The sequence below is a fragment of the Mycolicibacterium pyrenivorans genome (assembly GCF_025821625.1).
GTDB lineage: Bacteria > Actinomycetota > Actinomycetes > Mycobacteriales > Mycobacteriaceae > Mycobacterium > Mycobacterium pyrenivorans.
On the sequence record NZ_JACKSH010000284.1, the window covers coordinates 24,770 to 76,111 of the forward strand.

The 51,342-nt window shown below is 64.8% G+C and carries 52 protein-coding genes and 1 pseudogene; 29 read left to right on the forward strand and 24 right to left on the reverse strand.

Annotated elements, in window-relative coordinates:
* The first annotated feature begins 536 nt into the window (after positions 1 to 536).
* Positions 537 to 1,760, forward strand: coding sequence for a tyrosine-type recombinase/integrase (locus tag H7I57_RS31080; protein ID WP_013470144.1), 1,224 nt, complete (start codon positions 537 to 539; stop codon positions 1,758 to 1,760).
* Positions 1,760 to 4,138: a tyrosine-type recombinase/integrase gene (locus tag H7I57_RS31085; protein ID WP_013470143.1), complete on the forward strand. Its 2,379-nt coding sequence runs from the start codon at positions 1,760 to 1,762 to the stop codon at positions 4,136 to 4,138. The genes H7I57_RS31080 and H7I57_RS31085 overlap by 1 nt, the downstream gene beginning before the upstream one ends.
* A 31-nt stretch (positions 4,139 to 4,169) precedes the next feature.
* Here H7I57_RS31085 and H7I57_RS31090 read toward each other — a convergent pair whose 3' ends face one another.
* A complete protein-coding gene (locus H7I57_RS31090; RefSeq protein WP_003887760.1) occupies positions 4,170 to 4,529 on the reverse strand; it encodes an Rv2640c family ArsR-like transcriptional regulator in 360 nt (119 codons plus the stop codon).
* 101 nt (positions 4,530 to 4,630) lie between these two features.
* Between H7I57_RS31090 and H7I57_RS31095 the strand changes: the two genes are divergently transcribed.
* The 6 genes and pseudogenes from H7I57_RS31095 to H7I57_RS31120 all read left to right on the forward strand — a co-directional run bounded on the left by H7I57_RS31095 (position 4,631) and on the right by H7I57_RS31120 (position 8,373).
* Complete coding sequence (locus H7I57_RS31095; protein WP_013470142.1) at positions 4,631 to 5,107, forward strand: ArsI/CadI family heavy metal resistance metalloenzyme; 477 nt, start codon at positions 4,631 to 4,633, stop codon at positions 5,105 to 5,107.
* Positions 5,108 to 5,164: 57 nt separating this feature from the next.
* Positions 5,165 to 5,677 (forward strand): DinB family protein, encoded by a 513-nt coding sequence (locus H7I57_RS31100; protein ID WP_013470141.1) that lies wholly within the window; start codon positions 5,165 to 5,167, stop codon positions 5,675 to 5,677.
* Between the two features lie 43 nt (positions 5,678 to 5,720).
* On the forward strand, positions 5,721 to 6,095 hold the full coding sequence (locus tag H7I57_RS31105; RefSeq protein WP_003887763.1) for an ArsR/SmtB family transcription factor: 375 nt from the start codon (positions 5,721 to 5,723) through the stop codon (positions 6,093 to 6,095).
* Positions 6,092 to 7,165: pseudogene (gene arsB, locus H7I57_RS31110) on the forward strand (ACR3 family arsenite efflux transporter); the annotation flags it as partial. The gene H7I57_RS31105 and the pseudogene arsB, both read left to right, overlap by 4 nt.
* A gap of 41 nt (positions 7,166 to 7,206) precedes the next feature.
* Positions 7,207 to 7,875 (forward strand): arsenate reductase ArsC, encoded by a 669-nt coding sequence (locus tag H7I57_RS31115; RefSeq protein ID WP_013470140.1) that lies wholly within the window; start codon positions 7,207 to 7,209, stop codon positions 7,873 to 7,875.
* 30 nt (positions 7,876 to 7,905) lie between these two features.
* Positions 7,906 to 8,373, forward strand: coding sequence for an arsenate-mycothiol transferase ArsC (locus H7I57_RS31120; RefSeq protein WP_006246586.1), 468 nt, complete (start codon positions 7,906 to 7,908; stop codon positions 8,371 to 8,373).
* Between the two features lie 306 nt (positions 8,374 to 8,679).
* Here the strand turns inward: H7I57_RS31120 and H7I57_RS31130 are convergent, their stop codons facing one another.
* Both H7I57_RS31130 and H7I57_RS31135 read right to left on the reverse strand, forming a co-directional pair.
* Complete coding sequence (locus H7I57_RS31130) at positions 8,680 to 10,659, reverse strand: heavy metal translocating P-type ATPase (protein ID WP_006246587.1); 1,980 nt, start codon at positions 10,657 to 10,659, stop codon at positions 8,680 to 8,682.
* A complete protein-coding gene (locus H7I57_RS31135; protein WP_013470139.1) occupies positions 10,656 to 11,027 on the reverse strand; it encodes an ArsR/SmtB family transcription factor in 372 nt (123 codons plus the stop codon). The genes H7I57_RS31130 and H7I57_RS31135 overlap by 4 nt, the downstream gene beginning before the upstream one ends.
* 116 nt (positions 11,028 to 11,143) lie before the next feature.
* On the opposite strand from H7I57_RS31135, the gene H7I57_RS31140 reads away from it, so the two are divergent.
* The 6 genes from H7I57_RS31140 to H7I57_RS31165 all read left to right on the forward strand — a co-directional run bounded on the left by H7I57_RS31140 (position 11,144) and on the right by H7I57_RS31165 (position 15,112).
* Positions 11,144 to 11,782, forward strand: a complete 639-nt coding sequence (locus H7I57_RS31140) for a methyltransferase family protein (RefSeq protein ID WP_006246589.1) — start codon at positions 11,144 to 11,146, stop codon at positions 11,780 to 11,782.
* Positions 11,757 to 12,461: an adenylate/guanylate cyclase domain-containing protein gene (locus H7I57_RS31145; RefSeq protein ID WP_006246590.1), complete on the forward strand. Its 705-nt coding sequence runs from the start codon at positions 11,757 to 11,759 to the stop codon at positions 12,459 to 12,461. Before H7I57_RS31140 ends, H7I57_RS31145 begins: the two co-directional genes overlap by 26 nt.
* Positions 12,458 to 13,102 (forward strand): class I SAM-dependent methyltransferase, encoded by a 645-nt coding sequence (locus H7I57_RS31150; RefSeq protein WP_006246591.1) that lies wholly within the window; start codon positions 12,458 to 12,460, stop codon positions 13,100 to 13,102. The genes H7I57_RS31145 and H7I57_RS31150 overlap by 4 nt, the downstream gene beginning before the upstream one ends.
* On the forward strand, positions 13,103 to 13,765 hold the full coding sequence (locus tag H7I57_RS31155) for a DsbA family protein (protein ID WP_006246592.1): 663 nt from the start codon (positions 13,103 to 13,105) through the stop codon (positions 13,763 to 13,765).
* Positions 13,766 to 13,844: 79 nt separating this feature from the next.
* Positions 13,845 to 14,456 (forward strand): methyltransferase family protein, encoded by a 612-nt coding sequence (locus H7I57_RS31160; protein WP_006246593.1) that lies wholly within the window; start codon positions 13,845 to 13,847, stop codon positions 14,454 to 14,456.
* Between the two features lie 26 nt (positions 14,457 to 14,482).
* Positions 14,483 to 15,112, forward strand: coding sequence for a class I SAM-dependent methyltransferase (locus tag H7I57_RS31165; RefSeq protein ID WP_006246594.1), 630 nt, complete (start codon positions 14,483 to 14,485; stop codon positions 15,110 to 15,112).
* A gap of 115 nt (positions 15,113 to 15,227) precedes the next feature.
* Here the strand turns inward: H7I57_RS31165 and H7I57_RS31170 are convergent, their stop codons facing one another.
* Positions 15,228 to 15,545, reverse strand: a complete 318-nt coding sequence (locus H7I57_RS31170) for a thermonuclease family protein (RefSeq protein ID WP_006246595.1) — start codon at positions 15,543 to 15,545, stop codon at positions 15,228 to 15,230.
* A gap of 59 nt (positions 15,546 to 15,604) precedes the next feature.
* Complete coding sequence (locus H7I57_RS31175) at positions 15,605 to 16,336, reverse strand: helix-turn-helix domain-containing protein (protein ID WP_006246596.1); 732 nt, start codon at positions 16,334 to 16,336, stop codon at positions 15,605 to 15,607.
* Between the two features lie 212 nt (positions 16,337 to 16,548).
* On the opposite strand from H7I57_RS31175, the gene H7I57_RS31180 reads away from it, so the two are divergent.
* Together H7I57_RS31180 and H7I57_RS31185 are read left to right on the forward strand one after the other, a co-directional pair.
* The gene (locus tag H7I57_RS31180; protein WP_006246597.1) at positions 16,549 to 16,845 is read left to right on the forward strand and encodes a WhiB family transcriptional regulator; all 297 of its coding nucleotides are present in this window, start codon (positions 16,549 to 16,551) and stop codon (positions 16,843 to 16,845) included.
* A gap of 51 nt (positions 16,846 to 16,896) precedes the next feature.
* Positions 16,897 to 17,532 carry a hypothetical protein gene (locus H7I57_RS31185; RefSeq protein ID WP_234713907.1) on the forward strand — a complete coding sequence of 212 codons (636 nt, stop codon included), beginning with the start codon at positions 16,897 to 16,899 and terminating at the stop codon, positions 17,530 to 17,532.
* Between the two features lie 1,568 nt (positions 17,533 to 19,100).
* Here H7I57_RS31185 and H7I57_RS31190 read toward each other — a convergent pair.
* Together H7I57_RS31190 and H7I57_RS31195 are read right to left on the reverse strand one after the other, a co-directional pair.
* Entirely contained in the window at positions 19,101 to 19,283 is a 183-nt protein-coding gene (locus H7I57_RS31190; protein ID WP_048469548.1) for a hypothetical protein, read from the reverse strand.
* A gap of 29 nt (positions 19,284 to 19,312) precedes the next feature.
* Positions 19,313 to 20,356 carry a hypothetical protein gene (locus tag H7I57_RS31195; RefSeq protein ID WP_013470136.1) on the reverse strand — a complete coding sequence of 348 codons (1,044 nt, stop codon included), beginning with the start codon at positions 20,354 to 20,356 and terminating at the stop codon, positions 19,313 to 19,315.
* A gap of 990 nt (positions 20,357 to 21,346) precedes the next feature.
* Between H7I57_RS31195 and H7I57_RS31200 the strand changes: the two genes are divergently transcribed.
* The 4 genes from H7I57_RS31200 to H7I57_RS31215 all read left to right on the forward strand — a co-directional run bounded on the left by H7I57_RS31200 (position 21,347) and on the right by H7I57_RS31215 (position 26,959).
* Entirely contained in the window at positions 21,347 to 22,819 is a 1,473-nt protein-coding gene (locus H7I57_RS31200) for a hypothetical protein (protein WP_234713914.1), read from the forward strand.
* A gap of 516 nt (positions 22,820 to 23,335) precedes the next feature.
* Positions 23,336 to 23,932, forward strand: coding sequence for a hypothetical protein (locus tag H7I57_RS31205; RefSeq protein WP_006246603.1), 597 nt, complete (start codon positions 23,336 to 23,338; stop codon positions 23,930 to 23,932).
* Between the two features lie 1,462 nt (positions 23,933 to 25,394).
* The gene (locus H7I57_RS31210) at positions 25,395 to 26,366 is read left to right on the forward strand and encodes a ParA family protein (protein ID WP_006246605.1); all 972 of its coding nucleotides are present in this window, start codon (positions 25,395 to 25,397) and stop codon (positions 26,364 to 26,366) included.
* Positions 26,363 to 26,959 carry a hypothetical protein gene (locus tag H7I57_RS31215; protein WP_006246606.1) on the forward strand — a complete coding sequence of 199 codons (597 nt, stop codon included), beginning with the start codon at positions 26,363 to 26,365 and terminating at the stop codon, positions 26,957 to 26,959. Before H7I57_RS31210 ends, H7I57_RS31215 begins: the two co-directional genes overlap by 4 nt.
* A gap of 216 nt (positions 26,960 to 27,175) precedes the next feature.
* On the opposite strand, the gene H7I57_RS31220 is transcribed toward H7I57_RS31215, so the two are convergent.
* Together H7I57_RS31220 and H7I57_RS31225 are read right to left on the reverse strand one after the other, a co-directional pair.
* Positions 27,176 to 27,880 carry an RES domain-containing protein gene (locus tag H7I57_RS31220; protein WP_006246607.1) on the reverse strand — a complete coding sequence of 235 codons (705 nt, stop codon included), beginning with the start codon at positions 27,878 to 27,880 and terminating at the stop codon, positions 27,176 to 27,178.
* Complete coding sequence (locus H7I57_RS31225; protein WP_006246608.1) at positions 27,874 to 28,596, reverse strand: helix-turn-helix domain-containing protein; 723 nt, start codon at positions 28,594 to 28,596, stop codon at positions 27,874 to 27,876. The genes H7I57_RS31220 and H7I57_RS31225 overlap by 7 nt, the downstream gene beginning before the upstream one ends.
* Positions 28,597 to 29,195: 599 nt before the next feature.
* On the opposite strand from H7I57_RS31225, the gene H7I57_RS31230 reads away from it, so the two are divergent.
* The 3 genes from H7I57_RS31230 to H7I57_RS31240 all read left to right on the forward strand — a co-directional run bounded on the left by H7I57_RS31230 (position 29,196) and on the right by H7I57_RS31240 (position 32,865).
* Positions 29,196 to 30,308, forward strand: a complete 1,113-nt coding sequence (locus H7I57_RS31230) for a tyrosine-type recombinase/integrase (RefSeq protein WP_264028389.1) — start codon at positions 29,196 to 29,198, stop codon at positions 30,306 to 30,308.
* The gene (locus H7I57_RS31235) at positions 30,305 to 30,631 is read left to right on the forward strand and encodes a helix-turn-helix domain-containing protein (RefSeq protein WP_006247692.1); all 327 of its coding nucleotides are present in this window, start codon (positions 30,305 to 30,307) and stop codon (positions 30,629 to 30,631) included. Before H7I57_RS31230 ends, H7I57_RS31235 begins: the two co-directional genes overlap by 4 nt.
* A gap of 1,025 nt (positions 30,632 to 31,656) precedes the next feature.
* On the forward strand, positions 31,657 to 32,865 hold the full coding sequence (locus H7I57_RS31240; protein WP_006247693.1) for a hypothetical protein: 1,209 nt from the start codon (positions 31,657 to 31,659) through the stop codon (positions 32,863 to 32,865).
* Between the two features lie 448 nt (positions 32,866 to 33,313).
* Here H7I57_RS31240 and H7I57_RS31245 read toward each other — a convergent pair whose 3' ends face one another.
* Positions 33,314 to 34,081, reverse strand: coding sequence for a cytochrome c biogenesis CcdA family protein (locus tag H7I57_RS31245; RefSeq protein ID WP_006247278.1), 768 nt, complete (start codon positions 34,079 to 34,081; stop codon positions 33,314 to 33,316).
* 578 nt (positions 34,082 to 34,659) lie between these two features.
* Here H7I57_RS31245 and H7I57_RS31250 point away from each other — a divergent pair.
* Positions 34,660 to 35,328 carry a peroxiredoxin gene (locus H7I57_RS31250; RefSeq protein ID WP_006247280.1) on the forward strand — a complete coding sequence of 223 codons (669 nt, stop codon included), beginning with the start codon at positions 34,660 to 34,662 and terminating at the stop codon, positions 35,326 to 35,328.
* 110 nt (positions 35,329 to 35,438) lie between these two features.
* Here H7I57_RS31250 and H7I57_RS31255 read toward each other — a convergent pair whose 3' ends face one another.
* Entirely contained in the window at positions 35,439 to 36,425 is a 987-nt protein-coding gene (locus H7I57_RS31255; RefSeq protein WP_006247281.1) for an alpha/beta hydrolase, read from the reverse strand.
* A gap of 91 nt (positions 36,426 to 36,516) precedes the next feature.
* Between H7I57_RS31255 and H7I57_RS31260 the strand changes: the two genes are divergently transcribed.
* The gene (locus tag H7I57_RS31260) at positions 36,517 to 36,834 is read left to right on the forward strand and encodes a MerR family transcriptional regulator (RefSeq protein ID WP_006247282.1); all 318 of its coding nucleotides are present in this window, start codon (positions 36,517 to 36,519) and stop codon (positions 36,832 to 36,834) included.
* 70 nt (positions 36,835 to 36,904) lie between these two features.
* On the opposite strand, the gene H7I57_RS31265 is transcribed toward H7I57_RS31260, so the two are convergent.
* The 8 genes from H7I57_RS31265 to H7I57_RS31300 all read right to left on the reverse strand — a co-directional run bounded on the left by H7I57_RS31265 (position 36,905) and on the right by H7I57_RS31300 (position 43,850).
* Positions 36,905 to 37,498, reverse strand: coding sequence for a TlpA family protein disulfide reductase (locus H7I57_RS31265; RefSeq protein ID WP_006247283.1), 594 nt, complete (start codon positions 37,496 to 37,498; stop codon positions 36,905 to 36,907).
* Between the two features lie 60 nt (positions 37,499 to 37,558).
* Positions 37,559 to 38,161 (reverse strand): cadmium resistance transporter, encoded by a 603-nt coding sequence (locus tag H7I57_RS31270; RefSeq protein ID WP_006247284.1) that lies wholly within the window; start codon positions 38,159 to 38,161, stop codon positions 37,559 to 37,561.
* A complete protein-coding gene (gene lspA, locus H7I57_RS31275) occupies positions 38,158 to 38,664 on the reverse strand; it encodes a signal peptidase II (protein ID WP_006247285.1) in 507 nt (168 codons plus the stop codon). The genes H7I57_RS31270 and lspA overlap by 4 nt, the downstream gene beginning before the upstream one ends.
* The gene (locus tag H7I57_RS31280; protein WP_006247286.1) at positions 38,661 to 40,628 is read right to left on the reverse strand and encodes a heavy metal translocating P-type ATPase; all 1,968 of its coding nucleotides are present in this window, start codon (positions 40,626 to 40,628) and stop codon (positions 38,661 to 38,663) included. Before H7I57_RS31280 ends, lspA begins: the two co-directional genes overlap by 4 nt.
* Positions 40,625 to 41,038 carry an ArsR/SmtB family transcription factor gene (locus H7I57_RS31285; protein ID WP_027332154.1) on the reverse strand — a complete coding sequence of 138 codons (414 nt, stop codon included), beginning with the start codon at positions 41,036 to 41,038 and terminating at the stop codon, positions 40,625 to 40,627. Before H7I57_RS31285 ends, H7I57_RS31280 begins: the two co-directional genes overlap by 4 nt.
* 191 nt (positions 41,039 to 41,229) lie before the next feature.
* The gene (locus tag H7I57_RS31290; protein WP_006247288.1) at positions 41,230 to 42,603 is read right to left on the reverse strand and encodes an MBL fold metallo-hydrolase; all 1,374 of its coding nucleotides are present in this window, start codon (positions 42,601 to 42,603) and stop codon (positions 41,230 to 41,232) included.
* A 102-nt stretch (positions 42,604 to 42,705) separates the two neighbouring features.
* Positions 42,706 to 43,479 (reverse strand): sulfite exporter TauE/SafE family protein, encoded by a 774-nt coding sequence (locus tag H7I57_RS31295; RefSeq protein ID WP_027332155.1) that lies wholly within the window; start codon positions 43,477 to 43,479, stop codon positions 42,706 to 42,708.
* 101 nt (positions 43,480 to 43,580) lie between these two features.
* The gene (locus H7I57_RS31300) at positions 43,581 to 43,850 is read right to left on the reverse strand and encodes a metal-sensitive transcriptional regulator (RefSeq protein ID WP_006247290.1); all 270 of its coding nucleotides are present in this window, start codon (positions 43,848 to 43,850) and stop codon (positions 43,581 to 43,583) included.
* A gap of 608 nt (positions 43,851 to 44,458) precedes the next feature.
* Between H7I57_RS31300 and H7I57_RS31305 the strand changes: the two genes are divergently transcribed.
* The 3 genes from H7I57_RS31305 to H7I57_RS31315 all read left to right on the forward strand — a co-directional run bounded on the left by H7I57_RS31305 (position 44,459) and on the right by H7I57_RS31315 (position 47,158).
* Positions 44,459 to 45,604, forward strand: a complete 1,146-nt coding sequence (locus H7I57_RS31305) for an NAD(P)/FAD-dependent oxidoreductase (RefSeq protein WP_006247291.1) — start codon at positions 44,459 to 44,461, stop codon at positions 45,602 to 45,604.
* Between the two features lie 165 nt (positions 45,605 to 45,769).
* Positions 45,770 to 46,396, forward strand: coding sequence for a class I SAM-dependent methyltransferase (locus tag H7I57_RS31310; protein ID WP_013470258.1), 627 nt, complete (start codon positions 45,770 to 45,772; stop codon positions 46,394 to 46,396).
* 75 nt (positions 46,397 to 46,471) lie between these two features.
* Positions 46,472 to 47,158 (forward strand): adenylate/guanylate cyclase domain-containing protein, encoded by a 687-nt coding sequence (locus H7I57_RS31315; protein ID WP_006247293.1) that lies wholly within the window; start codon positions 46,472 to 46,474, stop codon positions 47,156 to 47,158.
* A gap of 133 nt (positions 47,159 to 47,291) precedes the next feature.
* Here H7I57_RS31315 and H7I57_RS31320 read toward each other — a convergent pair whose 3' ends face one another.
* The 3 genes from H7I57_RS31320 to H7I57_RS31330 all read right to left on the reverse strand — a co-directional run bounded on the left by H7I57_RS31320 (position 47,292) and on the right by H7I57_RS31330 (position 49,368).
* Entirely contained in the window at positions 47,292 to 48,248 is a 957-nt protein-coding gene (locus tag H7I57_RS31320; protein WP_006247294.1) for a M56 family metallopeptidase, read from the reverse strand.
* Entirely contained in the window at positions 48,245 to 48,634 is a 390-nt protein-coding gene (locus tag H7I57_RS31325) for a BlaI/MecI/CopY family transcriptional regulator (RefSeq protein WP_013470257.1), read from the reverse strand. Before H7I57_RS31325 ends, H7I57_RS31320 begins: the two co-directional genes overlap by 4 nt.
* Before the next feature lie 170 nt (positions 48,635 to 48,804).
* Positions 48,805 to 49,368, reverse strand: a complete 564-nt coding sequence (locus tag H7I57_RS31330) for an MPT63 family protein (RefSeq protein ID WP_048471209.1) — start codon at positions 49,366 to 49,368, stop codon at positions 48,805 to 48,807.
* A gap of 157 nt (positions 49,369 to 49,525) precedes the next feature.
* On the opposite strand from H7I57_RS31330, the gene H7I57_RS31335 reads away from it, so the two are divergent.
* Positions 49,526 to 49,990 (forward strand): hypothetical protein, encoded by a 465-nt coding sequence (locus H7I57_RS31335; RefSeq protein ID WP_234714048.1) that lies wholly within the window; start codon positions 49,526 to 49,528, stop codon positions 49,988 to 49,990.
* Between the two features lie 517 nt (positions 49,991 to 50,507).
* Here H7I57_RS31335 and H7I57_RS31340 read toward each other — a convergent pair.
* Together H7I57_RS31340 and H7I57_RS31345 are read right to left on the reverse strand one after the other, a co-directional pair.
* Positions 50,508 to 50,810 carry a hypothetical protein gene (locus H7I57_RS31340; RefSeq protein WP_234714052.1) on the reverse strand — a complete coding sequence of 101 codons (303 nt, stop codon included), beginning with the start codon at positions 50,808 to 50,810 and terminating at the stop codon, positions 50,508 to 50,510.
* A 113-nt stretch (positions 50,811 to 50,923) separates the two neighbouring features.
* Positions 50,924 to 51,202 carry an Imm63 family immunity protein gene (locus tag H7I57_RS31345; RefSeq protein WP_264028395.1) on the reverse strand — a complete coding sequence of 93 codons (279 nt, stop codon included), beginning with the start codon at positions 51,200 to 51,202 and terminating at the stop codon, positions 50,924 to 50,926.
* Positions 51,203 to 51,342: the final 140 nt, after the last annotated feature.

Sequence of the window (51,342 nt, forward strand, 5' to 3'; positions counted from 1 at the left end):
TGCGCTTGTCCCGAGCGCACCAGCTCCCCGGCGCCGGAGAGCTTCATCACCGAGCCCGCGGCCGGGCCTTGTCCGGAGGCCGGTGGATCGCCGAACAGNGANTGCGCGCGGCCCAGCACCTCACCGACCTGAGCCACCACCGCGCCAACCGACACGAAACCAGTATCAGCGACCCAGACCCACCACCCAGACACAAAATCTGCTGGCGGCCGGCACTCTCGCTAGCGCGGCTGGGCGCCGGTGTTGCCCGAAGCGGGGTGGACCCCCACAAGCCGCGACCGGCCCCGCGGGCTGAGTCCTCCGCGAACGGCGACCTCGCGTGCTCGCCGAGGCGGGTGGGATGAGTCGAAGATGTGGCTGCGCCCGGCACCCGCGGCCGCGCCCAACACCGAGAAACCTTCCTTCGCAGTCTGGATGTAGGCCAGCGTGCGGTTAACTGCAGTTGGATGATCCACGTGGTGCGGCTGTGCAGGCTCAACTTGTCGGCCGGTGCGTTTAGTCTCCACGCAGATTGAACTTCCGGACCAGGGGCTGTGATGGATGACGGGATCGAACCGAGACTTGTGGAGGTTCTCGATGTCCCGAGGCTTGGTGCGGTCGTTCGCGGCAATGCGGGCTCGTTGCCGTGGCGTTTGGTCGACGAGTCGGGTGCCGGCGTAAACCACGTCAATCTGTGGTTGGCCGACCTGTTCGCGTGCGACAACTCGCCTGCGACGCTGCGCGCCTATGCGTACGACCTACTGAGCTGGAGTCGTTTCCTCGGCGCACTGCAGGTTTCGTGGACTCAGGCAACGCGGGGCGAAGTCCGGGACTGGGTGAGGTGGTACCGGTGTCGCGCGAACCCGCAACGACGCCGCGGATCGAGTGCGGATACTCATCGGCCGACCCCAGGTTCTGTGAACGAGCGGACGGGCAAGGCCTACCTGGAGTCTTCCTACGCGCGGTCGTCGATGAATCGCAGACTGTCGTCGCTCAGTGGCTTCTACGAGTTCGCCCTGGAGTCGGATCTCGGGCCGCTCATCAACCCGGTACCGAAATCGCGCGACGATCTCACTCGACTCGACGTGCACCGCCAGCACTTCGATAACCCGCGCCCCCAAAAGCGCGCGCCTTATCGGCAGAAGCTAGTGGAACGTGCGCCGCGCGCGCTCAGCGACGACCTGTACGAGGAGGTATTTGCATCGCTGAGAACAAACCGCGACCGTGCCATTGTCGCTACGGCGATCTCCTCTGGTTTACGCGCCAGTGAACTGCTCAGCATGCGGCGGGGGATGCTCCATGCCGCCGACCAAACCGCCGATGTAATACCCAAGGGCGGGAATGGAAGTCGTGTCATGGTCCGTATCAGTCCCACTGCGTATCTCTGGATCGCCCGGTACCTTGCTGAGCGCCCCGTGGGTCCGCCTGAAGAGCCAGTCTGGCTGACATTGCGCGGCACACCGCGGCCGCTGAGCTATTGGGCAATGCGACAGATCCTTGAACGCAGCAACGCGCTGCTGGGCTCCAACGTCACGATGCATGACTTCCGGCACACCTTCTGCATGCGTCTCGCCCAGGACGAGAACATGACCATCGCGGAAATGCAGGAGCTGATGCGGCACGCGTCGATCGCCAGCACCACACGCTACCTGCGACCCACCGTAGCCGAACTCGTCGACAAACTTGATCAGCACTGGAATAGACCCCCGTCACCGCAGCCCACGCCGGCGAAAGGCTATGCGGCAGAAGATCTCCAAGTTCTTTTCGGTCGGGCATTCTGATGGCGCGGGTGCTCACGCGTGCCCAGTCGCTGGCGAGTTCGTCTGCGTTTGCCAACCATCCAGTCGAAGTACTGCCTTCGCTGTCCCCGACGCCCGAGGACCATCCGTGGTTCGGAAACACTGTCACCTGCGCCGAACGTGAACGCATCATCACTGCGGGACTTCCGCTCGTGATGGCACGGATGAGTGAGAAGTACCGCAGCGAGGCAGTAGCCCGCAGCGGTGCACGGCTCTGGCTGAGTCGCCTATTGGACTGGCTGGATGGCTTTGTCGGCGACAGTTATCAAGACCGTTGGATCGCCAGCGATTCCGATCGCCAGCCGAAGGCGTGGTGCCCAGCCTTATCAACCGGATCGCATACACGGCTTGGGGCAAGGCTGTCGATCAACGCACTCATAATGCTGGGGGTCATTCGTCCCGGCCATGACTGGTTGATCGAGAACAAGCAGGCGCGGTTCTACCGTGACTGGACGACCACGCACGAACCGAAGGCGTGGGATCGCTACTTCGCCGCCGCGGAGCACGAGGGCGCACCGGAAGTGAAGAAATGGCGAACCGCCACCCACCTGGTACGTATCAGCATCTGCAACGGGCTGCCAATCACCGAGCTGCACAGCCAGCATGTGTTGGCCTACCGAGACTTTCTCGTCTCGACCGGCAGGATGCCGGGGGATCTTCTCGCCATGTGGCACTACGGACGCCGCGGCGGACTGTTCGCCGGTGAAGCCGACGACCTGCGGCACTACCTCATCGCCAAACGTCTCAGTCCCACCGAACTGGTCGACCGCTTCAATGTGCGAGCTCCCAGCGTGCGAGGACTGTTGATCGCCTACCTCGCCGAGATCGCCGTCGGTCAGGACTACGCCAGCCTGGACGGAACCAGCCGAAACCTGGTGAAGCTGTTCTGGAAACCGATCGAAGACGCCAACCCCGGCATCGACACAATCAGTTTGACGAAGGCCCAGGCATCCGCCTGGAAAGAGTGGTTGCGCACCAAACCGGATGGGACTCCGCGCCGGCACGCCGAGAGCATTCTGGGAGCGGTCCGCAGCTTCTACCTCGACGTGGCTGCCTGGTCCCACGAGGATCCCTCGACGTGGGCCCATTGGGCTGTCTCATGCCCGGTCAGCATCCGCGACGTCCGAGGCCAGCAGAAGCGCCGGGCCCAGCGGGCACACCGCATGCATGCCCGCACCCGCACCCTCACCCCGCACGTCGATGCACTCGTCGCTGCAGCCCGGCGGGCGTACGTGCAAGCAGCAGAGCTGCAAGCGGTCGCGACGACAGCGCCGTTCGGTGAACCGTTCGCCGTGCACGGGAGCACCTACATCAAGCACACACCGGGCAAGCGGGCCGACCGAGTGCGCATCCATGTTCTGCAGGATGGATCGGAGAAGCGGGTTGACATCCACTACACCGTGACACGGGCCTTCATGACCTGGACGATCATCGAGGTGTTGCGCCACACCGGTATCCGGATCGAAGAGATGCTGGAGCTGACCCATCTGAGCATCAAGCAGTACCGCAAACCCGATGGCACCGTGATACCGCTCCTGCAGATCGCACCGAGCAAGACCGATCAGGAGCGGATATTTCCCTGCAGCCCGGAGTTGACCACCACCTTGGCGCGACTGGTCGAGTTCGTCAGCATCGATGGCCGCGTTCCGCTGTGCTGCCGAATCGACACACAGGAACGCCAGGTGTCGGCGCCGATGCCGCATCTGATCCAGATCCGAGAGGGTGGACGGTCGCGGGTAATCAACCAGTGCACGGTCCGAAAGTGGTTATCAGAGCTGGCCAACAGCATGGCCTTGAAGGACGCTGACGGTACTTCGCTGCATTTCACGCCACACGACTTTCGCCGGATCTTCATCACCGACATCGTCAACGCCGGGTTCCCGATCCATTTGGCCGCAAAGATGGTGGGCCACAACAATATCGAAGTCACGCGCGGCTACACCGCGGTGTATCAGAAAGATGTCTTCGAGGCATATGACCGGTTCATCGACAACCGTAGACAGGCACGGCCATCGGCCGAATACCGTGAGCCCACCCAAGCCGAATGGGACGAGTTCGTCGAACACTTCGGCCAGCGCCGGATCGCGCTCGGCAATTGCCACCGCCCCTATGGATCTGACTGTTCCCATGAACATGCCTGCATCCGGTGCGATTTCTGCGAGGTTGAACCGGCCCAGGCCGCAAGGCTCGATGAGATCCGTGACAACCTTCGCCTCCAGGTGGTCGAGGCCCAAAAGAACCGGTGGCTGGGCGACGTTAACCAATTACGCCTCACCATTGAACACGCCGACCGCAAGGCGGCGAGGCTGGCAGCCCTCACCGAGGCGGCCCCGGTACTCCTTGCCGCGCACACGTCCTGACGCGAGCAGTAAGGGACCGTCCTTCTGACAGCTAGGTGCAGCAGTTGGGGTCGAGGACGACGCAGAGTGCCTGCAGGGCTTCGGGTTTGACGCGGTGAAAGACGTTCATGCCGCGCCGGTCGGAGATCACCAGCCCGGCTTTGCGGAGCTGGCCCAGGTGGTGGCTGACGGTGGATTCACTCAGGTCGAGCACCGCGGCCAGATCGCCGCTGGTCTCTTCGCCGGGGCGTGAGCTGAACAGCAGCGACATCATCTTGACCCGCACCGGGTCGGCGAGCGCCTTGAGCCGCATCGCGACCTGCAGGGCATCGGCGTCGCTGATCGGGCCCGCGGCGACCGGGGCGCAGCACACCGGGGCGGACATGTCGATCACGGGCAGCGCTTTGGGCATGACCCCATCCTGCCACCTGTCTTGACATATATCAAAAAGGTGGCATCCTGAGGTCGACGCGCCAGTTCGATATATGTCTCATCCCTAGTGGGAGGTCCATCATGTCCCGTATGCAACTCGCCCTCAACGTCGATGACCTCGACGAGGCGATCACGTTCTACACCAAACTGTTCGGCGTCGACCCCGCCAAGGTCAAGCCCGGCTATGCCAACTTCGCCGTCGCCGAGCCGCCGCTGAAGCTGGTGCTGCTGGAAAATCCCGGTAAGGGCGGCACCATCAACCACCTCGGCGTCGAGGTCCAATCCAGCGACAAGGTGCACGCCGAGATCGCCCGCCTGACCGGCGAGGGGCTGTTCACCGATGAGGAGATCGGCACCACGTGTTGCTTCGCCACCCAGGACAAGGTCTGGGTGACCGGGCCGGCCGGAGAGAAATGGGAGGTCTACACGGTGCTGGCCGACTCCGACACCTTCGGCACCAGCCCACAGCACCTCGACGATTCCGCCGACGGCGAGGGTGGGGTGTGTTGCGGCGGAGCCTCCAAGGAGGCTGACCCCGCCGCAGCGTCCTGTTGCTAGCCGATCGCACCTGCCGCGGCCGTGGTCACATGGCCGCGGCAGGCGCATGATCGGGGCATGGACCGCGATGCCATCGCTGCCGATCTGGAGCGCGCGCGTGTCACGTTCCACCAGCTACTGGCGGCCGCCGGCCCCGACGACTGGGATGCGCCGACGCGCGGAACCCGGTGGACCAACGAACAATTGCTGTTCCACATGGTGTTCGGCTACATGGTCGTGCAGCGGCTGCTGCCCCTGGTGCGGGTGATGGGCCGACTACCTGACCGCGTCAGCGGGGCATACGCCCGGTTGCTCAACGCCGCGACCACGCCGTTTCATCAAATCAACTACTACGGATCATGCGCCGCCGCCATGGTCTACAACCGGCGCAGGATGGGCGCCAAACTCGACCGGGTCATCGACTCACTGCAACACCGGCTCGCCCGCGAGACCGACGACACCCTGCGGCGCGGCATGCATTTCCCGCCGGGATGGGATCCGTTCTTCTCCGACTACATGACGCTGGAAGACGTCTACCGCTACCCCGGGCGCCACTTCGACTTCCACGCCGCCCAACTCACCTTCACCTGACGTTTCATTTGCCAACAACTTCGATATCCGTCAATATTGATGTATGTCGAAGTCGCAGGAGTCGTTGACCGACGGGGACGCGTGCTGCCCACCCGGGGCGCTGCTGCGCGAACCCCTTACCGCCGCGGACGCGGCGGACATGGCGGTCAAACTCAAAGCGCTGGCCGATCCGGTACGCCTGCAGCTGTTCTCCGCGATCGCCAGCCACGCCGGTGGTGAGGCCTGCGTCTGCGACATCTCCGCCGACATCGAGGTGTCACAACCGACCATCAGCCACCACCTCAAAGTGCTGCGCGACGCCGGGCTACTGACCTCACAGCGCCGGGCCTCCTGGGTGTACTACGCCGTGGTGCCCGACGCGCTGGCCAGCCTCGCCGTCCTGTTCGGCATTGACGCAGCCGCCGGGGTGTCGGCATGACCGACACCACCACCCCGGCCCCAGCGGTCGTGGGCAAGCTCTCCACCCTGGATCGGTTCCTGCCGCTGTGGATCGGCGCGGCGATGGTCGCCGGGTTGCTGCTGGGCCGCTGGGTTCCCGGCTTGAACACCGCGCTGGAAAGCGTTCAGCTGGACGGGATTTCACTACCCATCGCTCTTGGCCTGCTCATCATGATGTACCCGGTGCTGGCCAAGGTCCGCTACGACCGCCTCGACACCGTCACCGGCGACCGCAAGCTGCTGCTGTCCTCACTGGTCCTGAACTGGGTGCTCGGCCCCGCGCTGATGTTCGCGCTCGCGTGGCTGCTGCTGCCCGACCTGCCCGAATACCGGACCGGCCTGATCATCGTCGGCCTGGCCCGCTGCATCGCCATGGTCATCATCTGGAACGACCTGGCCTGCGGCGACCGGGAAGCCGCCGCCGTCCTCGTGGCGCTCAACTCGATCTTCCAGGTCATCATGTTCGCCCTGCTGGGCTGGTTCTATCTGTCGGTGCTGCCCGGCTGGCTCGGCCTGGAACAGACCACCATCGACACCTCCCCGTGGCAGATCGCCAAGTCCGTGCTCATATTTCTGGGCATCCCGCTGCTGGCCGGCTACCTGTCGCGCCGGCTCGGCGAGAAAACCAAGGGCCGTGACTGGTACGAGGCCAAGTTCCTGCCCCGGATCGGGCCGTGGGCGCTCTACGGGCTGCTGTTCACTATCGTGATTCTCTTTGCGCTGCAAGGCGACCAGATCACCCACCAACCGTTCGACGTCGCCCGCATCGCCCTGCCGCTACTAGCGTACTTCGCGATCATGTGGGGCGGAGGCTACCTGCTCGGCACCATGCTCGATCTCGGTTATGAGCGCACCACCACCCTGGCGTTCACCGCCGCGGGCAACAACTTCGAACTCGCCATCGCCGTCGCGATCGCCACCTACGGCGCCACCTCCGGCCAAGCCCTGGCCGGCGTCGTCGGCCCGTTGATCGAAGTCCCGGTCCTGGTCGGGTTGGTCTACGTGTCCTTGGCGTTGCGCAACCGGTTCCACCACCACACCTCCCAACACCTTCCTGCCGACGGCTCGACGACGAGAACGGAACCCAATCCATGACTGACAGCCCCGTCACCCACGAGCTTCGCCACGATCTGTCCATCGACCAGCAACTCGCCCTGAAAACCGCGGCGACCCGGCTGGGCGGTGAGTTCGATGGCACCTTCGGTACCGAAACCATCGAACGGTTCTTGCATTCGTCCTACGACCAGTTCGCCGGCCGGGCCACCATTCCGAACTTCCTGCCGCTGTTGGCCGAACGGTTCGCCCGCCAACGCCTGCACGCCCTGGCGAGAGTGGAAGGAAAGATCAGCGACGGCAAACCGACCGTGTTGTTCCTGTGCACCCACAACGCCGGCCGCTCGCAGATGGCGCTGGGCTACTTCACCCACCTGGCCGGTGACCGGGCCGTCGCCTGGTCCGGTGGATCCGAACCCGGCAACGAGATCAACCCCGCCGCGATCGCTGCCATGCACGAAGTCGGTATCGACATCACTGGCGAATACCCCAAACCCTGGACCGACGAAATTGTGCAGGCGGCCGACGTCGTCATCACCATGGGCTGCGGGGACGCCTGCCCGATCTTCCCCGGGAAACGCTACGAGAACTGGGAACTGCCCGACCCCGCCGGCCAGGGCCTCGACGCCGTCCGCCCGATCCGCGACGACATCGAAGAACGCGTCCACCGTTTGTTGGCCGACCTGAACGTGCCCGTCACCCGGTAGCCGCGAAAACCTCAAGGGAACACACCGAATATGGCTGACACATCAGTGTTGTTCGTCTGCGTCAGTAACGCCGGAAAATCGGTCATGGCCGCCGGGCTCATGCGCCAGATCGCCGGACCGACCATCCACGTCAGCTCGGCGGGCACCCGCGCCAAGACCGCCGTCAACGACCTCTCGGTACAAGCCTTGGCAGAAGTCGGCGTCGACATCAGCGACCATCAGCCCGCCCAACTCACCGCGCAGATGCTCGACGACGCCGACCTGGTCGTCATCGTCGGCAGCCAAGCCCACCTCGACGAGTACTGTCCCGGCGTCACCATCCAGCGGTGGGATACCGACGAACCCTCCTTGCGCGGCATCGACGGAATCGACCGCATGCGAATCATCCGCGACGACATCACCACGCGCGTCCAGGCCTTGGCCGCCAACCTTTCCACCGCGATCACACCACCCACCGGCCAGCCATCCCGATCCAACGCGCGTATTGAGCGAAGCTAGATGTATGCGTGTGGAACTTCTCACGAGCCCGGGATGTCCGAATGCGGCGGCGGCTCGGCGCTTGCTCGCCGAGTGTCTGTCTGAGGTTGATATCGCTGAAGATGTGGTGGTGGAAAGGGTCGGTGGATATCCATCGCCAACAGTGCTCGTTGATGGTATGGATGTCATGAAGCCGGGCACTGAGCTGGCAGCTGATGCGTGCCGATTGGACCTTCCGACCAGGGATCGCGTGCTGGCGGCGCTTCGGAGTGCGACGCCGTTGACGTGATCGATCCGGGGTCTTACCCCGATGTTGCGGCCCCGAGTTCAGCTGGCTGCCGTGGTCTTCTGGTTGCGGGTGTGGGCCAGCCGGTGGGAGTCGGTTCCGGTTTCGATGATGGTGCCCCCGAGGGGCTTGGTGCGTCCGGCGCGCACGCCGTTGGCGATGACGACGATTTCGGCGAGTTCGTGCACCGCGACGACCGCGGCCAGCCCGAGGACACCGGTGAGGGCGAGCGGAATGAGCACCGTAATCAATGCCAGTGAGAGGCCGACGTTTTGCAGCATGATCCGCCTCGCGCGCCGCGCGTGGGCCAGTGCTTGGGTGAGGTGGCGCAGGTCTTCACCCATCAGCGCGACGTCGGCGGTTTCGATGGCCACGTCGGTGCCCATCGCGCCCATGGCGATACCCAAATCGGCAGTGGCCAGGGCCGGGGCGTCGTTGACGCCGTCACCGACCATGGCCGTCGAGGAACGTTGGCGCATTTGACCAATTAGCGCGGCTTTGTCTTCGGGCCGCAGATCGGCATGCACGACCTCGATGCCCACCTGCTTGGCCAATGCGTGGGCGGTCGCTTGGTTGTCACCGGTGAGCATGGCCACCTGATACCCGCCGCGGCGCAGCTGGGCGACGACGTGGGCGGCTTCGGGCCGCAGCTCATCGCGCACCGCGACTGCCCCGATGATCTGGTCGTTGTCTTCGATGAGCACGGCGGTGGCGCCGGCGGCCTGCATGGCCGCGACCTGGCCGGCCAGCGGGCCGGGGTCAAGCCAGCCGGGGCGGCCCAGCCGCAATCGACGGCCATCCCGCGCGCCGGTCAACCCGGCACCGGTGACCGCCTGCACGTCATCAGCCGGTTGCACGGGGCCCTGCGCGGCGGCGAGAATCGCTGCCGCGAGGGGGTGTTCGCTGCGGGCCTCCAACGCCGCCGCCACATCCAGCACGTGCTCGCGGGTGGCGCCGTTGGTGGTGGCGACGTCGATGACGGTGGGTGCGTTGGCGGTCAGGGTGCCTGTCTTGTCCAGCGCGATCGTGCGGACCGCGCCCAGGGCTTCCAGCGCCGCCCCGCCCTTGACCAAGACACCGAGCTTGCTAGCCGCGCCGATCGCGGCGACCACCGTGACCGGCACCGAGATCGCCAGCGCGCAAGGAGAGGCCGCCACCAACACCACCAGGGCACGTTCGATCCACACCAGCGGATCGCCCAACACGCTGCCGATGGCGGCGATGAGGACCGCGGCGATCATGATCGCGGGGACCAGGGGTTTGGCGATGCGGTCGGCCAGGCGCTGGGCTTCGCCCTTGCGGGACTGCTCGGCCTCCACGATCGCCACGATGCGGGCCAACGAGTTGTCAGCAGCAGTGGACGTGACCTCAACCTCCAGCACGCCGGTGCCGTTGATCGACCCGGCGAACACCTCATCACCGGGCCCGGCCTCTACCGGCACGGATTCGCCGGTGATGGCCGAAACATCCAGCGCCGTGCGCCCCGACACGATCGTGCCGTCGGTGGCGACGCGTTCGCCGGGCTTGACCAGCATCCGGTCACCCACCGCCAACTCTGCTGGGGCGATGGTGGTTTCGGTACCGTCGCGGAGCACGGTGGCCTCATCGGGCACCAGCGACAACAACGCCCGCAGACCTCGGCGGGTGCGGGCGAGGGAGTATTCTTCGAGGCCCTCGCTGATGGAGAACAGGAACGCCAGCATGGCGGCCTCGCCGACCTCGCCGAGGATCACCGCGCCGACCGCGGCGATCGTCATCAGCGTGCCGACCCCGATCTTGCCCTGCGCCAGCCGGCGCAGCGTCGAAGGCACGAACGTGTAGGCACCGATCACCAAGGCGAGCGCATACAGGCCGATTTCGACCGCATGGGGGCCGCCGGACCAGCCGACCACATAGCCGGCCAAAAGCACCACGCCCGCCACCGCGGCGGCGCGCAGTTCGGTGATCTCCCAAAGCCGTTCGGGTTCCTGCTCGTCCTCGCCGGGGCGGTCGTCGCTGCCGCAGCCGCACGCCTCACTCATCGCCCAACCTTCTTCCGCTCAGTCGGGTGGCCGTAGTTGGGGCACAACGCCACCGCGTTGCCGGTGGCCTCCAAGACAGCTTCGGCGGCCCGCAACATGTCCAGTAGTTCCGGGCGGGCCAGCCGATACACCGAGGCGCGGCCCTGCGGCCGGAAATCCACCAGCCCGCAGTCGCGCAGGCACGCCAGATGCGCCGACACCGTCGACTGCGCCAACCCCAACTCGCCGGTCAGATCCACCACCCGCGCCTCACCGACCGCCAGCCGGCGCAGGATCGCCAACCGGGTGCCATCCGAGAGGCTGTGAAACAACGCCGTCGCCGCATCCACATTCCCGCACATCGCGGGATCGACCGAACCACTTTTCATCGCCACACGACGATGATAGCGTCCAACACTATTGATCGGTCAACCCCGCCAACATCGATACAACCCGATGGATGAGGACGCAGGGCGGGGACGGGCCGACCGGGAAGGAGCAGGCGATGGCACTGACTGCACTGGGCCTGTTCGCGATGTTGATGCTGGTGATCGGGGCCTGTCGGCGCCGGATCCAGCTGGCCCGCATCGGCGACAGCGGCAACCGGCGGGGTTGGCGGCCCGACGGCACCCTGGAATGGTGGGCGCTCGCGCTCGCCGACGTGGGCTATCTGCTGGTCGGCGTCGGCGCCCCAGCGGCGGCCCTGGCCGGGCTCGCCCCACTGCGTTTCGCCGACCATCTGCTGGTTCATGCGACTGGGATCGCGGTTGCGGTGGTGGGCATCGGGCTGACCTTGCAGGCCCAGCTGGGGTTGGGGGCCTCGTGGCGGATCGGGGTTGATGAGACCGAACGCACCGAGCTGGTCACCGGCGGCCCGTTCGCGATTGTGCGCAACCCGATCTTCACCACACTGCTGCTCACCCTGACCGGCCTGACGCTGATGGTGCCCAACCCGATAGCGATCGCCGGCCTGCTGATCGCGATCGCCGGCATCCAGCTGCAGGTGCGCGAAGTGGAAGAGCCCTACCTGCGCCGCGTCCACGGCCACACCTACCGCGACTACACCACCCGAGTGGGGCGCTTCCTACCGTGGCTCGGCCGCACCAGAGATGAGACCAATGATGCTGCCCGACACTACACCTGACTTCGACACGGTCGAGGCGACGGCGGCGTTTGTCGACCTGGCCGGCTACAGCATCCTCACCGAAATCTGCGGCGACCACGAAGCCGCCCAGCTCGCCGCGCGGCTTGCCGACCTGGCACAGGCTGCACTACAACCGGGCGTGAGGCTGGTGAAGACGATCGGGGACGCGGTCATGTTGACCGCCGACACACCCACCCAGATGCTGGCCACCCTCACCGACCTGGCAGAGCAGGTCGCCGGCGAGGACGGGTTCCTGGCGCTGCGCGCCGGAATCCATCACGGACCCGTCATCGCCCGCGGCGGCGACGTGTTCGGCCACACCGTCAACATCGCCGCCCGCATCACCGCACTCGCCGGGGCCGGCCACGCCGTGATCACCGACCCGATCGCGGCTGCCGCTACCCGACAAGGCCTGTCCACCCCAGCGATCGGTGCTCCGCCGCTGCGCAGCATCACCACCCCGATTCCGCTACACACGCTGGCCCTGACCGAGGCCCGCTACCCCCGCGACCCGGTCTGCGGCATGCGGATCAACCCGGAAACCGCCCGGGCGCGACGCCGCTACCAGGACCGGGATTGGTGGTTCTGCTCGACCGACTGCGCCCACCAATTCACCACCACCCCAAGCACTTACACATCGACACTCCCGGTCACCGCCAGTGAACGGCAGCCGACATGAGCCGCCCCTGGGGCCGCAACCGGCTCAAATTCGCCCTGGCCGGACCGCTGTTCGAAGCCGGCAACCGGTTCATCCCCGGCCGACCCCATGACCGGCTCGCCCAGCTCGTCGCCGACCAGAAACCGAAACGAGTGCTCGAACTGTGCGGCGGCACCGGCTACGCCGCCCGCCTGCTCGCCCGCAAATCCCCGAGCACACGAGTGGATTGCCTCGACATCTCCCCGGAAATGCTGGCCGTCGGCCGCCGCTACCTCACCCGCGCCGGGATCGGTACCGTGGCGCTGCATGAAGGTGACGCCGCCGCACTGCCGTTCGGCAATGACACCTTCGACGTGGTGATGAGCGTGTTCGGCTGGCACGAACTGCCCACCGACATCCGCCACCGCGCCATCGACGAAGCCATCCGCGTTCTACGTCTCGCCGGCCAGGTCATCGCCATCGACCTCGACCCACCACCCACCGCCCGCACCATCTTCGAGACCTACATGCGGCTCGCCGAACGACCCCACGCCCGCGACGTCCTGGGCACCGGCCTGGCCGACGCATTCACCGCACACGGACTGGCCGTCACCACCCATCTGCCCGCGCGCAGCTGGGCCGCCCCGTTCCAGATCGTCCACGCCCACAAAAGAGGTATCTGAATGGCGCGCACCAGCCGCATCCTGCTCACCGCGTTCGTCATCGCCGCCATGGCGATCGGGGCGCTGGTCTACCTGTCAGTGCGCGACCGCGACTCGACCACCACGGCACAGCCCGATACCGGCGAGGCCGGGCAGGTGGTGCGCGAGAACAGCCACCGACTCAACACGGTGCCCGACAGCACGGTGACGTTCGTGGAGTTTCTCGACTTCGAATGCGAGGGCTGCCGCGCGGTCTACCCAGAGATCGAAAAAGCGCGGGCCGAATACGGCGACCGGGTGAATTTCGTGATCCGCTACTTCCCGCTGCAAGCCCACGTCAACGCCGAGCGGGCCGCCCGCGCGGTGGAAGCCGCCGCCCAGCAAGGCCAACTGGAGGCGATGTATCGCAAAATGTATGACACCCAAGCCCAGTGGGGTGAAAAGCAAACCCCAGCCGATGACGTATTCCGCGGATTCGCAACAGAACTCGGCCTGGACATGGCCGAGTTCGACGCGGCCTACGCCAATCCCGCCACCCTCGAACGCATCCAACTCGACATGGCCGACGGCCGCGCCTTGGGCGTGCAGGGCACCCCGACCTTCTTCCTCAACGACACCCGCATCCAGCCACACAGCTATGAAGACCTAGCCCAGGCCTTCGATCAAGCGCTCGCCGAGAACTAGGCGCGGCCTGCCGCATCCATCGGCTTGACCGCCCCTCTCCACATCGACACTCATCTCAGTCCGGCCAGGAGGTTCACCCATGCCCGCCACCGCGCTCGTTCTCTACCTGGTCTTTGCCGTCTTAGGGTTCGGCTGGCGCAGCTGGACCCAGCACCGCCGCACCGGCTCGACCGGGTTTCGCGGCATCCACGGCCGGCCTGGCTCGCTGGAATGGTTCGCCGGCGCCGGATTCATCGCTGCCATCCTCGCCGGGGCGGCCGCACCGCTGCTGCAACTGCTCGGCATCCTCACCCCGATCGCGCTCCTGCAGGCGCCGTGGATTCAGGTGGGCGGGACGGTGCTGGCGGTGGCGGGTATCGCGGCCACCCTCTACGCCCAGCGCGACATGGGCGAGTCCTGGCGGATTGGCGTCGACCCCAGTGAGACCACCACATTGGTGCTCCGTGGTGTGTTCGGGCTGGTGCGCAACCCCATCTTCACCGCGATGCTGATCTTCGCCGCCGGCATCACCCTGATGACCCCCAACCCGCTCGCCCTGGTCGCGTTCGTCGTGCTGCTGGCCACCATCGAGCTGCAGGTCCGCGTCGTCGAAGAGCCCTATCTCAACGCTATCCACGGCCAGGCCTACCGGGACTACTGTGAGACGGTCGGCCGGTTTGTTCCCCACATCGGACGCACCCGAATCGTCTGACTGGCCGACTCGAATCGAGGTGAACCATGGCCACCGGTGATCGCACCGCCCGATGGAACCGATACTGGGACAAGAAATCCCGTACCTACGACCGCGAAATCGGATTCTTTGACCGCCACCTGTTCGGCGACTCCCGCCAATGGGTCTGCAGCCAAGCGGCCGGCACCACCCTGGAAGTCGCCGTCGGCACCGGCCTCAACCTCGAGTTCTACCCCGACACCGTCACGCTGACCGGGATCGACTGGAGCGAACAGATGCTCGACCTGGCTCGTCAACGTGCCGCCGACCTCGGCCACCCCGCCACGCTGCAACAAGCCGACGCCCACCACCTACCGTTCGACGACGCCACCTTCGACACCGTCGTCTGCACCTTCGGGCTCTGCGCCATCCCCGACCACACCAAAGCCCTCAACGAAATGACCCGCGTCCTGCGCCCCGGCGGACAACTCATCCTGGTCGATCACATCCGCAGCAGCGTCGCCCCCGCCCGAGCCGTGCAACGCTTCCTCGAACTGTTCACCGTTCCCCTCGGCGGCGAACACTTCCTGCGCCGCCCCCTCAACCACATCCGCAACGACCCCAACCTCGACATCGAACGCGTCGAACGCTTCAAACTCGGCCTCGTCGAACGCCTCACCGCCCGCAAAACCACGTAACCCGACGCGAACTCACCGACCATCCAGCTAGAGCTGTCCCACATCAACAGCTCAGCCGCGCCCTCGAAGGCTCCAAAGACTCCGACTGATGACCGGCCCCGGTGAACCGGATTGACTAGTGCAGATAAGTCCGCCCATACCGATCCCGCGCGTCCTGGCTCGGATCGCCCACCAGTACCACTCGCTTGTTCAGCAACGTAGCCTCGGCGAACTCAGTCGCCTCAGCGCCCCAACACTGAGCAGGCGGCTTAGTCTCCGGAGTATTGATCCCTAGAACCCGCACGCGCAGTCGGCCACGCCCGTCGTCGCGCACATCGAGGGTGTCACCATCGACCACACGCAACACCACAGCGGAACCAGACTCCGCAGAGACCGGGGCACACCCGGCCAACGCGGCGACACCGAACAACAGGGCGAGCAGTCCTGGACGCATACAACCATTTTCGCGCAGCAGACACACGCCACATGCACAAAAATGCGGCCTGGCGGTCTCTAGTGGTCTGAATCCAGGTCCTGGATGAGTGCTTCGATGCGCGCGGCCTTCTCCGCATCGTCAACCGCTGCGCCGTTCTCCACCGCCACGACGAGCTCATCCGGCAACCCGCTGATCGCCGCGACCTCACTCGCAGTCAGATTGGTGCGATGACGCGCAGCGTAGAGCCTCTGACCCAGCGTTGCGGCCGGATGCTCGCTAGTGCGCAGCATCAGCTCGTCGTAGCGGCGCCGAATCACGCCGAGCGCCTTGACCACCTCCACTGCTGACCCGCGGCTATGCCGTACCGCCCGGGCTCCTATCTGTTCCAACTTGCGCAGATCGGCCAGAATCACCGAGGCGTGATCGACGAACTCTGGTGCATCGGCCGGCGGCAGATCGGCGATAGCTTGATCAAAACGAATGAGCGCTGGCTGGACCGCATCAGCCACCAACGACGCCAAAAATTCGCCATCGGCGCTGTCTGCGCTGCCAGTGCCCATGAAAGCCTCTGCCGGTTCGCCGTCGCGGATACGCGCTATCGTTCCCGCCGGCCACTGCAATATTTCTTCGAGCACGTGTCTAGTGCGTTCACGCGGCCAGGTGCGCCCCTTCTCGAAGCGGATCAGCGCAGTCGCGTTGATGATCCCCTCACGGGCGAGCTGGCGCTGAGAGATCCCGAGTTCGCGCCGCCGAGCTGCGACGGTCGCGCCGGCACGAGCAATGCCAGGGTCCGGTGCGCCGTCTTCCACGGCGTCAGTGTAACCAGCAGGTATCGGCCGATCGGGATATCGCACCCGCAAAAGGAGTCATCGGTGGCGGCGCAGGTGCTTGCGTTCTAGATTTCCCTGGTTTGTGGCCGCTATCTCTCCTGGGTGTGCGTTGCAATACGATGAAAGTATTGCACTGCGATACTTTAGTGCTAGAGTCCAGATCATTCGATAGCTCAGTGGGAGGAGCTTCAGTGACCGTGACACTCGAACGACCGGTAATCCGCAGCAGCAATGCACAGCCCTGCGTCTCAGACCCCGACAGGTGGGCGGCCGGCGGCAACGACCCCGAACTCAAGACCCTCTGCCGGGGCTGCCCCCGACGCTGGCAATGCGCCAAGGATGCCCTCGACACGCCGGGCGCCGAAGGCATGTGGTCCGGGGTGCACCTGCCCAAAGAGGGACGCGGCCGCAAGTTCGCGCTGCGCCAACTGCGCTCCTTGGCCGCTCACGGCGGTTTCGACGTTGCAGAAGATCTCGACGACGAATAGGTCCGGCGGGCGGCCATCCTCATGGATAACCCCCGCGAGGGACGAAACACAATGCGCCAGAACATCATTGCGATCCTCAGCGCGGCCGACGAGCCACTGAGTACCGCACAGGTCTACGCGGCCCTGGCTCAATGCCTCACCACCAGCAGCGTTCGCCGGCATCCCGCCACTCACGAACGTGTCTACCGACAACTCCTCAGCCTCCAGCGCAACGGCACCGTGCAGCGCACCTCCAAACACGGCCGGCACGTCTGCTGGTCAATGGCAACCGGCCAACGGCTGGCTGTGCCCGTCGCGTCGAACGGCCCCAGTGACATAACAGGCCTGCAGCCGGCAGCCCAGGAATGCGGCGCCGGCAGGGATCACCCAACGGCATCACCTGCAAGAGCGCTCGATGTGAGCGGTCGCATCGCAGTGCGGACATCCGACGAAACGGTGACCATGACTTATGGCCGGCCCGGTATCGACCGCTGCCGTGCTGTGATCGGGCAGCACGGATACACCACCATGCTGCGTGTGCAGCTCAACTACAACGCCCTCACAGCCGACGATATCGAAGCTGTCGAGCGCGCTATCGCCGAAATCGCCTGTCGAATGGTCCGTCTCGCGGCGGCGCAACGTCACGCCAACAGCCCTTTGTTCGGAGTCGCGCACGTCATAGAGAACCTCAACCGGCGGCGGCTATGACCACCCCCAAGGAGTCCGCCAATTCGACGATCGTCTGACCATGGTTGACGCAGAGCCCGAGCCAGTGACCCGGCACTGTCTGCGGCTGGCCGTGCACCCCTACTCCAGAGTCTCCCAACGGATTCGCCACCTACGGGGCGATAGCGGTGCCTTGTCGGGCAGTCAGTATCTGGCTACTCGCGCCCCGAGCTGCCGCCTCCGTGGACTCCAAGCCAAGGAGGTATCCCCACACACCAGCGACTAACGCCGCTACCTGGCCACGACCACCACCAGTGGCGACCAGGTTGCCGCACATGACATTTGAACAACGCGAGAGCCTCAGAAACGGCGAAACCCCCGGAGTACCAGTCCGAGGGTGAACGCCATCTGAAGTTATCCGAGTTACCAGGCTCGGCTCGTGCTCTCGCCCCTATCCCTAGGGAGCTGTCGTGCAAGACACCTCTCACGGTAGCGCACGCCCGCGTGGAGCACCAGTCGTTGCGCACCGTGAACGCAGATTGGCGGGACCAGAAAAGGTTGACCGCGGGTACCGCGGAACGAGCAAAACCAGGCCGCGACGCGGCACCGCCCGTACCCGCTCATGCCGGCAACGACAGGCCAGCCAGACCTCGTCGGCAGCAACGCAGCACTTCCTGCACCAGTTATCCCACGAGGTAGCCGGCCGCACACCAACAGCGATTCACCTCGAACTCGACGAAGATACCTACGCCGGCGTGCCATGCTGGCTGTCCGGCGAACAACGATGGGCCCGCGTCGCGGTCCCCATCGCCTACCTCAGCCACTACGACACCAAAGTCCGCCCCGCGATGCCGAGCAACCCCATCTCATTGCGCGCCCTCGTACGTGTCGCTGAGGCACGAGCCCGCTACGCGGACTGGACAACCGGGCGCAATAGCCGGCCAACCAATGCGCGGCTTGCCCGCGATACCGGTCTGTCCGTACGCACCGTGCAGCGGGCCGACACCACTCTGCGGTTGTTGGGCTTGGCCACGGAGGTCCTGCGGGGTAGGCAGCGTACCCGTGCAGAGCGGTTCGCGTCCTGGCGCGTCGGGGATCGTCACCGCGGTTGGGCATCAGTGTGGGCGCTGCATCACGCGCCGGTCCTACCCCTGTCACCCCACCCCCGTAAGGGGTCTCTTTTAAGTTCTTATCTCTTGATCTCTAGTAAAAAAGTTGTATCCAGCTGCGCCGGGGGCCATACGGCCCACACAAGAGGCGGCGCTCCGCGCCCAGCATCGACAAAGGAGATCCGCCGGCGACGACCAGAAATTGCCCCAACGCCACGCGTGGCCTACTTGTTGGCTTGTGACTGGCTCCGTGACGAACGAACACCGCGGTGGGCGCGTCAACACTCCCCCAAGGCATGGGCAAGGATTCTGGCCGCGCTGGCGGCTCACCGCTGGACAGCCGACGATCTCAACCAGCTGCTCGCCGATTGGCAAGGCACCGGCGGGCACTGGATGCCCGAGAGACCGTACAAGCCCATCGGATTGGTCCGCTCAATCATCGCCTGGCACCTGGCGCACAACGGACTAGACGACCGACCCGCGGCCGCCGAAACCGCACGCCTAGCCGCAGAGCGCGCCCGCCAGACTCGTGCACGCGCAGCGTTTGAGGCAGAGCGCGCCGAGAATCGTCGCGCCCGCGAGGAAGGCCGCCGAGCGGTCGGTGGGCCCGGCCACACAGCGGCGTTCGCTGAACTGCGACGGCTCCAACGCAATCGCGCCGCCCGCCGGCCCGGTGATGGCCACTGAGCCTGGCGGGCGAGCGGAGATCGCTCCTAGCCAGCGCTGACGTCGGCGAATTGCTCTGCGGCCGTGAGGATACGAGTCACCGTCGTGTGGTGAACTTCGTGCCGGCGGCCAATAGTGCTCGGTGGGGTGCCAGCCTCGCTCTCGGCCAGGATCTTGGCAACCAGATCCGGATCTTTGGACGTCACTCCCTCGCGCACCATCGACTCAGCCACCGGCCACCACCGATCAGCACGAGCACGGCTTTTGGTGGTCGAGTCATCGTCGGTCGTGGGCACGGATTCAGGACGGATCTGCACCGGAATACGCCCCGCCGCCGGCACCGCGGACAGCGCCCGTTCCGGAGCCTTCTGTGGCATTGGAGCATTCGGTGGCGCAGATTGTTCGGCCGAAAGAGTCACCGCCGGTCCTGTACCGGTCTCGTTCCTGGCCGGCGAGTCAAGACGCGCTGCCACGGCGGGTGCCCCTGAGGGCATTGGAACTCTATCTGCGGCAGTTCGCGGTGCCGCCGCAGGCTTGATCGCCGAGTGGGAACCGTCATGCGCATACTGCGTAGTCGGCAACAACGTTTCCTCAGACCGTAGAGGTTGCATGCCTGCCTTCATGCGCGCCGCCACAGGGGCAGTCAGCACCAGGCCGCGGGTAGCGCCAAATACGGACAGATCGATGACAAGAGGTGCCACCCAAGCCATCTCGGCCGGGATACCCATTTCGACCGTGAACCCGTAGATCCCAAACGCCGACCAACCGAAAGCTCCGACAGTCACCCCCCACACCACGACAGACAGAATCTTGTCGCGCGCAGCGCGATCGAGCATCCGCGCCAGTGTGGGCAGGCCATGGATCGCGAGCATTAGCAGCGCAGGTGGTGCCGATGCCCAGCCGATGGCCATCCACCGACTGCCTTCGGTCGGCAGTTCCAACCATGCGTGGCCCACGTTGCCGGCGACCGACAATGCCGTGGCGACACTCAGCCAGAACCATAGGAAACGGCGATCTGCGCGCATCGTCGACCAGGCGGCCTTCTCCGCTGCGCTGCGCTGGGGCACGGTGTCGTCAGGAGAGCGACTCATGACACCGACCCTATGACTCGTGCGCTGGGTCTTCGTGCACGATTTTGGCCGCTACGCCACACACTCCTGATAGTGCAACTAGGAAGCCGGCCCGTTCGCAGTACTGCATTTTTGTGGCCGGCATTAGGCGTGTCTGGTCGGTTAAACCGACCACTTCATGTCAAACTCGACCGCAACACGAGAACCAGGAGGAGCGTCGACCACATTGGCCACACGGCACACCTGTCGCCACGAGCGTGACGCCGGCCCCTAAAACTCGAAATCCCCGCCGTATCGACGGGGAATCCGAGATGTGAACTGAAGGGCCAACTTCAGTTCACGGAGCCACCACAACCGCATTTTCCACGACCGATTTTGGGGCCGACGCTGCGCTTCTCAGGGCACAGCGACGGGCTCCAGGATAAAGGACGCCCATGTGAGCCGCAATAGCGCACTCAGCGCTGCGCGCATTCACCGCAGCCGAGACATCAATAATGCTGGCCGCCAACTGGACTCGGTGGCACAGCCATGACCATGACGGCTGATGCCCACGCGCAGACACACCAAGCAAGTGGACCGGCGCCAGAGCTCGTATGGAAACGACTCGCACGTCTCGTGGCAGCTCCGGGGCGCTCCCGAATGCGAGTGTGCAGCAGAGACACTGGCAAGTTCAGCGAAACGACCAAGCGCACCGATCGGCTTCCTTCCCGGCCGGCTGCGGTCTACTTGTACAGCCGCCGCCGAACCCAAATACTCTGGCTCGACTTCGATGCCAAACGCTACGGGCGCGCAGCCGTCGAGGCCGACATGGCCGCGGCGACCTCATGGCTGACCCAATGCGGGGGCGCGATCATTGCAGACAGATCCACTAGCGGCGGCGGCCACCTCCTGTGTCCGCTCGCAATAGGCACCTCAGCGTCACTTGACGAAATGGTGCCCTTGGTCCGACTCCTAGCAGCTCGTCTCCCCACTCTCGACATCACTCCCAACACCAACGCCGAGACAGGTTGCATGACCCCGCCGGGCAGTCCCTGCCGCGAAGGCGGCTATCGCCAGCTAGTCGGCTCGCTTGATGACGCGATCGCAACACTGACGACGCGATCACAGCCCGACCTGTTGCCCCGGCTGTACATGCTGCTCGGCGCACTCAAGTCGCGTGGTCCCAGCACCCCCTATGCCGCAACCCCAACGGCCGGCAGCCGCGCCGACTACCTTCACGGCGAAGGCGAGACACAAACCATCGCTGCTGCGTATGTACGCAGCGATCCCCTGCCCGCCGACGTCGAGGCCTACGCCACCCGTGCCGTCGTGACGCCCGCGCGCCCGACTTGGCAGTCCAACCATGAAGCCCGCATGGCTGTCGTCACCCAGGCCATAGCGCGAGGCCACAGCCTGGCCACGCTCCGCGACATGATCAGCACCGGGGGTCCGTGGGAACACGGACTTGGCAGTGCCTACCGCCGCTATCAGCACCGGGCCGAGGACGCTCTCGCCCGCGACATCGACAAAGCAACTAGCTGGCTGATCGACAACGTCTTAAAATCCTCACCCCCGCGGCACAAGAATAAGTACTCACCGGGGGGGCACAGGGGGTACCGGGGGCCACAGCCTTTGCGGGCGTGGCTGGCAAACGCAATGGCCTGGGCAGACGGTGAGTTCACCGGCAAGCGGTACCGATGGACAGTTCACGCAGTACTGCAGACCGTCGCTTTCCACGCCCTAGTGGCCGGGGAACAACGATCGGGTGTGTGGCTGGTAGGTGTGGGCGGCCGGACGCTGTCGTTGGGCGCCGGGCTACTCAGCGAGGACACAATGTGGCGCGTGCTGGCCGACCTACGGGAGCGTCCTGGCTCGCCACTGATCCTTGTACGAAAGCACATCGCAACAGAGCCTGACGTCTACGCGCTGACCACGCAAAACAAGATTCAAACCATGGCGGGGCGTGCCGAGCGTGTGCGCATTGAACCGGTCCACGACGCATGGGTGGTGCTTGGTCACCATCTCCGACGTATCTATGAACTCGTCGCATACCACGGCATGACGAGGCGTGCGGATCTGTACGCTGCTGCTGCCCTGCCCCGCGCCACAGCGGACACGATGATTACCGACCTGCGGGTAGCAGGCCTCATCGCCGTCACGGGCCGTGGCACGGTGGCGGCGGGAACTCACAGCCTCGATGACATAGCGAACCGCCACCACCTCCATGAAACAAGGCAGGAACGGTTGGCGAAGCACCGTGAGGAGCGCGCCGCCTGGCGAACCTGGCTCCTTGAGCGTGCACGACAGCGAGATCTGACTCAGATCGGCGGCACTCCCCCACCATCATTGGACGCTGGCCAAGAAGTCGCGGACGACGCTGAGCACGCTGCATGGCTGGAGTCAGTGATGGCCACTGGCCCACCACATTACGACCCCGGAGCCGATGATCTCGATGCCATCGAGCTCATCGCGGAATTACTGGGCGGCCGTATCGTGGCCGCATAGCCTGAAGTTACGAAGCTCTCGCGTGCGAGTCTTGCTGTTGCGAGTCAAGGTCTTGGCAGAATTCCCGCGCCTGCTCAATCAAAGCGTCGACGGCCGGCGCGATCATCTCGGCGATCGCCGTACCATTCGCCTCAGCGAACCTCTTTAACACTGCGTGGTCGTCTGTGGTCACCCGCCGCGCGACCATCTTCGGGGAGGCGCGCACTTCCCGGCGTTGCCAATCAGGCCGATGCCGACGGCCCGAGGTAGCCGTCGTGGACGTCTCCGCCATATCCAGCTCCGATCATGTTGAGCCGTGCCGCCATGCACACAGCGTCTGCCTGCAGAAATGTCGGAATAACCGACATCGATATAGTAGCGGTCGACCAGTGCAGCGTTGGCTAACCCGGTCCCGCGTGTCCGATGTCGATAGATGTAGGTAATACCGCCAAAAGGCCTGTTCAGTACCGTCATCGTTGGGCCATAGGGGCGGTATAGTAGTTCCATTCATGCGTGATCAGCGTTAGAGGGGTGGAAATGGGCACTTCCCAACCCCCGCATGCTGGTCGCCCGACCATCTCCCTGGCCCAAGCGGCCAAACTTCTCGGCAAAGACTGGCGAACCGTTAAACGGATGGTCGAGGCTGGTCAACTCGACGGAGGGTCGACGCTCGCCGGCCAACGGCCCACCTACTACGTCTACGCCGACCAGGTCGCATCCTCCAGCCGCGCGTCCGCTACCTCCGACTCGCGCGAGCTCTTGGAAGCCATCGCTGGGCTTGAGCGCGATCTAGAGCAAGCCCGTGCCGCCGAAGCTCGGGCCCGCAACGATGAAGCTCAAGCACGTGCGTCCGCCGCCGCCGCCGAGGAAGTCAATAGAATCCTCCGCGCCAACCAATCAATCCTCCTCAACGCCGTTCAGGACTTTCAACAAGCAAGTGATGGCGCCGCCGCACTGATCGACGACTACCGCGCACTTACCGATCGACACTGGGCCGTCGCCGGGCAGTATCGAGATTCCGCCAATAGCTTCGCGAAAGCAGCCAGCAACTACCAGGACATCCTGGGCCAATTACTCACCCCAGACGACATCAGCGCACTAGCTCCGCCCGATCCGCCTCCCCACCGCACATAGGCGCCTGGCCGACGATTTCCCCGCCGGCCCGAAAAGGCTCGGCCCCGCAGAACAGCGGCGCGGCCCGTCGGCGTTGCCCGCACTGAAGTGGGAAAACCGTCCACGCGCGGCGCAGGGCCACGAACGCCGCGCCGACTAGGTGGCTACGGCTAAAAGCACTTCAGGTGACTCAGCGTCCACTACAGCCGGCACAGCGGCCGCGTAGTCCTATGTGCCTACGTACGGTTCGCGCATAACGCCTAGTCAGAGCGTATTAGGGCAGCAACGGCGTCCAAACGTTCCTGTGGCGATCAAACCGGCGTCGCCGTCTTATGCACAATCCCGAGCGCTATATTGCGCCGTGCACGCGCTAGAGCAGGCAGCCGCACCCGTAGCTTCACGTTGTCCGTCATCCCTCATGCTGTAGGTCATTCAGCGGCGCTCCAGATGATTTAACAAATGGCGCGACCAATTTGCTAGCGCGCGGTGGGTAATGCTGTTGCCCGTGCAACCGACACAGCGTGGATAACCACCGTTACACATGCACGCGCGCACCTAATGTGCGCTGCAACGTACGCAGTCTTTCACAACGCTAGTAGGCCAATTGCGAGCAGTGTCTACTCCTAGGTCGGTCAACACGGTGACGTCGATGCAATGGGTGGCATCCGGTAGGGAGTTGCTCGGTCGGCGCTGCGCCAAATCTGTGCCTGTGCACCGCTGCTTGTCTGACAATCTATCGGGTTTCCGATGGTGGCAGGCACTCGTTGTGACATGGCGCTTTGAGGCTACATGCAGACCTGGGCAAAAGCGGCGGGCAGGGCGCGTGTGCGTGTTTGGTTGAGCAGTCGTGATCAGGCGAGTGTGCGTGCGTCGATCTATGCACAGGCTATGGCATTGGCTCAGGCCTGGGTGGTGGCGTCGGTGGTGGTGGTAACTATGGCAGATGAGCGGGCAGCATGCCTGGCAATGTCGCGGGCTGCTTGTCAGGCAACTGGTCAGGCGGTGAGTCAGGTGGTGAGTCAGGTGGTGGTGCCAGCCTCGTGCAAAGCGTTGCGGCGAGCTGGTGGTTGTGTCTCGACGCAGGCTGCAGGGCATGCAGCTGCTGCCGGTGTTACCAGTGCGCAGGCTGAGATCTGCGACGCAAGTGGACCGCACGTAGTTGCCTGCACTGGATGGAATGCGTGTAGCGCTGGTGCGGGTGTCGAGTGGCGCATAGCCTGCATCGGAGTGGTCGGTGACGGCCGGACTTGTGCTGCGTGCACCGCCACAGCGCACGTAATCAGCCAGGTGTGTTGCACCGTTTAGGGGTGTGCTGCGCGGCGCATCCAGTGTCACAGTTAGGTCACCGTTGCACGCTCGGCGTGGCGTGACGGTGCGTGTCGCGCGCGGCTCACTAGACTCTGCTGACCATGAACCGCAATACACGCGCGGACCGCGCGCCTGGTGGCGCGTGGCGCGCAAGCGAGCAGGCCAGGGGGCTTTCATGACCGAAAGCGTAACCGCCTGGACTGCTCCCATACCGACAATCGACTGGGCGCGCCTCGGTCATGTGTACGCAGTCGCAAACGGAAAAGGTGGCGTCGGCAAGACCACAACCACGGCCAATCTCGGGGCGCTCGTCGCCTCCGACGGGGCCCCGACCCTCATAATTGACCTCAATGGGCAAGGCAACATCGCGCACATCCTAGGGTTCGCCAATACCGACCTTGACGACCATGGTCGCGGTCTGTTCAGTGCCATTACCGGCGGGGCCGCGTTGGCTCCTGTCAAAGGCGTGCGAGAAAATTTAGACGTGGTGCCGGGCGGTCCGTTTGTGCGTCGGATCGGCGCAGCAGTGGCCGGCGACATGATGTCCCAGGAAACCGTGCCGGCAGTTCTTCTATCCCTGGCGGACGGTCTTCAGCGGATCGCGCACCGCTATCAGCTCATAATCATCGATACGCCGCCAGAGAATCCCCTGCTGTTAGAGATTGCACTATGCGCAGCTCGCTTCATCGTCGTGCCGATGAAGACTGAGCTGATGTCCCAATTCGGACTCCGCGAGTTGGCCGGCGAGATCCGCAGGATGCGCGAGTTCAACGAGTTCCTCACGCTGCTGGGTGTGTTTGCGTTCGCATCGGGAACATCAGCCACGAAGGTGCGTAAGGAGATGAACGACCAAGTGACGCGCGACCTCGGAGCGCAGAGCGACGTGATGATGTCGTCGTTCATCCGGCACTCCGAAGCCGTTGCGAATGACATGACCAAGTACGGCCGTGTCGCCCACGAGCTGGAACAAGAGATCGCCAACAACCCTAAGTACTGGGAGTTGCGCAGCGGCACAGCGAAGAGCACAGCCGTAGTTAGTAGCACGTCCAAGCCGGTAGCCCGCGACTTCGCCAAGCTGGCGAAGGAAATGCTGACTCGCGCCGGGGCGCGACGTGCCGAGATGATCGAGCAAGGAGTATGGCCATGAGCGGCAAGTTGAAGCAGCAAGACATCCCCGCAGAAGACCTCTCGGACCTGGGCGCCCCTGCGCCCCGCGGTTCCGGACTCAGCGAGCTACTCGGTGCTGCCACACCAACGGCTCGGCGTCAGCCGGTCCCGGAAGCCCGCGCCGAAGCCGTCGAGGCAGTGCGTGAGGATGATTCGGTTGCGCCAGCTCGCCCGACTCGGATTACGCGTCAGTCGAGTACGCGCTCGCGCACCCGGCCAACCTCGGCGGTGTACGTAAGCCAGGGGGTCAAACAGCGGTTCGAGGACTACCGACACAAGGCCAAGAAGACCAACCTTCAGGTCGTGCTGGACGCGATAACCGCCAAGCATGAAGACCTTCACGACATCATCAAGAAGTCCGCGGTCAGTACCGCTCCCGTCGGCTCCCTGTTCCCCGCAGACCCATCTGCGGTGCGCTACTTGGGCGGGGGGAGCGTGCAGATCGGGTTCAGTCCCACGCCCGAACAGGAAAGCGTGCTCGACAGCATTGGGCAGGATCTTGGCTTCACCACACGGAGTACATGGATTGCCCCAGTCCTGAACGCCTTTCTCCCTGGCCGAAAGGACACCTAGACCGGACGGAGCTCGCGGCACCGTCGTCGGTAAACGACAGTTGCGACGTCTGGCAAGCCCGTGATGGGGCCGAAGGAGGCCGCCTGATTCGCCCGGTGGGGTAGGGGAGTGAGTGTGTCACCGCCCCGTTTCGCTAGCCGACTACTAGATGCCCGGCCCTGACGGCAGCGAGAGCGGTTGAGGACGTACCGCCAACCGGGAATGGGCGGTACGCCGTCATCCGCGCCGACATAACGCGCAGTCACTTTCTGGCAGGGTCGTCACGCTAATGCGGCGCTTGCGCATGTCGACCTGGAAGCGCCCGAAGATCCCGGGATGATCGAGGGCGTAATCCTGCTGGCGTCCCGCGTTGTCACACACGAGTTCGACGGAGTCGTCGCAATCCCACAGTGCAAGTGACGTTCCGAAGTTGTAGGCGGTGCGATAACGCACCCCGCGCACGGTGGGGCCAGCCGGCTGGTCTTCGAAGATGGCACGCGCCCACTGCTGGGTGAGGGCGCGCGCTTCGTTGCCGTCGGCGAGGGTAGGTAATGCTCCGATCGCCATTGCTGCCCCTGCTTTGGTGAGGTCGAACACGGGCAGCGGCGAGGTAGGTGCCAGTATCGACACGCGGTAGCGGGGGCAAATCGCTGCGATGCCAGCTTCACCGAACACCTCGCTGGCCGAGGTGGCTAGATCAGCTCCGACGTACAGGACCCGCCGATTCTCGGAGTCCAGTTGTGGGGGAGTGGCGGCATGGTGGTGGTCGAGTCGATAGAGCGGACCGAACTGCCGGAACGTCATCCCGTCAGGGGTGTGGGTGCCGCGGTGGTAGACGCGACACCACCGCCAACGGGCCGCGTCGGGGCGCGGTGCCCAGGTCCAGCGGAACCCGGCAGCTCGGGGTAGCGGACGTTGCGGTGGGTCGAGCTGTTTCACCATGCGGCAGCGGTCAAGGCCTGGGCAAGGGCGATCACCGGTTCGCTGCCGCGTCGCGACATCACCTCGCGCGCCGAGCGGCCCCCGAACTCGGGCTGTTCGCGCTGCATCCAGGCCGACAGACTGACCACCCCCCCGGGGAACACGGACTGCAGCCGATCCAGGTCGGGCAGGATGCCGGACGGGTCATCGGAATCGAACTGCCACATGGGCAGGCGCCATTCCCTACCCACCTTGAGCCCGACCAGCTTGCCAGCGGCGAGCTTGGCAGTGATGCTCTGGGGGGCCACGCCCAGCAGCTGCGCAGCGTCGTCGCGGCTGAGGCTTTCGATCGAAAGTTGCCGACGTGCCGCGAACTGGTCTTGCAGGTCGGCGAATGCTGCTTTGGACACCGCCACCGAATCGGGAGCAGGCCCCCACAGCGCCACATCGAGTCCGTCGTCGGGATCGGTCTGAACGGCCGCGCGCAAGCGCTCCAACTCGGTGTCTGCGGCCGCGTGGACCACCGCCGTAACTGCCGCGCGCAGTTCACGGCGGTCATCGCCACCGTCCGGTGCGTCGATGAGAACGTCGAAAGGCACTGAGGCGATCGCCAATCCGGCGTTGCGCAGGGCGCGCTCCAACGGACCACGCTCGGCGCCTCCGACCGGCAAACCCTCGGGAATGCGGTCGCTAGGCTCATCCGCGGCCGCCGGTTCGAGAACAAAAAGCTCGGTCATAACAACCTCCTCTATGCAGGATATGCAACCTAAGAAGGATCCGCCACTATTCCTGGCCGAATACTTCAAACGACCCATGCCGGAAGCGGCGCGTCGACCGGGCTGGGGATCAGCGAACACGCATATCCAGCTAGTCCGAATGTAGCGCCAGCATCGCGGGGTATTCGCGGCCGCTATCGGAGTGACGCCGTGGCTGCTCCCCGGCGGGGGGAGCGTAATGATCACAAGCGAATCGAACACATGAGCGAATTCGAGACTAGAATGATCATTCATGGGGCAGCTGAGGCGGACACCGCAAGGCTGGGCCGAGCCCGGACCGCCAGCCCTCTGCCCACAAGGCCACCGACTCCGCGGCCCGCAGCGCGTCCTGGTCGGCACGCAGCAGTGCGCGGCCTGCTCCAACCGCGGCAGTGGAATCCACCGCTCATATACGTGCCGCCACTGAGCGGAATTGCATTTGTTGCAACAGTTCGGCGCTCGTTAGAGCGTCGTTGTCCCTGGTGAAATCCCGTCCCGTTAGGCGAGGTGACATCGATGCGCTCGCCTCAACTGCGCGTCTTCCTCTATCGCATCATTGTTGCATCTGCTACAACAAGGGTGTGGGTGTTGATCTGCCGGGTTCTGCGGCGTTGTCGTTGGTGTCGAAGGTCGCGTCGTTGGATCCGCAGGAGGCGGTGTTTCGGGCGATGATGGCGGGCTGGTCGGATCAGCAGCGGGCGCGGGTGTGCTTGCCGCCGACGATCCTCGCGCGAGCGAGTGTGGTTCGGCGGTTCGGCGATTTCACCGGGACCCATCCCTGGCAGTGGACCGCTGAGGACGCTGACGCGTTCTTCTCATCGATGAGGTCGGGTTCATCGCCGAAGGCGGTTTCGACGCTACGCGGGTATCAGAACGCGTTGCGATTGTTCTGCGATTTCATCACCGACCGCCGATACGGGTGGGCCGCACTGTGCCTGGAGCGGTTCGGGCAGCCGCCTGCTCAGATCTTGCACGACTGGAACACCGTGACACATGTCACCGAGTTCGAAGGCAGAGCCGGTCGGCGTCCGCTGAGTTTCGACGAGGTGCAGGAGTTGTTCGACGCAGCTGACGGGTTGGTCGAGGCCGCGCGTAGTCGTCACCGCAAGGGCAGTTTGTCGGCGTTGCGAGACGCCGCCATGCTAAAGACGGTGTACGCGTATGGACTTCGCCGCCAAAAGGTGGTGGGCCTCGACATCGTCGATCTGCGATCGAATCCGAAGGTTCCGGCGTACGGCCGCTTTGGTGGGTTGTTCGTCCGCCATGGCAAGGGGTCGCATGGCGACGCGCCGAAGCGTCGCACGGTGTTGACCGTTCCGGAAATGGATTGGATCGTCGGCGTCCTGGAGCACTACGTCGCCGAGGTACGGCCGTGTTTTCAGCCCGGCCGCCATCCCGGCTTGTGGATCACTGAACGTCAGGGGCGCTTGTCCAAGCGCAGCGCCAACGAGGCGTTCACCGCGGCACGGGATGCGGCCGGCTTGCCCAAGGAACTCGATTTGCACTCGCTGCGCCATTCCTACGTCACACATCTCACCGAGTTCGACTACCCAGAGCGCTTCGTGCAAGACCAAGTCGGACATGCCTACGCCAGTACCACCTCGATCTACAGCCACGTGTCCGACGAGTACCGCAACCGCCTGCTGCGCGCGGCGCTCACCAAACGTGGCGTCATCACCGAAGGTGAACCATGATCCGAAAGATGGGCTGCCAGTGGCACCTTCGCACACTGATGGCGCAGCAGGGGATGTTTCAAACCACGGAGCTCGTGCCGCTGCTGGCCGAGCGTGGCGTCGTGCTGTCCCGCGAACAGGTCTTCCGTTTGGTGACTCAGCCTCCGCAGCGGCTCTCGATGGACGTTCTGGCGGCGTTGTGCGACATCCTCGACTGCACACCCAACGATTTGGTTGAGATCACCGTGGTCAATGCCGCAGCCAAGAAGGTCGCCGGTGGGGCCGCCCCGTCGCCGCCGACGGTCCGGCGCACCACGGTGCGCCGCCCGGACCACACTCGGTGAAGGGTTCGGCGGACTTTCGGCCCGACGCGTGGGCCCGGGTCACCGCCCGCCTGGTCGCCGACATCGACGGCCTGTCCGTCGAGGCGGCCGAGCGCCTGCTCACCGATGCCCGCGTGAACCGCCCCAAGACGCTCAACGCCGTCGACTGCTACCTGGCAATCACGCCCGGCGGCGTGTGCGACCCAGACTCCGCGTGCCCCCGCGGCATGATGCGATTGAGCCACATCCTGCTCGCCGCCGGATACACCACGGTTCACCCACCGCAGTGCACTCAGTGCGGCCAGCGCTCGGCACTGACCAATGTCGGCCCGTCCGGGCGAATTTGCGAACACTGCCTTCGAGCCAACCGCCCCACAGTTCTCTGCGCGCGCTGCGGGAAGCCAGCTCTGCACCGACGCAATTCCGCCGACGGCGTAGTCTGCTCGAACTGTTATAGCCGGGACCCCTCTTCGAAAGCGCCATGCCACCGGTGCGGGCGGGTGGGGCACCGTCGGCGTCGCCTCCCTTGCGGAGGCGTGCTCTGTCCAGCGTGCGCTCCCAGGCCCCAACACACCTGCGTCGAGTGCGGCAAAGACCGACCCGCGCAATCCATCACCGAGAACGGGCCGATCTGTAGCACCTGCTACAGCCGAATCAACATGTCGTGGAGCTGTGCCGCCTGCGGCGCGCTCCGCCGAAGGAAATCCGGCGGCAACGTCGGTCCACATATTTGTGGGATCTGCCGACGCGCACTACGCAACGACGTCCAGAAGGCCTCGACGCGGACAGCGCTACCCGCGTCGCGGCCACCCAGAGTTGCCCCGATCTGCGTCTTCTGCCGGCGGCAACGCCCGATAATGAACCGATGGCCAGCAGGCCCGGTTTGCAAGGTGTGCGCCAAGCGGGCGCGGTCTTACCCGGGGATCTGCGGGACGTGTCAGCAGTCTGCGGTCCTCATCGGACTCAACGACCATGGTGGGCGGATCTGCGGACCGTGTGCAGGCGCCTCGCTCGATTACCGTTGCCGCAATTGCGGGCAGGCCGGCATGCACGCCAACGGTCGGTGCAGCCGCTGCGTCACCGCCCAGCTCCTTGATGCCGCCTTGGGTGGCCACGACGGCCAGATACCTGACCAGTTGCGGCCGCTGGCCGACGCGTTGGCCGCCGCACCCGATCCTCGCAGCGTTGCCGTCTGGCTCGCCCGAAGCGACGCCGCGCGACTACTGAGAACCCTTGCCGAATGCGGAGAAACGGTCACCCACGACCTTCTCGACGCCTTGCCGCCCGGACGGCAGGTCAACTACATCCGCGAAATCCTGGTCCGCACATCGGTATTGCCGATGCGCAACGAGCGTCTCGAGCGACTCGAGCCGTGGCTGGATCGCTACCTCGCCGACCAGCCAGCCGACCACACCCTGATGGTCCGCAACTACGCCGTCTGGTATCTCCTGCATCGTGCCAGGCGAAGCCCCCGACCGTTGGTCACGGCAGGGGCGGCTCGTATCCGGCGCAGAGTGCGCGTCGCACTCGAGTTCCTCACCTGGTGTGACGCCCGTGGGAGGTCCCTGACCGACATCGATCAGGGCGACGTGGACACCTGGCTGGCCACCGGAGACTGGCGCCGGCCAGAAGTGCGACCGTTTCTGCACTGGACGACCCAACGCCGCATCACTGGCGCCGTCTCCGCGCCGGCACCCAAGCCCGCTCCACCGTCGGTCTTCATCGACGAAGCAACGCACCTCGAACAATTGCACCGCTGCCTGCACGACGACGGTATCGACGTCGATCTGCGCGCCGCGGGCGCCCTCATCCTGCTCTACGGCATAGCCACCTGGCGAGTGCTCAACCTACGACGAAACCAGGTACATACGCGTGACGGCGAGACCTTCCTGGTCCTGCGCGACCACGAACTGCTGCTGCCACCCCAGCTGGCCGACCTGATGGCTCAATTACCGCGCTCCACACGACGATCCACATTGCCGGACTCCGACGCCTCGGATCGGCTGCTGTTTCCCGGCCGAACTCCCGATCGACCCGTCGACACCGGCGGATTCGGCAAGCGACTCAAACGCAGCGGCCTGACCATCCGAGCCGGCAAGAACACCGCCCTGCTCGGGCTGGCCGCCGAACTTCCCGCAGCCGTTCTCGCCGACCTGCTCGCCATCGACGTCGGCACTGCCACCCGGTGGGCCACCTACGCCAAGACCGAATGGAACGACTACATCGCAGCACGAACCTCCGGCGACAACGGGTAAGAGCCATCCGCTGGCGACTCGGATGGTCAGCCGATGCGGGGTTCGGCGGCAAATAAGAGGCTCGAAGCCCACTCTGGTAACACTCCCACCGCTGTGAACGGTGCGGACTCTGGTTGCCGGCCGAGGCGAGATTTGTCTGGCCCGTGCCTTGGGGGACACGAAACCGGCCACGGCAAACTAGGCCCATCGGCACTGCCGCAGCCGGTACCTTCGGCCGGGTGCCGAAACTATGGCAGTCTGCACCCCCAACGACTCAAACGGCTGTGATATCGCCCGCGACCGCCTTCAACGTCGCCCTCCACGCGCAACGTGAGTGTTTGCTGCGTTGCACCGTTGCTTTCCGGGCGCGTGAGGTAATCGCGCGACCCAATCGGTCGAATTCCTCACTCCATCTGGCGTTGTCGGTGCGAGCCAGCCCAGCCGCCTGACTCTCAGGGCAAAGTTGGTGTCATATCGGCAGCGTGGTGTTGGTGACGAAGGTGTCACGGACCCAAGAGATGAATTCGTTCCACAGCCCGCTCACCAGCGCTAGTCCCACGGCGACCAGCAGTACACCGCCGAAGATCTGGATTTCCCTGGTATTTCGACGAAGCCACCCCATCGCGTGCACCGCGCGTGCAGATCCCAACGCCAACAGGACAAAGGGAATGCCCAGACCTAGACAGTAGGCCACGACGAGGACTACCCCGCGGGCGATGGCCGATCCATTTGTGGCCGAGGACATCGCAATCACGCCAGTGAGTGTGGGCCCCAGACACGGGGTCCAGCCCAGGCCGAACACCCCGCCCAGCAGCGGCGCACCCGCGATGGTCGACATCGACTTCGGGGTGAACCGGGCCTGGCGTTGCAGCGCGGGCACGAAGCCCATGAAGACCAGGCCCATCAGGATGGTGACGGCGCCGCCGATACGCTGCAGCAACACCTGATTGGTGATCACCGTCGCCGTTAGACCCAGGATCGCGATGGTGCCCATCAGGAACACCGCTGTGAAGCCGGCGATGAACAATCCAGCGGCCGCAGTTACTCGCAGCCGCGCACTTCGCGATGTCGATTGGCTTTGCTCGTCGACCCCGACGACCGCTGCAAGGTAGGACAGGTATCCCGGCACCAGGGGAATCACGCAGGGCGAGGCAAAAGACACCAATCCGGCCAATGCCGATACCAGCACCGCCAGCAGCACGTGCCCTGACATGGCGATCTCGGTGAATCCGTTCATCGGCGGCTGCGCATTGCGACCGCTTCTGCACTCCAGCTACTGGGTCCGCCCACGCCCATCTGCATCATGTCATCACCTACGTATCTACTACAGAGGTTAGTACCATAGCTGGGAACGGTTTCGAGACGCTCACGCAACCCCTCGTTTGACGGGCGTGTAATGCGCAGATGCGGCTTCAGCCGTAGACCGTCTGCGCCGAAATCGTTGGTGACTCAACGGCCATGCACAATACGGCAGCGCGTCATCCAAGCCGGGGGAGGTGTGTCGGTGCCTGTCCTGTCGCCACGACAGCCCATGGGCGACAACTCGGCACCGTGGTCCCGGTGCCTTTGGCCCCGCCGCCCGCAGTCTTGGCTGGCCACGTCCCCGGCGCGACGTGCGCATGCGCTGCGCGTCGGTCTACCGCGCCTCCATCGCCGCCCCACCATCGACCGGCCGGACCGCATCGTCACCCTCGTTTACTTCCACTATCGCCTGTACCAGCCGTAGTGGCGCAGATGGAAATAACTTTCTACTGTTCAGGTACGTAGACAGTAGAAGGAGGGGGACGTGCCTCTCCCTGAGATTAGAGGTTTGCGATGACTCTGACGATCGGCGACACCGCCCCGGATTTCGAGGCCGATACCACCGAAGGTCGGCTTCGGTTTCACGACTGGATCGGCGATGGCTGGGCGGTGCTGTTCTCCCATCCCCGCGATTTCACCCCGGTGTGTACCACCGAACTGGGTTACATGGCCAAGATCAAAACCGAATTCGACCGGCGCGACGTCAAGATCATCGGGCTGTCGGTCGATCCGCTCGACAACCACGCCAGCTGGTCACAAGACATCGCCGATACCCAGGGCGTCGCGCCCAATTATCCGATGATCGCCGACACCGATTTCGCGGTGTCCAAGGCCTACGGGATGCTGCCCGCCGACGCCGCCGGGGACCCCACTGACCGAACTCCCGCGCAGAATGCGACGCTGCGCAACGTCTTTGTGATTTCCCCCGACAAGACCATCGCACTGGTGCTGATCTACCCGATGACCATCGGACGCAACTTCGATGAGGTGCTGCGCGTGATCGACGCGCTGCAGTTGACCGCCACCCACAAGGTCGCCACTCCGGCGCAGTGGCGCCAAGGCGACGATGTGATCATCTCCAATTCGGTCAGCGACGAGGAAGCCCGCCAGATCTATCCGAACGGGTGGCAAGCACCCCGGGCTTACCTGCGCATCGTCCCGAGCCCGATTCAGCTTGCTTAGCCCAACAGGACAAGTGTTGGGATGGCTGCATCGGGTGCTCGACCGGCGACACTAAGGGGTACCCGAGGTAGTCGGGGCGTAGGGGCGAGCATCGTCGATGTCAATGCTGGTCACCTCTGTTCGGTATGGGGTTGTAGAAGGGTGCGGCGCAAGAATGCGATCTGATCGTTGACGACGCGATCTATCCAAGGTTCATTGAATAGGTCGAAATGCCCGATGGGGTAGCGTTGTAGCTCTCCGCGCGGCGCGTGCTTGGCCACTTCGATCGCGGGTTGGGGCGGTGCAATGGCGTCGCCGTCGCAGACGGACACCAGAAGCGGGCATGACACCAGATTGGCCCGGCGCGCCGGCCGGTCGGCGCGCATCTGCAGCACGATCCGGGCGGGGATCGTGGGCTCCCAGCCGACCGGGTCGGCGGGCATGATCGACGCAAATCCGGCGGCGGCATCGGGTGTGGTCAACATCGACATTGAGCCGGGTGCTCCGGCCAGCTCGATCCGTAGGGGTTCGCGGCCGCATCGTGCACGCAAGTTGTCGCGGATCCCTCGCCATGCCATCCGATAGCCATGCCGTCGGCGGGCGTAGCGGATTGCCGCGGCGGCTGCGGCGCGCCCGTCGACGAACGGATTTTGTATGATCGCCGCGGCGATGTCGTGGTCGCGGCCGGCGGTGGCAAGTACATGTCCACCGCCAAAAGAAGTGCCCCACAGGGCGATTCGGTCATGATCGATGCCGCTGAAGCGGCGGACGAGAGAGATGGCTGCGCGGTCATCGGCGCGCTGTCGCCTGATGTCGATCAGGCCGCGGGGTTCACCGGCGCTGGTGCCCAGGTGGCGGTAATCGAAGGTGAGGGCGGCTATGCCGACGGCGGCGAAGCGGATCGCGAAATCGGGCAAGGCCGCGCTTCGGATACCGCCGATGCCATGGGCTAGCACCACGCAGGGATGCGGTGGGGGACTCGTTGGCCGGTACAGCCACCCCTCGCATCGTTGGCCGCCGGATTCGAAGTTGATGTTCTCGCGGACCACGCCGGTGCCGCGGCCGCAGAAGGGAAGGGTTGTAGACACGGCCGCCAGCGTGCGCGTTAATGTCGACATGAAGTCAAGCGGTGAGGGCCGAGAAATTTCGATCGGCGAGTTGGCCGAACATTTCGGGCTGGCTACCCATGTGCTGCGTCACTGGGAATAGATGGGGTTGGTGGTTCCGCGCCGCACCTCGACGGGTCACCGAATGTACGGCCTTGCGGATCGCTATCGAGTGGCCGCGATTGTGCAGGCGAAGGCGGCCGGGATGAGTCTTGACAGTATTCGTGCGATGTTGACCGCAGCCACCCCAGCCGAGCGCAACAGGGTCTTGCAACACCAGTACGACGCGCTGAGCCAGCGCGTCGTCGAAGCCCAAGCCGCACTCGCCCTTATCGACACCGCGCTCGGCTGTGAACACGGCGACCTCGCCAGTTGTCCGCGCTTCCGCGCGGTGCTGGCCGAACGTGTCAGGCATCCCTAGCGGCGTGGTCAGATACCCCCACGATGCGAGTGCTGCGGGTACTGCGGCCGGTTCGCCACTATGCAATATGTCAGGGCTCGGTGGTCAGCCGGTCCAGTAGCGGCCGTAGGTCTTCGGCCAGTAGTGCCATGAGATACACCGCTGCAACTCTGTGCTGGCGGTCGAGGACCATGGTGGTGGGTACGACGCTGGTTGGATAGGTGCGTCCCAGCGTGATGAGGCTGCGCAGCGATGGGTCGAAGATGGAGGGATATTGAACGTCGCGGTCGGTGACGAAATCGCGTGCGGTGTCGCGGTTGTCGCGGACGTCGATACCCAGGAACTGCACGCCGCGGTCACGGTATTCGGCGTAAACCGTTTCCAGTTCTGGAGTTTCGGTGCGGCATGGCGCACACCAGGAGCCCCACACATTGATGAGGACCACTTTCCCGGTGAAATCCGACAACCGGATCGGTGCGTCGGTAAACAGATCGGGTCCGGTTAGATCCCCGATCGTGCCTCGTGTGGAGGGAGGGTCATAGAAGATCGCGGTCTGTCCGCCGGGCGATACGAAGTCAAAGGTGCCGCCTTGGGCGACGGCGCCCTCGCCGGTGGTGCAGCCGGCAACCGTGGCTGCGACGATAAGGGCTGCCACGACGGCGACGATTTGCCTAAGGCTAGTCACGAGGAGTCCTCTCGATGGTTCATGTTGGCGCCGGAGTGCACCGCTGGTGTTCGTGGCTGCCTAGTTCTCGAAGGCGAGACCGCTGACGAGGATCACGATGCCCAGGCCTATCAGGACGATCGGGAAGAGGACGTGTTCCCAGCGTTCGAGGACTTCTGCGATCGGCCGGCGGGTGGCGACGAATCTGGCGGCGACGACCAGCACCGAGACGAGCACGAGGAACACGGCACAGTAAGCCACCACGGCCGCCGGTCCCACGCTCAAGAACACCGGAACGTAGACGCCGATGTTGTCGCCGCCGTTGGCGAAGGTGACTGCTGCGACGGTTAACACGCCGACGTTCTTGCCAGCGACTTTGCCGTCGTCGTCATCATCATCATCGTTGCCGCGCCAGGTTTGCCACGCCGCCCACAGTCCCAGGGCGAGGGGGATGAGTCCGAAGTACGGGATCACTTCTGGGGGAAGGAACGCTCCGGCACCCAGCGTCACGAGCACAGCCGCACCCAGAATCCCGGCGAATCCCAGGTATTGGCCTGCGGTGATCCGGGCCGTGGTTCCGCGTTGTCCTGCGCCGCGGGCGAAAAACAGTGAGAGCACGATGATGTCGTCGATGTTGGTGACGATGAACAGGCCGATTGCGGGCAGCACTGAGGACAAGATCATCCGTTTACCTCCGAGTCTGCGGTATCGCTTGCCCGCCAACTAGCCACAACGAGGGCGGCTGCCCCGGTGACGACGAAGACGTCAGCGAGGTTGAAGGTGGGAAACCAGCCAGTGTGTAGGTAGTCGGTGACCTGCCCATCAGCGGCGCGGTCGATCACGTTGGCCACCGCCCCACCCAGCATCGCCGCAAGTGCCAGCACGACGGGCAGCGCCGCGGTGCGCGTGAGGCGTACCGCGAACACTGCCAAACCGGCCACGATCAGGCCGGTGACGCCGAGCAGGGCCGCTGGCGGCAGGGTGTCCCCGAGACTGAATGCCACACCGGGGTTGAACGCCAGCCGCAGATCTAGCAGCCCGAGATCTGTTGAGTTGCCGCCGGTCAGTGCGCGACCGGCCCACGCCTTCAAGCCCAGGTCAAGTGCCGCCACGGTGACCACCGTGGCGGCAAGGGCGATCCGCCCCCGTCTCACTCGGGTGTCGGTGTCGGTGTGGTCGGTGGTCACGACGGCGCACCCACGACGGCCGCGCGTATCGGTCGCGCCACCTCGTGCAGTGCCGCATCGGCCAGCGGTTTGGTACGCCCAGCGCGCACCCCGTTGGCAATGACGATGATCTCGGCGAGTTCGTGGACGAGCACGACGGCGGCCAGTCCGAGGATGCCGAACAGCGCCAGCGGCATCAGCACGATGATCAGCCCGAGGGATAGACCGAGGTTCTGCAACATGATTCGCCGCGCACGGCGGGCGTGCCGGAACGCTTGAGGAAGGTGGCGCAGGTCTTCGCCCATCAACGCCACGTCGGCTGTTTCGATGGCAACGTCGGTGCCCATCGCTCCCATGGCGATGCCGATGTCGGCGGTGGCCAGCGCGGGAGCGTCGTTGACCCCGTCGCCGACCATCGCTGTGGGACGCTGGCTGCGAAGCTGTTCGATCAGTCGGGCCTTGTCCTCGGGGCGCAGCTCGGCGTGCACGTCCTCGATACCGACATCGCGGGCCAAACTCGCTGCGGTGGTGTGGTTGTCGCCGGTGAGCATGGCCACGTGGTAGCCGTCGCGGCGCAGTTGGGCGATGACTTCGGCGGCTTCGGGGCGCAGCTCGTCGCGCACGGCAACGGCGCCCACCACCTGACCGGCAACTTCGACGAGGACGGCGGTGGCACCGGCCTGCTGCATCCGGGTGACGTCACCGGCCAGTGGGCCTGGGTCGAGCCAGCCGGGGCGGCCCAGCCGGATGGCGTGCCCATCGCGATGTCCGGTGAGTCCGGCTCCGGTGACGGCTTCGACGTCAGTGGCTGGGGTGACCTCTTTAACGGCGGCCAGGATCGCAGCGGCGAGGGGATGCTCGCTGCGCGACTCCAACGCTGCGGCCAGGTCCAGCACCTGTTCCGAGGTCGATCCGTTGATTGTGACGACTTCGATGACGGCGGGCCGATTGGCGGTCAGTGTGCCGGTCTTGTCCAAGGCAACCCCGCGGATTCTGCCGAGCCCTTCAAGTGCGGCGCCGCCCTTGACCAGTGATCCCAGCTTGCTGGCGGCGCCAATGGCGGCGACGACCGTGACTGGCACAGAAATCGCCAGTGCGCACGGTGACGCGGCGACCAGCACCACCAAGGCGCGTTCGATCCACGTGGCCGGGTCGCCGAACACGCTGCCGATTACCGCGATCGACGCCGCGGCGATCATGATTCCGGGCACCAGTGGTTTGGCGATGCGATCGGCCAGGCGCTGCGAGGAACCCTTGCGGGATTGCTCGGCCTCCACGATGCGCACGATGCGGGCCAGCGAGTTGTCCTCGGCCGTGGTGGTGACCTCGACCTCAAGCACACCGGTGCCATTGATCGACCCGGCGAACACCTCGTCTCCGGGACCGGCCTCCACGGGAACCGACTCACCGGTAATGGCCGAAACATCGAGCGCGGTGCGGCCATGACGGATGATGCCGTCGGTGGCGAGACGCTCACCGGGCTTGACCACCATACGGTCACCGATCCGCAATTCCGCAGGCGCAACGGTCTTTTCGCCGCCATCGCGTAGAACGGTCGCCTCGTCGGGCACCAGTGACAACAGGGCGCGCAGCCCGCGGCGGGTGCGGGTCAACGAATATTCTTCCAGCCCTTCGCTGATCGAGAACAAGAAGGCCAGCATCGCGGCCTCGCCGACTTCCCCGAGGATCACCGCGCCGACGGCGGCGATCGTCATCAGCGTGCCGACGCCGATCTTGCCTTTGGCCAGCCGTCTGAGGGTAGACGGCACGAAGGTGTAGGCACCGGCCAGCAGCCCGATCGCTTCCAGAGTGAGCACGACCGACTCGGCGGCATCGACTCCTCCGGCGATCAGGGAAGCCAGCAGGAAGACTCCGGAGATGGCGGCGAACTGCAATTCCTTGATCTGCCAGAGCCGTTCGGGCTCACCGTCCCGTTCGTCGGTGTCGCGGGGCTCGTCGTTGCCGCATCCGCAGGCGTCACTCATCGGCGGGGCTCCTCGGTATCGATCGTCGTCGTTGTGTGGGCGTTGGTTCCGTAGTTAGGGCACAACGCCACCGTGTTGCCGGTCGCGGCCAGCAGCGTCTCCGCTGAGGCCAGCAGATCCATGAGTTCCGGTCGGGTCAGCGAGTAGAACATCTGCCGGCCTTCGGGGCGTCCGATCACGAGACCGCAGTCCCGCAGACAGGCGACATGGGCTGAGACAGTGGACTGCGCCAACCCCAGCTCGCCGATCAAGTCAGCCACGCGCGCCTCACCGTCGGCCAGGCGGCGCACGATCGCCAGCCGGGCGGAATCGGAGAGACTATGAAACAGCGCTACCGCAGCATTCAGATTCGAAGAGGTTCCACCTGCTGAGCCGACAGCCGCGCAATCATCCGACACATTCATCGCCATTTGACGATGATACATGGTCCCCGGCGATACTTCGCGCCTGGAGTGTCCGCTTACGCCGGCTGCGGTCCCAGGGGGCTGAGCGGAAGGTGTGAAGCCGCCGCCATCAATGGAACGCTGAGGGCGATCTGTTGGCCTTGCGCCTGATGCAATTCAGCCAGGTGGCACTTATCGGGGCTGCTGGCCTCCCATGGTCACGTTGAGTCGGTGGGTTGTCGTGTGGAGGTGAGGCCCAGGGTGTCCGCGGTGCTGTACTCGTCATCGACGAGCACCACGACGCCCCCTTCCCGGTCGATGATGGAGGCGGCGATCGACGCTCGGTACCCGGAGCCGCAGTGCACCCAGATCGGCATGTCAGGCAGTTCGTGAAGGCGGTCGGCGAGTAGGTGCAGCGGGATGTTGATCGCGCCGGGGATGCGGCTGGTGTCGTGCTCTTGGCGTTGTCGCACGTCGAGCACGACGAAATCCTCGCCACTGCCTAGGGTTTCGGCGAGGTCGGCGAAACCGGCGGTCCGATAGCAGCGCAGTGTTGATCCGGCGCGTAGATCGTCGATGTTTCCTGTGGCGGCGCCGTCGAGGTGGTCGACGCCTATGCGGACCAGTTCGCGGCGGGCCTCAGCGATCTGATCGAGTGTTTCCCCGATCAGGGTCAGTGGTTCGCCCCACCGGTGAAGCCAGCCCAGGTAGGTTACGAAGCTGCCAGACAGTTCGAACCCGAGCGTGCCGCTGAGATGCCCTGCGGCGAAGGCGGTGCGATTCCGCAGATCGACTACCCACTGGCCAGCGTCGATGCGTCGCCGCACCTCCTCGGGATCGACCGGTTCGGGTAACGAGAGGTCCACCGGAGCTGGTCCAGCCTGGTTAATCACTCCCATGTGGGCGTAGTACGCGGGATAGGCCGACAGTCCCTCGAGCAGCTCCGCGACATAGGCCTGCTCGTCTTGGGTGAGCGCCGGATTGCTCAGGCGTTGCTCGGCGATGGTCGAGGAATCACCACTGCCGGGGGTCGCCGAGCAGAAACTGCCGAACCCGTGGGTGGGATAGACCGAGGTGGCATCGGGGAGCACCGCTGCCAGTCGGTGCACCGACTGGTACTGGGCACGGGTCAACTCGTGCGTGTGTTCGGCGCCCAACAGATCGGTGCGCCCGGTGGTGCCGTGCAGCATGGATCCGCCGGTGAACACTGCGGTCACCGCACCGGTGATGTCGCGCAGCACATAGCTGACGTGGTGGTGGGTGTGACCGGGAGTGTGCATCACCTCCAACTGGATCGGTCCGGCGTCGATGACATCCCCGTCGCACGCCGGGCGGCGTTCGTAGTCCACCTGGTCGCCGGCGGGCACCACGTACTCGGCGCTCACCGTGCGGGCGAGTTCCAATCCGCCGGTGACGTAGTCGTTGTGGATGTGGGTTTCCAGCACGTGGGTGATTTGCACCCCACGCCGCTGGGCCAGGCCCAGCACTCGGTCGATGTCACGCTGCGGATCGATCACGACCCCCGTCGAACCGCTGCTGACCAAGTAACTACGGTCGCCGAGACTGGAGGTGTCGATAATCGTGACGTCCACGAAAAGACTCCCTTCTGGTTTCTGGATTGCTGAAAGTATGTTCACCCCCGCCAGTATGGATCGAAGCCTCTTGGACGGGGCAGCTGATGAAGGTGGGATCAGTTAGGTCAGGACGAGCGTGTCCAGCAGGACATATGCCGCCACGGCGAAGACCAGGTAAGCGAACCAGTGTTGCAACCGGCCGGTGTCGAGTCTGGCGCCATAGTGCCCGGCGACCAGTGAGCCGCCGATCGCAGTCGCAACGAACGCCGCTGTAATGGACCAGTCGATGCTTGCCCCATCGAGGTGAAAGAGCGCCCCGGCCGCGGAATTGGCGACGATGATCAGCAGCGAGGTGCCGATCGCGACGGACATCTGCACACCGAGCAACAGCACCAGGGCGGGAATGATGACGAATCCACCGCCCACACCGAACAGCCCGGTCAGCAGGCCGACCGCGAAGCCCGCCGGAATGGACCGCGGTGCGCAGCGACGCCAGTTGATGCCGCCATCGCCGACGGTGCAGGCAGTGCCGGCGTCGGTGGAATCGGTCAACATTCGCAGGCCGGCGCCGATCATGAGGATCGCGAAGCCGATCATCAGAACCCGCTGAGGCAGGCGCTCGCCGATGGCGCTGCCGAGCAGGGCGGCCGGTATGCCGGCCACCGCGAAGACAGCGGCCAGGCGCCACTGCACCTGTCCAGCGCGCAACCTGGGCAACACCCCCACCGCCGAGGCCACCGCCACCACGATGAGCGACATGGGGATCGCCTGCTCGACCCCGAGGCCGAGCGCATAGACCAGCGCCGGGACCGCCAGGATCGACCCGCCGCCGCCGAGCAACCCCAACAGCACCCCGATCACCGCACCCAGCACCAAGGTGATGACCACAGTCACCGGCGACACCGCTTCGACGCCCGGACGCACGCTCTCACGCAGCACACCGCAGGTCAGTCATCACGGTCTCCGACGCCGATACCAGGCACTGCACGCATCCTTCATGCCAACGCCAAGAACAGCTTCTCCAACTCGGCCTCGGTCATCGGCGCTGCCCCACCTTCGACCTGCCCGGCCAGGCACTCTCGCAAACCCGTGGCCACGATCTTGAAACCGGCCTTGTCCAGCGCGCGCGACACCGCGGCAAGCTGGGTTACCACGTCCTTGCAGTCGCGGCCCTGCTCGATCATCGCGATCACGCCCGCGAGTTGACCATGCGCACGACGCAACCGATTGAGCACCACTACGATGCTGTCCTGATCGCCGACCATCGCCAAACCCCTTCCGTAACAGTAGTTCCATCGTATACCCCACCGGGTATCTACCCGATCGTTGCGACGCCAGTCGTGGCGCTCGGTGCAAACGGGGCGCGCCGTGGTCGGAGAGGCAGGGTCGGGCCGCCCTTGCATTTCAATAAATCAGGGCGGACCGTGACTTCGCCACCCATCGACAGGGTATACCGGCGGGGGTATACAGGAAGGGTGAATGAACCTGTGAAGTCACCGTCGACGAGTTGGCTGCCAGGCGGGGCGCGGCCGGCCAGTCGGGTGGCGGATGCCCGCGAAGCCCTAGGAATACCAGTGCATCATTTCCTTGGCGCGCTGCCTATCAAAGGTGCTGGCCGCGCGTCTCGTCGACATCCCGGACACTGCGTTACGTCGTCTGCAGGTCGGGAAGCCGGTTCACGGCGCGCGAAGCCTGGGATTCTTCGGCCCGAAACGCTGTGTCGACCAAGGTGTGGGCGGGATGACGCAATGGGGGTGACGTCAATCCGGCCCATCGAGATTTGACCACTCGTCAGCGCCCACCCCATTCGGGTGCGGTACCGACCCCGACTGAATCAACAATTGTCCGACTACAACGAAAGAGGGACGCTCCAATGAAGAAGACCGTACTGATCCTGGGTGCCGGATTTGGCGGCCTGGAATTAGCCGCCCAACTCTCCGACACCCTCGCCGACCTGCACGTCATCCTGATCGACCACAACGACGGGTTTACCTTCGGCTTTTCCAAGCTCGACGTGTTGTTCACGAATCGCACCCCCGAGGATGTCCGCATTCCGTATGCCGAGCTGACCAGGCCCGGCGTGGAGTTCCGCCAGGAACGCATCACCTCCATCGACCCGGCCACCCGTCGCGTCGTCACCGACCAATCCGACTATCAGCCCGACTTCCTCGTCATCGCCCTGGGCGCCGACTACGAGCCCGAAGCCACCCCTGGCTTCACCGAGGACGGCTACGACTTCTACACGGTGGATGGCGCCGCTCGACTGCGCGACCGCCTCGCTGAATTCACCAGCGGCACCATCGTGCTGGGCGTCCTCAGCGTCCCCTTCAAGTGCCCGCCAGCACCCTACGAGGCAGTCCTGCTGCTACATGCCCACTTGGTCGAGCGGGGCATCCGCGACGCCGTCACCATCAAGGTGATCAGCCCCATGCCCTCTCCGATCCCGGTCTCCCCGGAAACATCCGAAGCGCTGATCACCGCCATGGCCGAACGTTGCATCATCTACCGGCCTGAGACCAAGATCCATTCACTGGACCCGAACCAACACCTAGCCCACACCGACACCGACACCGAGCCCTACGACTTGTTCATCGGCATCCCCAAACACCGCGTCCCCGACGTGATCGACGCCTCCGGGCTGACTGCTGGAGGCAACGACGGATGGATCGCCGTCGACCCCGCCACGCTCGCCACCAAACATGCTGGTGTGTATGCCATCGGCGACTGCGCCGACGCACCCGTACCCCGCGCCGGGGTTTACGCCGAAGACGCTGCCGGCACCGTTGCCGCCCACATCGCCGCACAGCTGCACGGGACACCATTTACCGCCAAGTATTCCGGGCGCGGGGTCTGCTACATCGAGTTCGGCGATGGACGGGTCGGTAAGGTCGACGCCGACTTCCTCTCCGGGTCCAAACCCACCGCCCCCTTCATCGGGCCCTCCACCGACCTGGCCGACGAGAAAGCCGAATTCGCCGTCACCCGACGACACCGCTGGTTCGGTCGATCCGCAAGCTGAACGACAGAATCACCTCCGATGACGGCGTGCCGGACAAGACCGATCGTCGCACACCCTTTTCATCGTCAAACACCGATGATAGCGTCGTATGTAGATTATTAGCTGGCGATGTCGCACCCTTATAGAGCGATGGCTGCCGTGAAGGGAAAGGGTTCTGAGGTGTTGATGAATCGGGTCGAGACTGCCCTGATCAATTCGCCGCCCCGGCGGTGGCTGCAACGTTTCTACGAAGTGCCGGTACTGCTGCGCTTAGGGGGCCGTATCCCGCCGGGCAGTACAGCCCTCGAGATTGGCTGTGGACCGGGCTACGGCTCACAGCTGGTGCTACAACGCTTCGGCGCCGACCGGATCGATGCCCTCGATCTGGATCCGACGATGATCGATCGCGCCCGTAAGCGGCTGGCACCCTGCGGAAATCGGGTCACCTTGGTCCGTGGCAGTGCCACGGACCTGCGGGCCGCGCTCGACGCTGACGACGACAGCTACGACGCGGTGTTCGACTTCGGCATCATCCACCACATTCCGCAGTGGCGTACCGCGGTGGCAGAAGCCGCGCGGGTGCTCGCCCCCGGTGGACGGTTCTACTTCGAAGAGGTCACCAAACACGCCCTCGACCGCCCGACCTACCGGCGACTGTTCGACCATCCCACCGACGACCGCTTCACCGCTGAACAGTTTGTTGACGAACTCCGCCGGCACGGCCTGCTCATCCTCGGCTCTGTCACCCGCATTCGGGGCGATTATCTGCTCGGTGTCGCCACCAAGCCGCTCGTCAACGGTGGTGCACGGTGATGGCCGCCGCCGCGGTAGGCCTGAAGCGCACAGATCGACTGTAACGACGGGCGACGTGAGTGAGAATGGCCAACCATGGGTGAGGCCGCTGCAGCGGACGCAACGTTCGCTTTCGTCGATCTGTCCGGCTTTACGGCCTTGACTGAGATGTGCGGCGACGAGGAAGCCGCCCTTCTCGCCGGGCGGCTGGTAGACCTCGCGCGAGACTCGCTCACCGTTCATGTCAGCCTGGTGAAAAGCATGGGGGACGCGGTGATGCTGCGCGCCCCTGGTCCTGAACAGATGATGGCGACGATCGTGGCGCTGGCCGATCGCGCCGCTGCCGAAGACGGCTTCCTCGTGCTCCGAGTCGGAATCCATCACGGGAGCGCCGTCGAACGTGACAACGATTTCTTCGGGCATGCGGTTAACACCGCCGCACGCGTGACAGCGCTGGCCGGCGCAGGCCAGGCAATAGTCACCGATCCGATACTGCCCGCATGCGAAGGGTTGGGTCTCGCGGTCCGCTCTTTGGGCGCCACCGCGCTCCGCAATATCGCATCTCCTATGGCGGTGTATCGCGTGTCGCTCCCACCGCCCCGATATCCCGTTGACCCCGTGTGTGGGGTTCGAATTGATCCGCGCACAACCAGCCACCATGTGCGGCACGACGATCAAGACATATGGTTCTGCTCCGGCCGATGCGCCGAACGGTTCTTGGCCATTAATGAAGGCAAACAACCTGAAGGAGGGCGAACCCGCCGCGCCAACTACGACGACTGACCCAGGCGCACGACGAGTGGAGCCACCTCTTTCGTTTGAAGGGTGTCTACATGCGGCTGGCTTCCAGCGACCACCCGATCCGCTCGTCGGCTCGTTGGGGTTGCCGCAGCAGCTGTTCGGGTTGCGCCTCGGGTCAGAGGCATATCGATGGCGCAAGCATCAGCGCGGCGGCCAGGAGTGGTCCGAGCAGGGCCGCGCCCGTCGCCACAGTGAGGTAAAGGCGGGCGCGAATCCGGTTCGGCGGAAATAGAAGTCGTTCCACACGCTGAGTGACGGCCAATCCCGTCGCACCAAGCGCCGCGGCCGGCATCGGTGATGTCGAGGTGGGGCCTGGAAGGCTGAGGGCAACAAGTGCGTCGACGATGGTGTCGCAGCTGTGTCGTCGGGCGGCGGCGTCGTCGGCGCACATCTCCAAAAGGCGAGCGATCTCGCTGGCGCCCTTGGCGAAGAGCTGCACCCGCGGCAGCATCGCGCCCAGAGCGGCGGTGACGGCCAGGACATGATGGTGGCGTCCGCTCAGGTGGGCGCGTTCATGAGCGAGGACTGCGGCCAGTTCGGCGCCATCGAGGGCGTCGAGCGCGCCGCGGGTCATGACGATGGTGTGGGGTCGCCCAGCAAGGCAATACACCCCGCGCTGAGCGCTGTCGATGATCAGGGCGCCTCCAGGCCCCGGCAAGGTGTCACCGGCGGCGATCCGGGCGGCGCTGACGTGGTCTCTACTGCCCCGATGCGAACGGCGTATTGCGAGCACCACGCGGCTGCCCAGAACCACGACCGTCAGGGTGCTCATCGCGGCCAGCGCTAGAAAGCTGACCTGCAACAACTCGCCATAACCGCCGTGGACGATGAAACCCAAGCCGGCCAGGCACCCGGTCACCATCAGACCAATGTCACCTTCCGAGGTGAGGACATGGGTCACCAGCAGGGTGAACGCCCCGATCGAGGCCGCGAGCACGGAGGCCATCACGGCGAGCCAGGCGCTGACACCGAGGCGGGGGGCAGCACCGTGGAGATTGGCACGCAACAGCAATGGCGGCGCCAAAACGCTCAAGGCCAGCGCGTAAACCGCGAGGCAGACGGCCATGCTCATGGTTTCGGCGATGTCCGGCCCCGGCGGCGGATGACCTCTTTGAGCCCTGCCAGCTCGTCGGCACTCATCTCCCCGACGAAATGCGCCAGAACCGCGGCTGTGTCGTGTTCGCCACCGCCGCTCAACGCTTCGCGCATGAGCGCGGCGATGTGTTCGGGATGGCTCAGCACGGTGCGGTAGCGGAACGCTTTGCCCTCCCGTTCCCGCAGGAGGTGACCCTTGCGGTAGAGATTCTCCATGGTCGACAGCACTGTGGTGTAGGCGATCTCGCGATCGGTGCGAAGCTGTTCGACCACCTCCCGGGCGGTACCGCTGCCGCCGGATTCCCACAACCGCGCCATGACTACGGTCTCGAGTTCACCGAACACCCGCACCGCTACTCTCACCTACCTCGTCTTCGGTCCTTGCCGGGGTTGCCGTGCGATAAGCACACCTCCTGCACCAGCCTACGGCCTCGGTACGGAGAACCGACATTGCGCGCCGACGGCGGCATGACCCTCCGACGATGCGTCCACCACGTCATGTTCTGACGGGCCGGTTTCCTTGGGTTTGACGGTTACATGTTTCCTGCACAACACGGGCACGGTTCCGGATCGGTACAACAGGCGCAGTCATCCATCGGCATTGGCTGCATCGCCATCATCGCTCCGCTACAGCACATCATCGCCTCGCTGCAGCACCACATCAGCGGTTCAGAACCTCCAGCGTCGTAGCTCACGGCGACGGGGTCGCCACCGGTGACGTCGAAGTAGATCTTGCCCGTAGCGGTCTGGCCCTGAGCCAGTGCGGCGCCAGAAATCCCCTGCGGGCTCGCCATTTGCCACAGCACGCGATAGCTGCCGCCATCAGCAGTGGAGGCGTTGAAATTGGGGATGATGGGCGTCGATCCCCCTGAGGTCGCCGTGACCGACGCGGTCGCCTCCCATAGCTGTCCGGCCAGCGGATATCCAGGCGCGGGATCCGCGCTCTTCGTGAGGTTGGTGACTGACCACTCCTGTACGCCACCCCCCATCTCGGCCTGCTGCTGAGACCCAAAGCGGTGCATACAGTCATCGGAAGCCGACGCCGTCGCGGCGAGTCCCACACCAAACAGCGCCGCCACCGCCACCAGCGCCACCATCACACCGAGTCCGCGAAACACATTTGCTCCTTCTTTCACATTGCTGCGGCCGCCGACCGATCGGCCCGCCGAGCATCAAGCATCTACTATGTCGGTACCGAGATAGTAGATGATGCTCCGGGGCCCGGCGCGCCCGGATCGGCCAACGAGAAAGAGGGTGACCAAGTTGTCGGACCAAACAGCGTTCAGCGATGCGAACGAGGGGCGCGTTGTTCGGGACGCGTCGAACACACCCAACGAGACGACACAACACGACGGTGGAGCGACCTACCTCGGCCCTCGGGTGGAGCTGCTCGTGATTGCCGGTTGCCCTCACGCCACGCTCGCCGAGGCACTGCTGAGGGTGACGCTCGACGAACTGGGTCTCACTCGAACACCGGTATACATCAACATGATTGAGACCACCGCCGAAGCGATTCACCAGACCTTCGTGGGATCGCCCACCATCAGGATCAACGGCGTCGATCCTTGGGCGCAATCTGGCAGCGAACCCGGACTAGCTTGTCGTGTTCATCCCTCACCAGCTGGGCTACCCACCCAATACAGCCTCGCCCAGGCACTGTGCGCAGCCGTGGTCAATGACCAACTGCCCATGCCCGCAGACTCGCAGGTCAACGACTAACGAAGCCAATGAGACAAGACCGAGACGGGGCCTTGCCTTGCACGAGCCCGCCGTCTCGTTTCTAGAGAAACGAGACTCCTCACGCGGCCCGGCTGCGGTTACTTCGCGCCTGGTTTGCCGTGCCTCATTTCCTGTCTGATACCGCGCGTCTCGAATCCTCGATGTAGGAGGACAGTGAGATGGTCCTTCACCTAGGACAGTCGAGTACGCCGGAGCACGGCGGGCCAAGGCGGCCTCGATCGGCAACTCTTCCGCGCATCAAGGCTCACAGCACAAGAGGTACTTCGCACAAACTCGTTAGTCGTCGATAGTTGCGGACTCGAAGGAAACTGACTGCCCTAAGAAGCAAGGAATAGTGCACGCACGAAATACGTACACTCCACCAGCAACTTGCGACAGGACGGTTTACGACCCGCCGGCCACCTCGGAGTGTGCCTTCATCGCTATGGATGGCCGCGAAGTTCCGAAGCACTGAGCGCGCCGGGACGCTACAACGCTGAGGAGCCACATACACGGCTCACCGGCGAGAGCGGTGCACGGTGTAGTTCGTCCACGCAGGGAACTCGCACATGATGATCGGGTCGCGGCCGGCGCGCGTGCAGAGCACCTGGAGAACGCCGTCGTGGACGACCGCGGCAACGTCGGCGTCGGCGGGCAGGTAGCGGGTCGCGGAGACGATGGTGGTGTCATCGTCGGCCACGTCGACCTCGACGCTGCCGGCTCCCGCGATCTGGCACTCGCGGTAGTAGTCGACGCTCATCTCCATCAAGCGGCTGGGTGCGACATCAAAAACGAGAATCTTCGGGCTGTGAATCTTCATGGTCACGTCTGGGTTTCCTTCCCTTGATGCACGACTTTCGTGCTGGGGATCAACCCTAGAAAGCGACCGTGCAGCGTTCGGGCCGTCGCGGCCCTGAACTGCGCATTTAGTGGTTAGCTCGCGCGTCGGGTGGGTTTGGAGTTGTGCAGGAGAGCGTCAATCGTGGCCTGCGTCTTCGAGCCCCACCGCGGGTCGAGTGCACTGACAAAGGCGGCCCACAATGGCAGGGCCACGGTCGCTTTGAGCGTGTCGGCGCCGGTGCCGCGCGCGGCGGGGGAGCGGTAGGCAAAACTCCAGGCGACCGCGCGGGCCGCGTCGTCGACGATCCAGTACAGCAGCTCGTCGGCGTCGACAGTTTGGCGCGTGCCTGGCTGGCCGGTCAGTACATCCATGCACCGGTAGTGGAGAGAGTTGTCCGCGTCGAGGGTATAGGTGTTGACCGTCTCTCGGGATGACGACGACGGGGTATGCGGTCGTCATTGAGCGTGCTGATGTGGCCTGTGGCGCCGTCGTCGGGTTGATCTTGTTCGTG

Bases quoted from the DNA above. Each gene is read 5' to 3' on its own strand.
- H7I57_RS31200 (WP_234713914.1), top strand. From the start codon at position 21,347: ATGACCCCGCCGGGCAGTCCCTGCCGCGAAGGCGGCTATCGCCAGCTA.
- H7I57_RS31135 (WP_013470139.1), bottom strand. From the start codon at position 11,027: ATGAAAAGTGGTTCGGTCGATCCCGCGATGTGCGGGAATGTGGATGCG.
- H7I57_RS31330 (WP_048471209.1), bottom strand. From the start codon at position 49,368: ATGGTGGCGCTGGTGGCGGTGGCGGCGCTGTTTGGTGTGGGACTCGCC.
- H7I57_RS31270 (WP_006247284.1), bottom strand. From the start codon at position 38,161: ATGATCTTGTCCTCAGTGCTGCCCGCAATCGGCCTGTTCATCGTCACC.
- H7I57_RS31240 (WP_006247693.1), top strand. From the start codon at position 31,657: ATGCACGCCAACGGTCGGTGCAGCCGCTGCGTCACCGCCCAGCTCCTT.
- H7I57_RS31285 (WP_027332154.1), bottom strand. From the start codon at position 41,038: ATGGCGATGAATGTGTCGGATGATTGCGCGGCTGTCGGCTCAGCAGGT.
- H7I57_RS31085 (WP_013470143.1), top strand. From the start codon at position 1,760: ATGGCGCGGGTGCTCACGCGTGCCCAGTCGCTGGCGAGTTCGTCTGCG.
- H7I57_RS31345 (WP_264028395.1), bottom strand. From the start codon at position 51,202: ATGGATGTACTGACCGGCCAGCCAGGCACGCGCCAAACTGTCGACGCC.
- H7I57_RS31195 (WP_013470136.1), bottom strand. From the start codon at position 20,356: ATGAGTCGCTCTCCTGACGACACCGTGCCCCAGCGCAGCGCAGCGGAG.
- H7I57_RS31165 (WP_006246594.1), top strand. From the start codon at position 14,483: ATGGCCACCGGTGATCGCACCGCCCGATGGAACCGATACTGGGACAAG.
- H7I57_RS31310 (WP_013470258.1), top strand. From the start codon at position 45,770: ATGAATCGGGTCGAGACTGCCCTGATCAATTCGCCGCCCCGGCGGTGG.
- H7I57_RS31080 (WP_013470144.1), top strand. From the start codon at position 537: ATGGATGACGGGATCGAACCGAGACTTGTGGAGGTTCTCGATGTCCCG.
- H7I57_RS31130 (WP_006246587.1), bottom strand. From the start codon at position 10,659: ATGAGTGAGGCGTGCGGCTGCGGCAGCGACGACCGCCCCGGCGAGGAC.
- H7I57_RS31120 (WP_006246586.1), top strand. From the start codon at position 7,906: ATGGCTGACACATCAGTGTTGTTCGTCTGCGTCAGTAACGCCGGAAAA.
- H7I57_RS31210 (WP_006246605.1), top strand. From the start codon at position 25,395: ATGACCGAAAGCGTAACCGCCTGGACTGCTCCCATACCGACAATCGAC.
- H7I57_RS31170 (WP_006246595.1), bottom strand. From the start codon at position 15,545: ATGCGTCCAGGACTGCTCGCCCTGTTGTTCGGTGTCGCCGCGTTGGCC.
- H7I57_RS31320 (WP_006247294.1), bottom strand. From the start codon at position 48,248: ATGAGCATGGCCGTCTGCCTCGCGGTTTACGCGCTGGCCTTGAGCGTT.
- H7I57_RS31095 (WP_013470142.1), top strand. From the start codon at position 4,631: ATGTCCCGTATGCAACTCGCCCTCAACGTCGATGACCTCGACGAGGCG.
- H7I57_RS31090 (WP_003887760.1), bottom strand. From the start codon at position 4,529: ATGCCCAAAGCGCTGCCCGTGATCGACATGTCCGCCCCGGTGTGCTGC.
- H7I57_RS31300 (WP_006247290.1), bottom strand. From the start codon at position 43,850: ATGGTCGGCGATCAGGACAGCATCGTAGTGGTGCTCAATCGGTTGCGT.
- H7I57_RS31205 (WP_006246603.1), top strand. From the start codon at position 23,336: ATGGGCACTTCCCAACCCCCGCATGCTGGTCGCCCGACCATCTCCCTG.
- H7I57_RS31305 (WP_006247291.1), top strand. From the start codon at position 44,459: ATGAAGAAGACCGTACTGATCCTGGGTGCCGGATTTGGCGGCCTGGAA.
- H7I57_RS31255 (WP_006247281.1), bottom strand. From the start codon at position 36,425: ATGTCGACATTAACGCGCACGCTGGCGGCCGTGTCTACAACCCTTCCC.
- H7I57_RS31160 (WP_006246593.1), top strand. From the start codon at position 13,845: ATGCCCGCCACCGCGCTCGTTCTCTACCTGGTCTTTGCCGTCTTAGGG.
- H7I57_RS31315 (WP_006247293.1), top strand. From the start codon at position 46,472: ATGGGTGAGGCCGCTGCAGCGGACGCAACGTTCGCTTTCGTCGATCTG.
- H7I57_RS31100 (WP_013470141.1), top strand. From the start codon at position 5,165: ATGGACCGCGATGCCATCGCTGCCGATCTGGAGCGCGCGCGTGTCACG.
- H7I57_RS31220 (WP_006246607.1), bottom strand. From the start codon at position 27,880: ATGGTGAAACAGCTCGACCCACCGCAACGTCCGCTACCCCGAGCTGCC.
- H7I57_RS31250 (WP_006247280.1), top strand. From the start codon at position 34,660: ATGACTCTGACGATCGGCGACACCGCCCCGGATTTCGAGGCCGATACC.
- H7I57_RS31115 (WP_013470140.1), top strand. From the start codon at position 7,207: ATGACTGACAGCCCCGTCACCCACGAGCTTCGCCACGATCTGTCCATC.
- H7I57_RS31280 (WP_006247286.1), bottom strand. From the start codon at position 40,628: ATGAGTGACGCCTGCGGATGCGGCAACGACGAGCCCCGCGACACCGAC.
- H7I57_RS31215 (WP_006246606.1), top strand. From the start codon at position 26,363: ATGAGCGGCAAGTTGAAGCAGCAAGACATCCCCGCAGAAGACCTCTCG.
- H7I57_RS31340 (WP_234714052.1), bottom strand. From the start codon at position 50,810: ATGAAGATTCACAGCCCGAAGATTCTCGTTTTTGATGTCGCACCCAGC.
- H7I57_RS31225 (WP_006246608.1), bottom strand. From the start codon at position 28,596: ATGACCGAGCTTTTTGTTCTCGAACCGGCGGCCGCGGATGAGCCTAGC.
- H7I57_RS31245 (WP_006247278.1), bottom strand. From the start codon at position 34,081: ATGAACGGATTCACCGAGATCGCCATGTCAGGGCACGTGCTGCTGGCG.
- H7I57_RS31185 (WP_234713907.1), top strand. From the start codon at position 16,897: ATGCGCCAGAACATCATTGCGATCCTCAGCGCGGCCGACGAGCCACTG.
- H7I57_RS31155 (WP_006246592.1), top strand. From the start codon at position 13,103: ATGGCGCGCACCAGCCGCATCCTGCTCACCGCGTTCGTCATCGCCGCC.
- H7I57_RS31140 (WP_006246589.1), top strand. From the start codon at position 11,144: ATGGCACTGACTGCACTGGGCCTGTTCGCGATGTTGATGCTGGTGATC.
- H7I57_RS31145 (WP_006246590.1), top strand. From the start codon at position 11,757: ATGATGCTGCCCGACACTACACCTGACTTCGACACGGTCGAGGCGACG.
- H7I57_RS31150 (WP_006246591.1), top strand. From the start codon at position 12,458: ATGAGCCGCCCCTGGGGCCGCAACCGGCTCAAATTCGCCCTGGCCGGA.
- H7I57_RS31235 (WP_006247692.1), top strand. From the start codon at position 30,305: ATGATCCGAAAGATGGGCTGCCAGTGGCACCTTCGCACACTGATGGCG.
- H7I57_RS31260 (WP_006247282.1), top strand. From the start codon at position 36,517: ATGGGGTTGGTGGTTCCGCGCCGCACCTCGACGGGTCACCGAATGTAC.
- H7I57_RS31105 (WP_003887763.1), top strand. From the start codon at position 5,721: ATGTCGAAGTCGCAGGAGTCGTTGACCGACGGGGACGCGTGCTGCCCA.